The sequence below is a fragment of the Oceanobacillus profundus genome (assembly GCF_003515705.1).
Taxonomy (GTDB): Bacteria; Bacillota; Bacilli; order Bacillales; family Amphibacillaceae; genus Oceanobacillus; species Oceanobacillus profundus.
The window spans coordinates 57,672-115,342 of sequence record NZ_QWEH01000013.1 but is presented as its reverse complement, the minus strand read 5'-3'; the positions used below and the strand labels follow the sequence as shown (position 1 = coordinate 115,342).

The 57,671-nt window shown below is 37.6% G+C and carries 57 protein-coding genes (1 of these 57 only partly in view); 43 read left to right on the top strand and 14 right to left on the bottom strand.

Annotated features, from left to right (window positions below):
* Positions 1-98: 98 nt before the first annotated feature.
* The 5 genes from D1B32_RS16940 to ggt all read left to right on the top strand — a co-directional run bounded on the left by D1B32_RS16940 (position 99) and on the right by ggt (position 6,127).
* Complete coding sequence (locus tag D1B32_RS16940; RefSeq protein ID WP_118889963.1) at positions 99-1,106, top strand: hypothetical protein; 1,008 nt, start codon at positions 99-101, stop codon at positions 1,104-1,106.
* Between the two features lie 1,503 nt (positions 1,107-2,609).
* Positions 2,610-3,803, top strand: a complete 1,194-nt coding sequence (gene pgsB / locus D1B32_RS16935) for a poly-gamma-glutamate synthase PgsB (RefSeq protein WP_095314360.1) — start codon at positions 2,610-2,612, stop codon at positions 3,801-3,803.
* A gap of 18 nt (positions 3,804-3,821) precedes the next feature.
* Complete coding sequence (gene pgsC, locus D1B32_RS16930) at positions 3,822-4,286, top strand: poly-gamma-glutamate biosynthesis protein PgsC (protein WP_095314358.1); 465 nt, start codon at positions 3,822-3,824, stop codon at positions 4,284-4,286.
* 12 nt (positions 4,287-4,298) lie between these two features.
* A complete protein-coding gene (locus D1B32_RS23845; RefSeq protein ID WP_158586282.1) occupies positions 4,299-4,472 on the top strand; it encodes a hypothetical protein in 174 nt (57 codons plus the stop codon).
* 8 nt (positions 4,473-4,480) lie between these two features.
* Positions 4,481-6,127: a gamma-glutamyltransferase gene (ggt, locus tag D1B32_RS16925; protein ID WP_118889962.1), complete on the top strand. Its 1,647-nt coding sequence runs from the start codon at positions 4,481-4,483 to the stop codon at positions 6,125-6,127.
* Between the two features lie 135 nt (positions 6,128-6,262).
* On the opposite strand, the gene D1B32_RS16920 is transcribed toward ggt, so the two are convergent.
* The 7 genes from D1B32_RS16920 to uvsE all read right to left on the bottom strand — a co-directional run bounded on the left by D1B32_RS16920 (position 6,263) and on the right by uvsE (position 14,208).
* Positions 6,263-7,882, bottom strand: a complete 1,620-nt coding sequence (locus tag D1B32_RS16920) for a hypothetical protein (protein WP_095314356.1) — start codon at positions 7,880-7,882, stop codon at positions 6,263-6,265.
* A 1-nt stretch (position 7,883) separates the two neighbouring features.
* The gene (locus D1B32_RS16915) at positions 7,884-8,666 is read right to left on the bottom strand and encodes an ABC transporter ATP-binding protein (RefSeq protein WP_095314354.1); all 783 of its coding nucleotides are present in this window, start codon (positions 8,664-8,666) and stop codon (positions 7,884-7,886) included.
* 134 nt (positions 8,667-8,800) lie between these two features.
* On the bottom strand, positions 8,801-9,502 hold the full coding sequence (locus tag D1B32_RS16910) for a hypothetical protein (protein WP_095314352.1): 702 nt from the start codon (positions 9,500-9,502) through the stop codon (positions 8,801-8,803).
* A 21-nt stretch (positions 9,503-9,523) separates the two neighbouring features.
* Entirely contained in the window at positions 9,524-10,429 is a 906-nt protein-coding gene (locus D1B32_RS16905; RefSeq protein WP_095314350.1) for an ATP-binding cassette domain-containing protein, read from the bottom strand.
* A gap of 44 nt (positions 10,430-10,473) precedes the next feature.
* The gene (locus tag D1B32_RS16900) at positions 10,474-11,634 is read right to left on the bottom strand and encodes a hypothetical protein (protein WP_118889961.1); all 1,161 of its coding nucleotides are present in this window, start codon (positions 11,632-11,634) and stop codon (positions 10,474-10,476) included.
* A gap of 48 nt (positions 11,635-11,682) precedes the next feature.
* Positions 11,683-12,912, bottom strand: coding sequence for a hypothetical protein (locus tag D1B32_RS16895; RefSeq protein ID WP_118889960.1), 1,230 nt, complete (start codon positions 12,910-12,912; stop codon positions 11,683-11,685).
* A 342-nt stretch (positions 12,913-13,254) separates the two neighbouring features.
* Positions 13,255-14,208, bottom strand: a complete 954-nt coding sequence (gene uvsE / locus D1B32_RS16890) for a UV DNA damage repair endonuclease UvsE (protein WP_118889959.1) — start codon at positions 14,206-14,208, stop codon at positions 13,255-13,257.
* Positions 14,209-14,575: 367 nt separating this feature from the next.
* Between uvsE and D1B32_RS16885 the strand changes: the two genes are divergently transcribed.
* From D1B32_RS16885 to D1B32_RS16850, 8 genes are all read left to right on the top strand, one after another.
* Positions 14,576-15,112 (top strand): ribonuclease H-like YkuK family protein, encoded by a 537-nt coding sequence (locus D1B32_RS16885; protein ID WP_095314342.1) that lies wholly within the window; start codon positions 14,576-14,578, stop codon positions 15,110-15,112.
* A 107-nt stretch (positions 15,113-15,219) separates the two neighbouring features.
* Positions 15,220-16,047, top strand: a complete 828-nt coding sequence (locus D1B32_RS16880) for an alpha/beta fold hydrolase (protein WP_240033819.1) — start codon at positions 15,220-15,222, stop codon at positions 16,045-16,047.
* Positions 16,048-16,566: 519 nt separating this feature from the next.
* Positions 16,567-18,972, top strand: coding sequence for a nitrite reductase large subunit NirB (gene nirB, locus D1B32_RS16875; RefSeq protein ID WP_118889958.1), 2,406 nt, complete (start codon positions 16,567-16,569; stop codon positions 18,970-18,972).
* Between the two features lie 46 nt (positions 18,973-19,018).
* Complete coding sequence (nirD, locus tag D1B32_RS16870; RefSeq protein WP_392391117.1) at positions 19,019-19,333, top strand: nitrite reductase small subunit NirD; 315 nt, start codon at positions 19,019-19,021, stop codon at positions 19,331-19,333.
* Between the two features lie 3 nt (positions 19,334-19,336).
* Complete coding sequence (cobA, locus tag D1B32_RS16865) at positions 19,337-20,749, top strand: uroporphyrinogen-III C-methyltransferase (protein ID WP_095314336.1); 1,413 nt, start codon at positions 19,337-19,339, stop codon at positions 20,747-20,749.
* A complete protein-coding gene (locus tag D1B32_RS16860; protein WP_392391116.1) occupies positions 20,731-21,534 on the top strand; it encodes a sirohydrochlorin chelatase in 804 nt (267 codons plus the stop codon). The genes cobA and D1B32_RS16860 overlap by 19 nt, the downstream gene beginning before the upstream one ends.
* Complete coding sequence (locus tag D1B32_RS16855; protein ID WP_118889956.1) at positions 21,452-21,940, top strand: precorrin-2 dehydrogenase/sirohydrochlorin ferrochelatase family protein; 489 nt, start codon at positions 21,452-21,454, stop codon at positions 21,938-21,940. Before D1B32_RS16860 ends, D1B32_RS16855 begins: the two co-directional genes overlap by 83 nt.
* Positions 21,937-22,749: a formate/nitrite transporter family protein gene (locus tag D1B32_RS16850; RefSeq protein ID WP_095314334.1), complete on the top strand. Its 813-nt coding sequence runs from the start codon at positions 21,937-21,939 to the stop codon at positions 22,747-22,749. Before D1B32_RS16855 ends, D1B32_RS16850 begins: the two co-directional genes overlap by 4 nt.
* 400 nt (positions 22,750-23,149) lie before the next feature.
* Here D1B32_RS16850 and D1B32_RS16845 read toward each other — a convergent pair whose 3' ends face one another.
* Entirely contained in the window at positions 23,150-24,016 is an 867-nt protein-coding gene (locus D1B32_RS16845; RefSeq protein ID WP_338045036.1) for a protein kinase domain-containing protein, read from the bottom strand.
* Between the two features lie 229 nt (positions 24,017-24,245).
* Here D1B32_RS16845 and D1B32_RS16840 point away from each other — a divergent pair, with 229 nt between their 5' ends.
* Positions 24,246-24,683, top strand: a complete 438-nt coding sequence (locus D1B32_RS16840; protein WP_095314331.1) for a CBS domain-containing protein — start codon at positions 24,246-24,248, stop codon at positions 24,681-24,683.
* Between the two features lie 286 nt (positions 24,684-24,969).
* Positions 24,970-26,160, top strand: a complete 1,191-nt coding sequence (locus D1B32_RS16835; protein WP_095314329.1) for a DUF4317 domain-containing protein — start codon at positions 24,970-24,972, stop codon at positions 26,158-26,160.
* 73 nt (positions 26,161-26,233) lie between these two features.
* Here D1B32_RS16835 and D1B32_RS16830 read toward each other — a convergent pair whose 3' ends face one another.
* On the bottom strand, positions 26,234-26,854 hold the full coding sequence (locus D1B32_RS16830) for a PdaC/RsiV family protein (protein WP_095314327.1): 621 nt from the start codon (positions 26,852-26,854) through the stop codon (positions 26,234-26,236).
* A 260-nt stretch (positions 26,855-27,114) separates the two neighbouring features.
* Here D1B32_RS16830 and D1B32_RS16825 point away from each other — a divergent pair, with 260 nt between their 5' ends.
* Complete coding sequence (locus D1B32_RS16825; RefSeq protein WP_095314325.1) at positions 27,115-27,672, top strand: DinB family protein; 558 nt, start codon at positions 27,115-27,117, stop codon at positions 27,670-27,672.
* Positions 27,673-27,759: 87 nt separating this feature from the next.
* Here the strand turns inward: D1B32_RS16825 and D1B32_RS16820 are convergent, their stop codons facing one another.
* A complete protein-coding gene (locus D1B32_RS16820) occupies positions 27,760-28,203 on the bottom strand; it encodes a GNAT family N-acetyltransferase (protein ID WP_095314323.1) in 444 nt (147 codons plus the stop codon).
* A gap of 310 nt (positions 28,204-28,513) precedes the next feature.
* Here D1B32_RS16820 and D1B32_RS23840 point away from each other — a divergent pair, with 310 nt between their 5' ends.
* The 6 genes from D1B32_RS23840 to D1B32_RS16795 all read left to right on the top strand — a co-directional run bounded on the left by D1B32_RS23840 (position 28,514) and on the right by D1B32_RS16795 (position 33,288).
* Positions 28,514-28,666: a hypothetical protein gene (locus D1B32_RS23840; protein WP_158586280.1), complete on the top strand. Its 153-nt coding sequence runs from the start codon at positions 28,514-28,516 to the stop codon at positions 28,664-28,666.
* A gap of 16 nt (positions 28,667-28,682) precedes the next feature.
* Positions 28,683-29,150: a cytochrome c oxidase subunit II gene (locus D1B32_RS16815; RefSeq protein WP_095314322.1), complete on the top strand. Its 468-nt coding sequence runs from the start codon at positions 28,683-28,685 to the stop codon at positions 29,148-29,150.
* Between the two features lie 14 nt (positions 29,151-29,164).
* The gene (locus tag D1B32_RS16810) at positions 29,165-30,838 is read left to right on the top strand and encodes a cbb3-type cytochrome c oxidase subunit I (protein WP_095314320.1); all 1,674 of its coding nucleotides are present in this window, start codon (positions 29,165-29,167) and stop codon (positions 30,836-30,838) included.
* A gap of 264 nt (positions 30,839-31,102) precedes the next feature.
* A complete protein-coding gene (locus tag D1B32_RS16805) occupies positions 31,103-31,738 on the top strand; it encodes an SCO family protein (RefSeq protein WP_095314318.1) in 636 nt (211 codons plus the stop codon).
* Positions 31,735-32,298: a hypothetical protein gene (locus D1B32_RS16800; RefSeq protein WP_118889955.1), complete on the top strand. Its 564-nt coding sequence runs from the start codon at positions 31,735-31,737 to the stop codon at positions 32,296-32,298. The genes D1B32_RS16805 and D1B32_RS16800 overlap by 4 nt, the downstream gene beginning before the upstream one ends.
* A gap of 114 nt (positions 32,299-32,412) precedes the next feature.
* A complete protein-coding gene (locus tag D1B32_RS16795) occupies positions 32,413-33,288 on the top strand; it encodes a metallophosphoesterase (RefSeq protein WP_118889954.1) in 876 nt (291 codons plus the stop codon).
* Between the two features lie 54 nt (positions 33,289-33,342).
* Here the strand turns inward: D1B32_RS16795 and D1B32_RS16790 are convergent, their stop codons facing one another.
* On the bottom strand, positions 33,343-34,035 hold the full coding sequence (locus tag D1B32_RS16790; RefSeq protein ID WP_118889953.1) for a Crp/Fnr family transcriptional regulator: 693 nt from the start codon (positions 34,033-34,035) through the stop codon (positions 33,343-33,345).
* Between the two features lie 189 nt (positions 34,036-34,224).
* Here D1B32_RS16790 and D1B32_RS16785 point away from each other — a divergent pair, with 189 nt between their 5' ends.
* From D1B32_RS16785 to D1B32_RS16775, 3 genes are all read left to right on the top strand, one after another.
* A complete protein-coding gene (locus D1B32_RS16785; protein WP_095314310.1) occupies positions 34,225-34,647 on the top strand; it encodes a cupredoxin domain-containing protein in 423 nt (140 codons plus the stop codon).
* 37 nt (positions 34,648-34,684) lie between these two features.
* A complete protein-coding gene (locus tag D1B32_RS16780) occupies positions 34,685-34,924 on the top strand; it encodes a DUF2249 domain-containing protein (protein WP_118889952.1) in 240 nt (79 codons plus the stop codon).
* 128 nt (positions 34,925-35,052) lie between these two features.
* Entirely contained in the window at positions 35,053-36,177 is a 1,125-nt protein-coding gene (locus tag D1B32_RS16775; RefSeq protein ID WP_118889951.1) for a TIGR04053 family radical SAM/SPASM domain-containing protein, read from the top strand.
* Positions 36,178-36,532: 355 nt separating this feature from the next.
* Here D1B32_RS16775 and D1B32_RS16770 read toward each other — a convergent pair whose 3' ends face one another.
* Positions 36,533-38,026, bottom strand: coding sequence for a nitrate/nitrite transporter (locus tag D1B32_RS16770; protein ID WP_118889950.1), 1,494 nt, complete (start codon positions 38,024-38,026; stop codon positions 36,533-36,535).
* A 255-nt stretch (positions 38,027-38,281) separates the two neighbouring features.
* On the opposite strand from D1B32_RS16770, the gene D1B32_RS16765 reads away from it, so the two are divergent.
* From D1B32_RS16765 to mobB, 12 genes are all read left to right on the top strand, one after another.
* On the top strand, positions 38,282-41,965 hold the full coding sequence (locus tag D1B32_RS16765) for a nitrate reductase subunit alpha (protein WP_147379910.1): 3,684 nt from the start codon (positions 38,282-38,284) through the stop codon (positions 41,963-41,965).
* A complete protein-coding gene (narH, locus tag D1B32_RS16760; RefSeq protein ID WP_095314302.1) occupies positions 41,955-43,427 on the top strand; it encodes a nitrate reductase subunit beta in 1,473 nt (490 codons plus the stop codon). The genes D1B32_RS16765 and narH overlap by 11 nt, the downstream gene beginning before the upstream one ends.
* Positions 43,428-43,633: 206 nt before the next feature.
* A complete protein-coding gene (gene narJ, locus D1B32_RS16755) occupies positions 43,634-44,170 on the top strand; it encodes a nitrate reductase molybdenum cofactor assembly chaperone (protein WP_095314300.1) in 537 nt (178 codons plus the stop codon).
* 12 nt (positions 44,171-44,182) lie between these two features.
* On the top strand, positions 44,183-44,857 hold the full coding sequence (narI, locus tag D1B32_RS16750) for a respiratory nitrate reductase subunit gamma (protein ID WP_118889948.1): 675 nt from the start codon (positions 44,183-44,185) through the stop codon (positions 44,855-44,857).
* Between the two features lie 61 nt (positions 44,858-44,918).
* Positions 44,919-45,395 carry a hypothetical protein gene (locus D1B32_RS16745; protein WP_095314296.1) on the top strand — a complete coding sequence of 159 codons (477 nt, stop codon included), beginning with the start codon at positions 44,919-44,921 and terminating at the stop codon, positions 45,393-45,395.
* A 30-nt stretch (positions 45,396-45,425) separates the two neighbouring features.
* Positions 45,426-46,943, top strand: a complete 1,518-nt coding sequence (locus tag D1B32_RS16740; RefSeq protein WP_095314294.1) for a tetratricopeptide repeat protein — start codon at positions 45,426-45,428, stop codon at positions 46,941-46,943.
* Between the two features lie 90 nt (positions 46,944-47,033).
* Positions 47,034-48,044, top strand: a complete 1,011-nt coding sequence (gene moaA / locus D1B32_RS16735) for a GTP 3',8-cyclase MoaA (RefSeq protein WP_095314292.1) — start codon at positions 47,034-47,036, stop codon at positions 48,042-48,044.
* Between the two features lie 11 nt (positions 48,045-48,055).
* Entirely contained in the window at positions 48,056-49,066 is a 1,011-nt protein-coding gene (locus tag D1B32_RS16730) for a MoeB/ThiF family adenylyltransferase (protein ID WP_095314290.1), read from the top strand.
* Positions 49,067-49,078: 12 nt separating this feature from the next.
* Positions 49,079-50,392, top strand: a complete 1,314-nt coding sequence (locus D1B32_RS16725; protein WP_095314288.1) for a molybdopterin molybdotransferase MoeA — start codon at positions 49,079-49,081, stop codon at positions 50,390-50,392.
* Positions 50,385-50,858, top strand: coding sequence for a molybdenum cofactor biosynthesis protein MoaE (locus tag D1B32_RS16720; protein ID WP_095314286.1), 474 nt, complete (start codon positions 50,385-50,387; stop codon positions 50,856-50,858). Before D1B32_RS16725 ends, D1B32_RS16720 begins: the two co-directional genes overlap by 8 nt.
* Entirely contained in the window at positions 50,851-51,084 is a 234-nt protein-coding gene (moaD, locus tag D1B32_RS16715) for a molybdopterin converting factor subunit 1 (protein WP_095314284.1), read from the top strand. Before D1B32_RS16720 ends, moaD begins: the two co-directional genes overlap by 8 nt.
* A gap of 37 nt (positions 51,085-51,121) precedes the next feature.
* Positions 51,122-51,613 carry a molybdopterin-guanine dinucleotide biosynthesis protein B gene (gene mobB / locus D1B32_RS16710; RefSeq protein ID WP_118889947.1) on the top strand — a complete coding sequence of 164 codons (492 nt, stop codon included), beginning with the start codon at positions 51,122-51,124 and terminating at the stop codon, positions 51,611-51,613.
* Positions 51,614-51,904: 291 nt separating this feature from the next.
* On the opposite strand, the gene D1B32_RS16705 is transcribed toward mobB, so the two are convergent.
* Positions 51,905-52,627: a Crp/Fnr family transcriptional regulator gene (locus D1B32_RS16705; protein WP_095314281.1), complete on the bottom strand. Its 723-nt coding sequence runs from the start codon at positions 52,625-52,627 to the stop codon at positions 51,905-51,907.
* 121 nt (positions 52,628-52,748) lie between these two features.
* Between D1B32_RS16705 and mobA the strand changes: the two genes are divergently transcribed.
* Genes mobA through modB form a run of 4 tightly spaced genes read left to right on the top strand, consistent with a single transcriptional unit; the run spans position 52,749 to position 55,331 of the window.
* A complete protein-coding gene (gene mobA / locus D1B32_RS16700; protein ID WP_095314279.1) occupies positions 52,749-53,345 on the top strand; it encodes a molybdenum cofactor guanylyltransferase in 597 nt (198 codons plus the stop codon).
* A gap of 17 nt (positions 53,346-53,362) precedes the next feature.
* Positions 53,363-53,875 (top strand): MogA/MoaB family molybdenum cofactor biosynthesis protein, encoded by a 513-nt coding sequence (locus D1B32_RS16695; RefSeq protein ID WP_095314278.1) that lies wholly within the window; start codon positions 53,363-53,365, stop codon positions 53,873-53,875.
* Positions 53,876-53,881: 6 nt separating this feature from the next.
* Complete coding sequence (modA, locus tag D1B32_RS16690) at positions 53,882-54,661, top strand: molybdate ABC transporter substrate-binding protein (RefSeq protein ID WP_118889946.1); 780 nt, start codon at positions 53,882-53,884, stop codon at positions 54,659-54,661.
* A 10-nt stretch (positions 54,662-54,671) separates the two neighbouring features.
* Positions 54,672-55,331, top strand: a complete 660-nt coding sequence (modB, locus tag D1B32_RS16685) for a molybdate ABC transporter permease subunit (protein ID WP_095314274.1) — start codon at positions 54,672-54,674, stop codon at positions 55,329-55,331.
* Between the two features lie 41 nt (positions 55,332-55,372).
* Here modB and moaC read toward each other — a convergent pair whose 3' ends face one another.
* Positions 55,373-55,864, bottom strand: coding sequence for a cyclic pyranopterin monophosphate synthase MoaC (moaC, locus tag D1B32_RS16680; RefSeq protein WP_118889945.1), 492 nt, complete (start codon positions 55,862-55,864; stop codon positions 55,373-55,375).
* A 176-nt stretch (positions 55,865-56,040) separates the two neighbouring features.
* On the opposite strand from moaC, the gene cyoE reads away from it, so the two are divergent.
* Together cyoE and D1B32_RS16670 are read left to right on the top strand one after the other, a co-directional pair.
* The gene (gene cyoE / locus D1B32_RS16675) at positions 56,041-56,940 is read left to right on the top strand and encodes a heme o synthase (RefSeq protein ID WP_118889944.1); all 900 of its coding nucleotides are present in this window, start codon (positions 56,041-56,043) and stop codon (positions 56,938-56,940) included.
* A 400-nt stretch (positions 56,941-57,340) separates the two neighbouring features.
* A protein-coding gene (locus tag D1B32_RS16670; protein ID WP_095314271.1) for a PspA/IM30 family protein crosses the window boundary here: on the top strand, positions 57,341-57,671 show its 5' end (the start). It continues 446 nt past the right edge of the window; only the first 331 of its 777 coding nucleotides appear in the window; it begins with the start codon at positions 57,341-57,343; its stop codon lies off the right edge, out of view.

The window sequence follows — 57,671 nt, the reverse complement described above, 5'->3', positions numbered from 1 at the left end:
GTACCGGGGTTATTCCAATTTAGTGTGAAATGGAGATAAGATTTTGAAAGTCGTATTAGCAAAAAATTAATGATGTATTAATTTGAGGAGGAGTAACCATGAAAAAATCTTACAAGATATTGCCTGTCTCTGCATTATCAGCACTCATTGCGGTAACGGCATTTGTAACACCTACGTTCGCACAAGAAGCAACATCTCAAGAAGTTAATTCTGAAGAGGAAAGCAGTGAAATCGAAATTGATGCTCCGAATAAAGCACCAGAGGAGTTAGAGATTGTAAAGAAAATTGACGAACCAACAGATGAAGACCCAGGAGCAATAACAGTAGCAAATGGTGCAACAGTAAAGGAAATGCTAAGAGCGATTGCAGCGCCTGATGGTTCCGACCAAACCTATAAAGTAACGGATGAAGACGGTAAAGTGAAAAAAGGCAAAAGAGAATTAGCAACAGGTGATCAGCTAAGGGTAACAGCAGAAGATGGAACAACAGCAACTTATGAAATTTATGAAAAAGAAAGCAGTGAAATCGAGATTGATGCACCCAATAAAGCACCGGAAGAATTAGAGATAGTAAAGAAAATTGACGAACCAACGGATGAAGAAGCAGGAGCAATAACAGTAGCAAATGGTGCAACAGTAAAGGAAATGCTAAGAGCGATTGCAGCACCTGATGGTTCCGATCAGACCTATAAAGTAACGGATGAAGACGGTAAAGTGAAAAAAGGCAAAAGAGAATTAGCAACAGGTGATCAGCTTATTGTAACAGCAGAAGATGAAACAACAGCAACTTATGAAATTTATGAAAAAGAAAGCAGTGAAATCGAAATTGATGCACCGAATAAAGCACCAGAAGAATTAGAGATTATAAAGAAAATTGACGAACCAACAGATGAAGAAACAGGAGAAATAACAGTAGCAAATGATGCAACAGTAAAGGAAATGCTAAGAGCAATTGCAGCGCCTGATGGTTCCAATCAGACCTATAAAGTAACAAATGAAGACGGTGAAGTGAAAAAAGGCAAAAGAGAATTAGCAACAGGTGATCAGCTAACGGTAACAGCAGAAGATGGAACCACTGCAACTTATGACATTATAGTTAAGGAATAATACGGTCATTACTTCATGGACTCGTAATCTAGTGAGAGAAGTAGAATAGGCCACCCATGGCGATATCTTTAAGATATCGCCATGGTTATTCTAATTGTTACGTTGAATGTTTAGAATAACTATTTATTAATTCGACTTTTATAAGGAGTGAGGAACTAACACCATAATACTTGTTTCAACTTTTTCATTATCATTTTGTACGTGGTACCTAGTTTACAAAAAATTATGATTGTTAATAAATAGAGATTTGTTCAGAAACACCCATTGGTTATCAAATAGTAAACGAACCTTTGCACTGTCGGACATGGAAACCGATGCGCCGTGTGACTAGCGTATATTACAGCAGATTATTACTTGGGCTGGAATGCTGATCCGCGTGGTTAATAATATCTACATATTTCCATTTGAGGGCTACTAATTATTCAACCCTGATTCCTGTGTAGGACAGAATGCGCAACATCAAGTAGACTAGTTCTGGTTATGTCGCAATATTTTTAAAAAATGAGTTCTCCCTTCTCCAGATCCAATGGAACCACTTCTTACTCTAGCTGGCCAGAATTGGTTTAATTCACTGTATAGCAGTAAGGGCAACATGTCAAAATTGAGCATGACAGTGATGAATAAAGATTGTAGGAGCATTTCTTGACGTTGAATTACAAATAAATCTAATTAAATAGGCTGAATACAAAGGAGTCAAATAGTTACAAATTGTTTATTTAATGTCACTTAATGACCATGTTTATATGGGAGGAATAAATAGAAAATACTATTTTGAACAGCAGAAAAAATGCGTCGCAAATACTATTTTACTATCGGAAAATGTCGGTTATAGTGAAGCTGTAAAGTTAAATCGTCTGTTTATTTAAGTTTAACGGACCCATTGTTTCAGGCGGAAAATAGACATACAAGATGTTTATCTAGGTCCTAATTTAAGTAAACACAATCTATATATCCAAACCAGATGGAAGGGCTGATGATTTGACGTTAAATCGTGTTTGAAGTATTGACATTACGTATATTCGTTACAATTCAATTGGATGATAGAACGCTTTTAGCGACTTTTATATGAAAAGGTTCTATTTAAAAGAATAGAATATGAAACACTAACGGAAACAAGAAAGGGGCTGAAATAAAAGATGCTTTTACAAATTCTAATTCCCGCTTATTTTTATCCAGATTGAATTATATAAGTAAGTCCGTCTTTCTTTTACATCGATACGGGCTTATTTTTTGGGTCTATTATGTAATAGCGTAAATTAACAGAATTGATATACTCTTGTTATATTAGCTTAATATAGTTCTAGTATAGTAGGTTACGAGATAGATAATACAATTATTTACAATTGAGGGTTATTATGGGAAATATCGATTCATGAATCGGCAGCCCGATGATTGAAGCCTTGATGATTTAGTTGGGTTTCTTTTGTAGTTATGTAAAATACTGAAAAAGGAGGATAGCCACGAAATAACTGAATTTAAAACATGTGATGTCGAGGTGAAAAAATGTTAGACGAATTTTTGCTCATTCTGTTATTAGCTTCATTAGCTTTGTTCTTCGGGGTTAAGGACAAAATGATTAATGACAAAAACATTACAAGTATCCCAGTCCGTGTAAATGTAAATGGAATTAGGGGTAAATCAACAGTCACTAGATTAATAACAGGTGTTTTACAAGAGGCGGGATACCATACAGTTGGAAAAACGACTGGAACCGATGCAAGAATGCTCTACTGGTTTGATTCCCAAGAAGCTCCGATTAAGAGAAGGATGGAAGGTCCGAATATAGGGGAACAAAGAAGGGTCTTAACGAAGGCTTCTGAGTTAAAAGCTGACGCTCTTGTGAGTGAGTGTATGGCAGTTAAACCAGATTATCAAGTAGTTTTCCAAGAAGAACTATTAAAAGCAAATATTGGTCTAATTGTTAATGTATTAGAGGATCATATGGATGTTTTAGGACCTACATTAGAAGAGGTGGCAGACTCATTTTCAGAAGCAATTCCCTATAACGGTGATCTGATTATTAACGACAGTCCCTATGTTTCTTACTTTAAGCAAATGGCTAAGCAGCGGAATACGAAGGTACACGTATGTGATACATCCGCAATTTCCGAGGAATTTCTTAAAAAATTCGAGTACATGGTATTCCCGGAAAATGCAGCACTAGCTCTTTCTGTTGCCGATGTTCTAGGTATTGATCATGAAACGGCAAAGCGAGGGATGTTAAAGGCTTGGCCGGATCCAGGTGCCATGCAGATCCTTCCAATTGGTGATGCGAATAATCCTAGCTTTTTAGTTAATGGATTTGCTGCTAATGACCCTATGTCAACAATCAATATTTGGGAACGCGTGAAGCAACTGAGTTATCCTACAGAGCAGCCAGTTGTTATTATGAATACTCGTTCGGATCGAGTGGATCGTACGGAACAATTTATCCAGCAGGTTCTGCCAAAAATACAAGCAGAAACACTAGTGGTGATGGGGGATAATACAAGCCTCATCGTAAAGGCATATAAAAGAGGAGAATTCCCGGTCCGAAACCTTTTAGACCTGGAAAGTGCCAGCACTGATGAAATTGTGCGTGTCCTTCAGCCATTCTTATCCGGTAAAACCATTTACGGAGTTGGAAATATTCATGGAGGCGCGGATGAACTGGTAACTCGACTTGAACAAATGAAAATAACAAAAGAAACTGCTTAGAGAGAAGGGAATTGAAAAATGTTTGTATTTGACACAGGAGATATTTATTTGGCAATAACTGCGGGAGTTATTCTCAGCTTATTTTATACAGAATTTACAGGAGTTATTCCAGCTGGATTAGTTGTACCGGGATATATTGCTATGATGTTTACCACGCCAGCAAGTATTGTTGTTACGTTTTTGGTTAGTTTTTTGACATATCTAATTGTCATGAAGGTCATTTCAAAATTTACGATCCTATACGGAAGAAGAAAGTTTACAGCGATGATAACGACCGGAATCATTATGAAAGCAATTTTTGACTTTGCATTTGCTGAATATTCCATTCCTGAAGCCGTTGGTGGATTAGTGGCTATCGGAATTATCGTTCCTGGATTGATTGCAAATACCATTCAAAAGCAAGGTGTTTTACCTACAGTTGCTAGTACATTATTACTTAGTGGATTAACTTTTGGCACAGTTTTTGTATCTAACTATATTTGAGGAGGAATTTAAATGGAAGCTATATTAGACTATCAAAAAAAGCAAAAGGTAAAAAAAGCACAATCAAAACTGACTTTTAAGCAATGGGTTTTAAAATCAGTCAAAACACAAAAGAAACGGACAAGTATGGATTCTATGATGGGGCTAATCATTACCGCTATCGTCTTTTTGATAACTTTGGTGTAACCTAAAACATGCTTAACAACAATAATCGTTTTTACATTATTATAGGTTTGATTGTAGTATTATTCGTAATAATACTTGTTAGAGATAGTGGAATTTTTGATGAACCCCAATCAACAGATCAGAATGCTGACTTCACCCTGAATGATACAATAAGCGAGGATGAGGGTTCGTATGGTGTGTCAACGGATAGTTCAATTGCCACTGAAGTAGGTATGAAAATATTAGAACAAGGCGGAAATGCTGTCGATGCTGCCATAGCAGTAAGTTTTGTATTAGGGGTTGCGGAGCCGCATGGATCGGGAATTGGCGGAGGAGGAACCATGCTGATTCATCCCGGTAAAGGCGAAACACCAGTCGTCTATGATTATCGTGAAACTGCACCGGATGATACATTACCTTCAAGTGACATAGGTGTGCCAGGTTTTATTAAAGGGATGTACAAGGTCCATGAAGATTTTGGCACAATGAATATGGATGACTTAATTGACCCTTCGATCAATTTTGCTGCAAATGGTGTGACGGTTTCTGAAACCATGCACGATGCATTGGAAAACGAGGCTGATCACCTGCCTGAATTAGATCATTTCTTTCCAGAAGGTGAGCCTATAGAAGTAGGGGAATTATTGGTACAAGCCCAACTGGCAGAAACCTTAGAAGATATCCAGGCTGAAGGACCAGATGCTTTCTATAAAGGAAACATTGCAAATGACATTAGCGATGAGGAAGAGAAAATAGATGAGAAAGATTTGGAATCCTATGAGGTTGAAACCAAGGAACCCATACAAGGTGAATTCGGTGACTATGATGTCTTAGCTCCACCACCGCCTTCAGGGGGAATTATGTTAATTCAAGCTTTAGAAATGGCCGAGTCACTGCAAATTGAAGATACCAAAGATAAGCCGTTAGCTTTTTCGTTATTAATGGGGATCATCAATAGAATAAGTTATAGTGATCGTTTAGAAAATGTGGGGGATCCTAACTATTCAGATGTTCCAATAAATGAAATGATTTCTCAAGATCATATTAATGATCTCGTATCCGAAGTCGATGGACTTGAATTGTCTGAAGAATATCGCAGGAACTTGGAATCAGATGCTGATAAAGAAGATCATGGAAACACGACACACTTTGTGGTGGTGGACAAGAATGGTATGATGGTTTCCGTAACGAATACGCTAAGCAATTTTTTTGGATCAGGAGAATATGTGAATGGCTTTTTCTTAAATGATCAATTAAAAAACTTTAGTACTCGTGAAGATTCACCAAATAGTCCTGAGGCTGGCAAACGTCCATTTAGTTATACAACACCGACAATATTAACGAAGAACGGATCTCCTGTCATAGGTATTGGAAGTTCAGGAGGAAGAAGAATTACGTCAATGGTTGCGCAACAATTAGTAAAAACGATTAAGTTTAATGAACCAATTCAGGAATCTGTAAGCGATCCTAGAACCTTTCTGGAATTTAATGAGGATGTTTTACAGGCAGAGCAAGATTATCTATTTCTAAAGGACCCTGAAGAGCTTGGTATTGATGTTCAATATACGGATGATACTTCCTATTTCGGGAGCATCCAAGGGTTAGTCATTGATGAAAACAATAAAATTCATGGGTTCAGTGATCCGAATAGAGATGGTTCTTGGATGGCAAAATAATTCATTTATCTAAAGTCTTCAAGCCGGAAAAATAAAACTAAAGTAAAAAGAAAGTCTCTCCTCATTCGTTCTGAATGAGGAGAGACTTTCTTTAACGTAATAACCTTGTCTGTCATGATTTGTTGATTTTCTACATTACTTGAAAATCATCTTCCAAAATATTGCCGTAAGTACGATAAGAACTACCAAATAACCATAAATTGCGAAAGGTAAAAAGGTAACGATTAAATGTAAAATCGTAAATACCCCAACAATAAGCATTAATACAAAAATTTTCCCGGCAGGTCCTCCGCCTTGTTGTGCGGTTTCAATTGGCTCGGTAAACGGATATTTTCCGTTATTAAACATCTTATAAGATATAAGCAACTGTAATAGGGCCGAAACTACAACAACCGCTAAATCGGGTAAGATACGGAAGGAAAATACCCAGATGTATAATACGGCCAGTACTAAAACAATCGGTAAGTATAGTTTTACAAAGACTGCCTTTAACGTTGCACTATACACGATGGCATGTTTTTGAATTGGTGTTGTTTGAAAGATCCATGCTCCTTTATATTTCGCAGAAAACTGCAGCATGTAAACAACCGTACCAACAATAATGTTAGAAAAATAGATTGTTAAAAATGATCTGCCTTGCCCCAATTCTTCTAGTGTCTGAGAGCTCAAATTGTTAAAAAGGAAGATTATCGGAAAAACGAGTGACATTCCGACTGAAGGATATACTTTTAATTTAAAATCTCTCTCCCGACTAATCATAATAGAAGAAAAGCGGTAAAATATCCTTTCCTCTCTGCTGAAGCAAATAAATTTTTCTATCAGATCATTTAGGGTCCATTTTTTTTTGCTTTTTGTGCTCGATTCTTCCATTAGCTTTTGTAAATTCCGTTCGAACGAAGGCATTAATACGTAATATAGGAAAATCGAGACGATTGGTCCTAACAATGCGAATAGGGAAAGGAGAATAATCTCACTGGAATAATTTTGGTTTAACACCATTTCAAATGGTGCACCAAACCATACTGGTGGAAGCAATACATGCCACCAGCTAAAGTCATAAACATATTCGAAATCTACAAAATCAAATAATCGTATAATGATTTGATAGCCGATTACAACTGCTACAGCTAGTAATATCTGCGCATAATTAATAATATCCTTCAGCTTTTCCCCGTCGAAAAATCGTAATACAACCATATAGATTAGTGCAGTAAAGGCTAGTATTAATAGGTCTATTAAAATTATTTCAATAAGGAATAAGAGAAAGTAGATAAATCCTTTAGTAAATAGAAATACAATTGCTGGTATGGCAATAAACGCACCAGTAAGCAGAGTTAAGTAAATCGCGATATGGAGAAATTTGGCAGCATTAATGGTTCGATTGTTTACTGGTTTTGTATTCAAAATAACTTTGTCTCGAACATCTAGAAGTACCGAAGAAAAATCTGAAATCATCGACGTGCTAAGGATGAACATGGAAATCCCAGTTATAATACTGATCTGGAATAAATAATTATCCCCAAGAAATACAAATGGGACGAGCGTAAGACCGTATAAAACATAAATCCATAATGATTTAAGAAATTGATTCCCTTCCTTTTTCTTCGTATTTTGACTAAGAATGGTTGGAACACGACGCTGGTCCATCGTAAGTTTTAATTCAAGAATTTTCCGCATCACAGTATAATCAATATTTAATTTGCGGAAAACCGATTGAAAGGTATCAAGCACTTTTAAAATACGGATGTCACGCATCTCATGTCTCCCCCGTTACAATGGAGACAATCTTTTTCGCTGTTTCTTGATGCTCATCAAATCCAGTTAATTGATTAAAAATAGCTTCAAGTGAACCTGCCTTACCTTTTTCTTTTAGCTCTTCAAAGGAACCATCCGCCGCAATTTCCCCATTCACTAATAGTACAATTCGATTACTTATCCTTTCAACAACATCCATAATGTGAGACGAATAAAAGATAGTCTTTCCCTGATTAGCTAAAGCCTCTAGCATATCTTTAATAACCATAACACTATTCGCATCAAGTCCACTTAATGGCTCATCAAGAAAAATCAAATCTGGATTATGAAGAAGGCTGGATGTGATTAGAACTTTTTGTCTCATTCCTTTAGAAAACGAAGAGATTCTTGAATGGAAAACGTCCCCCATATCAAACTCTTCTAAAAGACTTAATGCCTTCGTCTCGGCGGCGCCGCGTTCCAAACCATATAATTCACCAATAAATGTGAGATATTCAGCTGCTGTCAGGTTATCATAAATCTCTGCATTTTCCGGAACATAACCGATTTTTTGTTTATATGTATAATCGTTGGATGAAATATTTTGGCCGAAAATTTCTACAACCCCGCCATAACCATCCACTAATCCGAGCATGATTTTTAATGTCGTACTTTTCCCCGCACCATTTGGTCCAATATATCCTATGATTTGTCCCCGGTAGACATCTAGATTAATCCCATTTAAAACGTCCTTCCCAGGATAACTCATATACAGATTTTGAAGTGATAATACTTTCTCTTCCATCCCTTGTGCCTCCCTTTTTATTAATCTGTTTTTCTTCTTTTAACATAACAATGTGCAATTTGGAATGCAATGGAAATTGGAGAGTATAAAAATTTTCCCCACTCATAATGAATAGGGAAATTCTAACTTGTTAATCAAGATTGTTCCTCAAATTGGAGCATCTCCAGCCTTGAAATCTTTAATTTTTGTCCATCCTTCAGTTGAAGCTGAACGTTAATTGCCGATTCAGGTGAACTATTCAAAAATTCAAAGACCCTTGGAAGTTCTCCTTCCTCAAAAATTTGTAAATATCCAAATGAAAAATCAGCAGGAATAACAGCGTAACTACCAGCTTCAATATCTTTTCCAACCTCCCAAATCCCCGCAGTTAATTCATTCGAAATCTCTGTAGCTGCTGGAGTTAAAAAGGCTTGGTCCAGCCCATCCACATGAACCGTATGGGAACCATTCAGATCAACCGTAACACTACTAACTCCGTAAGAAAAATCTAATAATTCATCAATTAAAAGTACTTCATTTTCATCATATACAAGAAGTCTGCCTGATTGTGGAGGATCTTCAAAAACACCAGCGCTAATTGTGTATCTACCTTCTGATGGAATAATAGACTCTCCTTTTCTATCGGGAGGACTAATCATAAGTTCTTCTACGTCAGAATTACTACGGTCAACCGAATGGTAAATAGTGTCACTAATTTCCCCAATAAGATCCTCTCTTTCTTCTCCGATGATTTCATTATTTTCTTGGTAACGTGACACCTTTTCAGAAGGTTCTGGGCTACAACCAATTAAAACGAATAAATAAGAAATGAAAAGGAAGAGAAACATTCGTTTCATTTAATCCACACTCCTAATAGCCTAAATCTCTGAATCGTCATGATAGAATCTTTCATAGTATTCAGCTGTTCCAAGTGGCCCAATTGTTAGTTCTCTTTCCTCATAAGCAGTCAATCGTTGGATCCATTCGTTCTGTTCATACTGATCCATATTTGTGAGTGGAATGCAGCATAGATGACCTGCGATATAGAGATGACTTTCAGGCAATGGAAAAGTTGAATTGAATTTTTCGTATTCTTCAGGTAGTAAATCTATTTTCAAATATTTATCTGCACTATTATTTGTATCTTGTTGATGGATAATGTCGCCATCTTTTAGATACAGCACACGGTCAGCATATAAATCGAGATTTGAAAGTAAATGGGATGCTACGAATATCAGTTTTCCTTCTTGTTTCATTTGCATTAAACGCCTGGAAATGAGGGACACATTTGCTACATCAAGTCCGTTCATTACTTCATCCATTAGCATGATAGGTGTATCAGCTGCAGCAATCATTGCAAAGCATAACCTTTGTCGCATACCAAGGGAATACGTTTTTACTTTCTTTTTTACATAGCTTTCCATCTGTAGTTGGGTATAAATTTTCTTCACATCCTTGGCTGTACCTTTCCACATATTAGCGTATAGCTTCATATGATCAACGCCAGTCAATTCTTCAAATAAATCAGCCTGATCTGGGAAAGTTGCAAGTTGTTGATGGATAGATATTTCTTTCCTTTCCGTTTTGTACTGGAGCTTACCATTAAAGGTGACGGTACCTTGATTTGGTTTTAGGAAATTTGAAATAACGTTAAACAATGTTGTTTTACCAGTTCCGTTCGGTGCAACTAAACCGATAATTTCGCCACTATCTGCAATTAAGGAAAGATTATCCAGGACGATTCTTTCTTTATATTTCACGGAGATATTTTCCAGCTTAAGCATGAAAGACCTCATTTCTATTATTTTTAAGGCTAATAAGGGATGATTCAGAATGCTTTTTCTAATGGGGAATTTTTAGGAACCCTTTGATAAGCGTATTTGTTTAAAACATAAATAATAGCGATTAAGAGAATCGTGCTTATGCCTAAGATCGCCATCGCATTCCAATAATCAATGGAGCTATTACTCAATTCTATTGCAAGCTCTCCGGAAAGAACTTTATGTATATCAATAAATTTGATAGGGTGTATGAAGGTCGCTTTAAACCCTGCAGCCAAGGCTATATCAGGTAGCAGGAAAATACCTAGACCAATCAGAATATTGGCGAACGCATTTTTAAATAACATATTTAGTAAAATTGATAATAATAGCAATAAAATTGTAACGAGCGCGAGTCCTAAAAACATATACAGGAGATACTGACTAGCAGATATAGCAACATAGCTTTCATTCTTATAAATAAGTATCGGAAAAGAAAATTCACCTGCTTCCATTGTACTTGCTAAATAGATACTCCCAATAAAAAATCCGAGGAGAAGGAAAATGAAAATATGGATACTATGAATCATTATTTTGCTCACTATTTTTTGTATGAAAGCTAAAGGGAATCCGCGCATAACGGATTGGTGTCTTTGCTCATAGATTAGCATTTCGTTGCCGTTAATTAAGACAATTACAAGGAATAACAGACCCGACATCATCGCGAGTGCATTCGTAAAATAGTGATTTGTTGCAAAAGAGTCTGACTCAATCGGTAAATTGTTATCTTTAATAAAATGCAACAACGCATTCTCTTTCAATATCTCTTCTGTAGGAACGATTAAATGATCAGGTATTCCTTCATTGCCTAATTCATGCACTTTCAGTCGCAGTTGATTGAGTTTCAGCCCATCTTCAACATACTGTTCACTATCATTTCCACCGCTAATATGCCAAACTTGCATCCCTAATAGGGATTGGATTTGTGTATGATAATCATAAACTTCCGCAACTTCAGGCAGATCATGGCGCTGCTGATCTAAGTAATCAAAAACCGCGTAAGATATTCCTGTTTCCATTTTTTTTCTGTCTGCTAAGGATTGAGGAGTATCCTGACTATAATATAAGAAAAATAAAATAAAAAAGAGCAGAAGAAATACAGCAATAAACCAACTTTTACGGTTTTTTAATAAGAGTTTCAGTTCAAAAAGCGTAAACTTCCAAAACATATCGATTATCCTTTCTGGCTAATGCATACTTTCAGCCCAGTGAATAAGTTAAGCTGCTTTACGATAGAAACGGCGCTTACTAATGATTCGAGAAACGATAAAGAGGATAATTTCAACTGCAAAAAGGGTACAGAGTAATACGATAATTCCTTTTTCATACGTAATAGATTCTAGGTGGACTAAATAATATTTTTCCCCTGAAATAATTCGGCCAAAATCAAAATAAGTCTGTGGAAAATAACTTATATCTACCCCAAATAGCTCGTTTAATGTTCTAGAATAATAGATTCTCTCAGAAAACAATAGAACTGTACTGATCATTAGAACAAGCCAGGAATTTTTAAATAATAAGCTTAAGATAGCATTTATGCGAATGAACAGGTAAACAAGAATCGGTATGATCCCAAGTGCTAAAAGTAAAAACCTAGCGATGGTGATGCTGTCATATTCACTAAATCTGTAGCCGAAATAATCATCTGGCTGTGTACTTGGCACCGTAATCGGCACAGAAAGCTTAAACGAGCCGAACCCATTTTGAATGGACAAGATAATAACTCCCAATAGCAATAATCCAATAAGTATCATGAGCATGTAGAAAAATGCAACCATAGATTTGACGTTGATTAAGCGATACCAGCCAATCGGCATGCCTTGTAAGACTGTTCGATGTTGTCTGTCCTTGGAAAAGATGTCACTACTAAAATAAATTGCACAAAATATCACGCTGGCAGCAGTTGTGCCCAGAAGGAAATTAACAAGGCTCTGTAAAGCTGTTTTTTGCTCAATCATGTTATATGTAATGGGGATATTTGCATCTAAATAACCTTGATAACGGAGATTTCTTAAACTAACGTTGCGTTCCTGATCATAAGCAGGAAAACGAGCATCAGCAATTAACATCCAATCGCGGCTTGCATTTACTGCACCAAAATCGAAGTTTTTCATTCGTAATTGAACAAAGCGATTGAAATTTTTATCTTCAAAGGCGTACAGCATTCTACTTTTTACTCTGGAATCATGGACACTATTGGCATAAGGGGAACCAGTCATTTCACCATATCCTGTGCCACCTCTAGCAATCATTCCCTCTTGTACAGCTTTAAGGTTTTTGATGTCTGCTTGGATTTTTTCCGGATTAAACGAATCAGCTGTTTCTGTTGCTGGAAGAACTAGAAAGCAATAAGTTAACAGTAAACTAACAAGAGCAATAATAAATAAGTAATTCTTTTTGCTTCTCATTATCATTTTGAACTCATGTATTATGAGTGAACGATTCATCTCCATACCTCTCTAATATCACTTTATTTTAATTCATTCTCTATTAAAACTGGATTTGAATTTATAGAAAATTCCCGCTTGTATTTACATTGTAATGGAATGGAAATAAATTGTAAATAAAATTTAAATATTTTGTGTTGTGTAAAAATTAGGTCTCCGAATAAAGAGAGGATAGTTATTTAAATTTTTGTGGAGATAAAGAACTTATCACTTGGTCGTGTAGTAATTTAAAATACTAACTCTATTATTTACAGACATCTTAAGATCAAAGCTGACTATAACTTAGGTTATATAATCACAAATGTCATCTACTTCACAGCAATGATCTCTGTTATTCGCCGATTACCATTCCACAGAGGCACCCGAAATACGTTTGACTCCCCGAATTGCAGCTATTTCTTCAATAAGTCTATGCATAGCCAGGTTCTTTTGCTTTGCTTCTATCATAATGTCAACGTCCTGATTAAGCTCTTTTGCCATCTTTAAGAAGGGGAGAATAAAGTCTAAAGATACAAAATCTGCGTGGGAACGATAGGCCTGATCAGATTTTGGTGAAGAGATGTGGACTTTCGGTATTAAATGAAAGTTATTCCAAGTCGCGAAAATATGGGGTAAATAAAGTGCGAGGTCGTTCTCTTCTTTATTCGCCATATAATGGTGGTAATCGAGTACCATTGGTATATTTTCCTTTTCACACGTAATTAGCGTTTCTCGAACATCATATGTTTTATCATCATTTTCTAGTGTCATAAGTTTTTTAATTTCGTTTGGTAATTGTTTTAGGTTTTTATGAAAACGATTCAATGACTCATTTTTATCGCCATAGGCTCCACCAATATGAATATTAATTAATGCGCTATCAAGTGCATCCATTGCTTGGAGCATCTTAAAATGATATTCCATATTCTTTACAGCATTCATGGTTACTTCTTCTCGTTTGCTTGTGAAAAGGGTAAATTGGTTAGGATGAAAGCTTATACGAAGCTTAAACTGTTTAATCAGGTTTCCAATTTCCGCCCAGTCGTTTTTAAATGGAGTTAAGAAATCCCACATCACTTCTGGGTGGGTAGCTAGAGGAACAAGCGAGCTCGAAAGCCGATATAATTCTATTTCGTGCGCAATATTGTAATACAAAATTCTTTTGGTGTGATGTAGATTTTGTGCTGTAATAGATTTCAGCTTTTCCATTCTCTCGTTTTTAGAAAGCTTCGAATACCGTGCAAACGTCAATGTTTTTGATGGACTTGCATCCCATAAACCTAGTGCATTTGCTACATAGCCGAATCGAATCTTCATTTACTTTCTCCACCTCTTGTTAATACTGGAATGTAACTTATTCTAGTAGGTTTATTTAAAACTTAAATTATTTTTTGCAGCATTCCATTAATGTATACAGAAAAGTGTCGGCGGGTAAAATTACCTTAAAGGCTGCAAGTTGATCGTTGAACTATATTACGTTAACTGGCACATTAGCCATAAGTGTCTTCTGATAATTTAACGCAACACAAATCTTTACATTTTCTTTAAAGTTTTTATAAAACCTGTTGGTTATAATTAGAATATAAGAGGAGATAAATGCATTTATTTAGTAATGGAGATCGTAAAATTATGACTTGTCTTGCAAAGGAAACGCTTCAATCCTAAAGGAGGAATCGTTCATCTAATGGCAGAATTACATGTATATAATTTTTCATTTCAAAATTTAAGCCAGAAAAATATGTCTTTCACTCAAGTGTTTCAGCATATTAAGCGATTTATGGAAAAGGATCGGAATGGAAGCTATAAATTAATGTTCGGAACGGATTCGCAAGTGCATTCCAGCTATACACGATTTATTACTGGAATTGTGATTCACTGTGAAACAAAAGGTGCTTGGGCGTGTATCCGCAAGGTCATTATTCCAAGGAAAATGATGAATTTGCATGAGCGAATATCCTATGAAACAACCTTAACAGAAGAAGTCGTATCGATGTTCAGTGAAGAAAAGAAAGAGGAGTTAATTAATATCATTTTGCCAAACATTTATAAGGGTGCTTCTTTTTCTATTGAAGGACATATTGATATCGGTTCTGAGCGGAAAAATAAAACAAAAATATTTGTTAATGAAATGGTTTCAAGAATGGAATCATTAGGAATTGAGCCGAAAATTAAGCCGGAATCCTTTGTTGCAAGCTCCTATGCGAATCGTTATACAAAATAGAATGTATACATACGTTTAAATTAGGATAACTCCTCACCTCCAATACATGTTTCTGTTACATTTTTCAAATACTAACGTAGAGACTATATACAGTTGGTGAGGAAAATTTGAAAACTTCTACGTACACTAAAGAAATGATTCGCTTATTAAATATGGATATTTATTGTGAATACATACTCCATAATAAGCCGCCAATTATTTTTATTCACGGGTTTGTATCGTCGGTTTATACATTTCGCAGAATCATTCCACTTCTTTCTAAACATTTTTCAATTATAGCAATTGATCTACCAGGATTCGGCAGGAGTGTTAAGTCCATTTCATTTATTTATACCTATGAAAATTACGGGAAATTGATTGCTGCTTGCATTGAACATTTTCAGTTGGAAAAGGCCTTTTTGGTCGGTCATTCCATGGGGGGCCAAATTGCATTAAATACAACCAAGATAGTACCAGAAAGGATAGATAAACTTGTGCTATTATCAAGTTCAGGCTATCTAGATAAAGCAAAAAGATGGCAGCGCTATTGTTCTTATCTGCCTTTTTGTGAGATAGCAGTCAACTATGTGCTGAACAAAAAATCTGTTCCAGATAATTTGAAAAATGTATTTTATGATCATTCATTGATTTCTGAGGATCTCATTGAAGAATTTGGCCGCCCATTAAAAGAAAAGAATTTCAATAAATCCATGATGCGTTTACTGCGTTACCGAGAAGGCGACTTAACGAGTGAACAGCTTAAAAGTATAGATAAGTCAATCTTATTAATATGGGGAAGGGAAGATAATGTAGTACCGTTTCATATTGGGATGAAATTAAAGGAGGACCTACCAAACTCCGAATTAATTGCTTATGATAAGACTGGCCATTTAATTACAGAAGAAAGGGCCGAAGCTGTTTCTGAACAGATATTTACATTTTTTAGAGACTCATAATATCGTTATATTGATTACTCTCTGAAACATATACCATAAGAATAAATTCAATGCTAAAATCAATACTTTGATAATTGACAAGGGGAAGAAGCATCTATTGCTAGTCTTATACAATGTGATAACCCATATAATTTGGTTAAAGTAAGATGTTGTACACATTGGAATAAAAGTAGCATAAATAAAGACAAGTCTTTTTTCTTCAATTAATGCTTGTTTTTCGCCGATAAGAAGGTATAAACTTTCTTAAGCCTGTATAAGTGCAGCTAAGCGTTTGCCTAAAGGCTTGTACTCCAAAGTATATGGGCTTCTAAGAAAGCATAGAAGTAATTGTCTCAATATGTTCATAAATTTCCTTAGAATTAAAAAAATTCCATGCTATACTAACGATAGATATAGTTACATCCATTTGAGAAATTTAATAAACCTAACGTGATGTAATTATATATTTTTACTCATATTTGTGAAATGATTCACAAATATAATTGTGAATCATTTCACAATAAAGTGGAGGGATATATGATGAAGCGTAAGTTAGTGATGATTGGAAATGGGATGGCTGGAGTTAGATGTATGGAAGAAATATTAAAAAGGAATCGTGAAGCATTTGATATAACAATTGTTGGTGATGAACCTTATCCTAATTACAATAGAATTATGCTATCACATGTTTTACAAGGGAAAACAGAGATTAAAGATATCAACATTAATGACTGGAAATGGTATGAGGATAACGATATTACGTTATTTACGGGTGAAATAGTAACCGAGATTGATCCTGAAGAAAAAGAAATTAAAACAGATAAAGGTAGTGTAATTTCTTATGATGAATTAATTATAGCAACAGGTTCCAGTGCCTTTATTCTACCTGTTAATGGGAGCGAGCTTGAAGGAGTAATAGGCTTTAGAACGATTCAGGATACGGAATGCATGATTGAGACAGCAGATCGTTATAAAAAGGCGGTCGTTATTGGTGGTGGACTTCTCGGCTTAGAAGCAGCGAGGGGATTAATGGACCGTGGGATGGAAGTGGAAGTCGTACACTTAATGCCAAGTCTAATGGAACAACAGCTGGATGCACCAGCAGCAAAAATGTTGAAAAAAGACTTAGAAGCCCAGGGCATGAAATTTTTAATGGAAAAGCAAACAACTGAAATATATGGAAATGAGCGAGTGGAAGGGATTAAATTTTCAGATGGTACTTCCGTTGAATGTGATCTTGTCGTGATGGCGGTAGGAATCCGTCCGAATATACAATTAGCAAAGCATGCAGGTTTAGATGTAAATAGAGGTATCATTGTGGATGACCATATGCAAACGTCAACTCCTTCTATTTATGCAGTAGGAGAGTGTGCGGAACATAATGGCATTACCTATGGATTGGTTGCACCGCTTTATGAGCAAGGAACAGCGCTTGCTGCATATCTAACAGGAGCAAAAACAACTGGCTATCAAGGGAGTATCTTATCAACACAATTAAAAGTTGCTGGCTGTGATTTATTCTCAGGTGGGAAAATTGCGGAAGATGATGAGACAGACGCTATTATCGTTCATGATCAGTTTGCCGGCGTTTATAAAAAGGTGCTTGTAGCAAATAACAAGGTTGTTGGTGTTGTCCTTTATGGAGATGCATCAGATGGAACAAGATTATTTACAATGCTGAAGAAAGAAACAGATATAAGTGAGTTTACAAGTGCTGCTGTTCTCCAAAAGGCGGGAGAAGATGCTGTCGATGAAATGATTGCAGATATGAGCGCAGACGAAACAGTCTGTGGCTGTAACGGTGTAACGAAAGGCACAATTGTCCAAGCAATTTTAGAGCAGGATTTGAAGTCATTTGAAGAAGTGAAAACTTGTACAAAGGCTGGTGCGTCTTGTGGAAAATGTCGAGGAGTTGTTGAAGGGATTCTCTCTCATACACTAGGGGACAACTTTGATCCGACAGCAGAGAAAACAGGCATGTGTGCATGTACGCCACTGACACGTGATGAAGTAGTTGCAGAAATTAAAGAAAAAGGATTGCAATCACCGAAAGAAGTCCGCAATGTGCTCAAGTTTACGAATGAAGAAGGCTGTCCCGCTTGCCGACCAGCACTCAATTACTATATGAGAATGGTTTGGCCAGAGGAATATGAGGATGATAAAGCTTCCCGGTTTGTAAATGAACGGATGGATGGAAATATCCAAAATAACGGTACTTTTTCTGTCGTTCCTCGGATGTATGGCGGAACAACAACAGGTGACGAATTAATTCGACTTGGAGAGGTTGCCAATAAATATGACGTGCCATTAGTAAAAATTACAGGTGCAAGTCGAGTCGGGCTATACGGAGTGAAAAAAGAAGATGTTCCACATGTATGGGAAGATCTAGGCATGCGTTCAGGATATGCCTATTCTAAATCATTACGAAATGTAAAATCCTGTGTCGGATCGAGATTCTGTCGCTTTGGCACACAAGATTCTCTAGGGTTAGGAATAAGGCTGGAGAAAGAGATAGAAATGGTAGATACACCACACAAGATGAAAATGGGTGTGTCAGGATGTCCTCGTAACTGTGCAGAGGTTTTAACGAAAGACTTTGGAGTTGTCTGTGTTGAAAATGGCTACCAGCTCTACTTCGGTGGTAATGGTGGAACAGAAGTACGTGAATGTGATTCCTTTATAACAGTAAAAACGGAAGATGAAGTTATTACGATGGCAAAGGCTTATACGCAATATTATCGTGAAACAGGTATTTATAATGAAAGAACAGCTCCGTGGGTAGAGAGAATTGGCTCGGAAAATATTAAGCTTGTTTTATTGAACGAAAAACGGAATGCTGAATTGGTTGAACGATTCAACAAGGCAAAAAATACGTACGAAGAAGCTTGGTCAAGCACACTTCTTAACATGAAGAAAAAAGAGATGTTTGAAATTGTGAAAATATGAGCAACTGAAAATAGTTCATGGCTGAAAAATAGGAGGTCATCTACTGATGAAAACAATAGAAATAGTTAAAATCATGGAACTTGAAAGTCTGCCGAAACAAATAGGAAAAGAAGTTCATGTAGGCGGGGAATCCATTGCTCTGTTTCATTTGAGCAATGGGGATGTCCGGGCAATAGGGAGCAGATGCCCACATACAAATGGACCTTTAGCAGAAGGAATCGTTTCCGGAGAGTTTGTATTTTGCCCCCTGCAAAACTGGAAAGTCTCACTCGTCACAGGTGAGGTTCAAAAACCGGATGATGGTGCTGTACCAACGTATGAAACAAAAGTCATTGATGGCTATGTATATATAGCGGTGTAGACGATGGAAAATAAAAAAGGTTTTGTTTCATTTGTCGGTGCAGGTCCTGGAGATATCGGATTAATTACAACAAAAGGCTTGGAATGCTTAAAACAGGCAGATATCATTTTATACGATCGTCTTGCTAATCCAAGGTTATTACGTTTTGCAAAGCAATCTTGTGCATTTATCTATTGCGGGAAGCTGCCGAATCGACATATCATGCGACAAGAGAATATCAATCAATCACTTGTTCAGTTTGCAAAACAAGGAAAATACGTTGTTCGTTTAAAAGGTGGAGACCCTTCCGTATTCGGAAGGGTCGGTGAAGAAGCAGAGGAACTTGCAGCATCTGATATACCTTATGAAATTGTCCCGGGAATCACCTCTAGTATTGCAGCGGCTGCTTATGCAGGAATACCTGTTACACATCGCAATTACAGCAACAGTTTTACACTTAGAACCGGTCATGCTTGTATAAATAATGAACAAATGAATGAAGACAAAAACCATACAGGGGATACAATCGCTTACTATATGGGAATGAAAAAGCTGGTTGAGAACTGTGATGAACTGATTAATCAAGGAAAATCGCTTGATACTAAAGTAGCTATTATCCAGTGGGGAACTTTAGGGAAACAAAAAGTGGTAAAGGGAACATTGGAAACAATTAAAGACATTATCAAGAAAGAGAATATTGGTAATCCCGCTATGATGATTGTTGGTGACGTCGTAGCACTAGGCGACTCGCTTGCTTGGTTTGACAATAAAAGATTTCAAGGGAAACGGGTGGTGATTGCTAAAGCATCAGGAAGTCCATTTGATTTAGAACGTTATTTTACAGAGCTAGGAGCTGAAGCATATTCATTTCCAGTTTTTAAGAAGAAAAGCAAGCAATTTAGCGAAAATGAATTAGAAACAATAATGAATGCGAAAAAACTAATTTTCGCCGCTCCAGAAAGCGTGGAACCGCTGTTTAATCAATTAGCAAAGGCGAATTTTGATATTCGCGACTTGCCTCGTAACATTGAGTATCAAACGGTGAAGGTAAAGCAAGCATTAGCTGCGAAAGGAATTATTGCGGCAAAAGCACAGGGAAGTAATGCGGGTGCAATCGTAATTGGTCCCGAGGGTTATGAAAATAAGGAAGCGAAGCTGTACTATTCTCATGAGTGGCTTGTCGATTCACGTTTTGATGCAATCAATAAGCGACTGCTGATGGAAGACAAATGGGAGACCGTTATTTTTCCAAATAAAGCTGCTGTGAAGTGCTATGTAGAAGAATTAGAGAAACTCGGAGTTCACCACCTTGATGCTATTCCATTTGCCTATATCGGAGAAACTGTAAAGGAATATGCTTTTGGATTAGGATTTAATGCAATTGATGAGTCAATCCAGTCTGAATTGGAGCGGATGGAATGGAGGCGTGGAGAATGATTGATGCCGTTGTGTATATTGGGCATGGCAGCCGGCGCGATGAGGGGAACGAGCAATTTAAAACATTTATTGAATCGGTTAAAGAGGATGTTCCATTACCGAATCAAGAAATAGCATTTTTGGAATTGACGCATCCAACCATTGCTGAAACACTTGGAAAGCTAATCGAAAGGGGAGCCGAACGATTTCTTATCGTGCCTGTTCTTTTATTTTCAGCAGTCCATCACAAACAAGATATTCCAGAAGCATTACAAGCGATTCGCTCTAAACACGAGCATATATCTTTTCGAATAACAGATCCATTTGGTGTTCATCCGAATATGATAAAGCTTGTAGTGAAACGGATTAAAGCTGAAATGTGTGAAAAGAACGCAGCAATTTTGCTTGTAGGTAGAGGAAGTAGCCAACCTGGCCCGATTATGGGATTACAGCAAATCGGTCGAGTCGTTGAACAAAGCCTGAATAAACCAGTATACGAAGCTTTTCTGACAGCTGCTGTTCCAAGCTTCGATACAGCGATCGCAAAGCTGAAAAATCAATATGAGAAAGTCTATGTCATGCCTTACTTATTATTTACTGGATTATTGCTGAAGCGGATAGATCAAACCATCAAAGATAACAATAACTTTATTTTATGCAAGAATCTAGAGTTTGATGAGTTAATGAAGCAAACATTAATCGAGCGAATGGAGGAGGTGTGTTATGGAGCAGCTATATCCAATGATAATGAAACTGCATGGCAAGAAAGTTGTCATAGTTGGCGGAGGTCAAATAGCTCTGCGTAAGGCAAAAGGACTTGCAGGAACAGGTGCAGCGATTACAGTGATTAGTCCACGTATCCTCAAGGAACTGGAGCAATTACATGATGTTGCATGGAAGCAGAAGGAATTTGAAGAGAAAGATATCGAGGGAGCACATCTGATTTTTGCAGCTACGAGTAACAAATCAATTAATAAAAATGTTTGTGCGTGCGCCGATGATTTTCAATGGGTCAATGATATAAGTGATAGTGAAAACTCTAGCTTTATCACGCCGGCAATCGTTCGGAGAGAGAAGTTCATTTTGACGATATCAACATCAGGAGCAAGTCCAATATTAGCGAAAAAGCTGAAACAAGAGCTAGAGGAACGCTACGATGATCAGATGGGGGAATTAGTAAATGCGTACGAGAAAAGGAGAAATAAAAAATGATGGAGACGATAACTGCATTTAGTAATACAGCCGCATTAAAAGTGAACCAACTAAAGAATAGTAAAAGCAAATATTTTCTGATGGCGATGCTAGCTGGACTTTTCGTTGGACTTGGAATCATTCTGATTTTTACAATCGGTGGGCAGCTTGAAGCCTCCAACGCTCCAGGCACTAAAATTATCATGGGTATTTCCTTTGGCATTGCGTTGAGTTTAGTCATCATGGCTGGAGCAGACCTGTTCACAGGGAATAATATGATCATGACAATTGGACTTTTGATGAGAAAAACAACTGGCTTAGATGCAGGTCGAATTTGGTTCTATAGTTATTTTGGAAATTTTGCCGGGTCCATTCTTGTTGCAGCACTTTTCTTTTATTCGGGACTAGCATCGGGTGATACAGCCAGTTATATTACTTCCGCAGCAAGTGTTAAGATGAATGCACCATTTATGGAATTGTTTGTTCGTGGAATACTTTGTAATATACTCGTTTGCTTGGCAGTTTGGTGCTCGGTCAAGCTGAAGGATGAAACAGCGAAATTAATTATGATATTCTGGTGTTTATTTGCTTTTATTACATCTGGATTTGAACATAGTGTTGCGAATATGACATTATTATCACTTTCCTTAATGGTCCCGCATCCGGAAACTGTTTCATTTGCAGGTCTTGTCGCGAATTTAATTCCAGTATCAATTGGTAATATAATTGGAGGTGCTCTGTTCATCGGAGCTGCTTATTGGTACGGAATAACCGATAGACGTTCAAAGGTGCAGCCTGCAGTCAAACAAGGACTTAGAAAGGAAGCTTAAAAATATGGTGAACCTTCCTAAATATTCTATGTGAGCAGAGAATAATGCAATTGGCTATTTCTATTGATTATTTGTATGAAATTCTGCTAACTAAGGTACTGTAATCTGCCTGCAAACATTTAAGTTCATTATTAAATTTATTTTTAAATTATGGTAGACTAAAAAAGTAAAACAAGCCCAAAAATGAAAAGGGGTAAACCATGTTTAAAAAAATAATGAAGCAAATGAAACAACTTTCCCAAGGCAGCAGTGAACGAAGACATAAACGTTATCGGCGAGGCAGCAGCAGCGATCGGAAAAAGCGTTATTATCACCGGGGCAGCAGTAGCAGCAATCGGCGGTATAAACGATCGCCAATGAGTGGAAGCAGCTACTACAAACGGAGAGGAAGAAGCAGCAGCTAATTTTTACTCAAAGGCTCTTGTGCTTTAAGTGCGCTCTGAAGATCAGCTAAAATTTCATTCATATTTGAGTATGGTTCATTAATTTGTACTAACCTTTTCAATAAATAAACGGTTTCCTTTTTTAAAGAAAGTTCTTCTGTCCAAGGAAGAGCTTTTTTATTTTTTGAAGAGTATGTTGTATAAAGCAAAAATAAAAGTATTTCTCCTAAATCGTAATAATCTTGTTGCTTCAATTTTAGAATACCTTCATGTGAGTGATGAGGATCGACTGTAGCGCTAAACTTTGCCAAACCAAAATCGATCAAAAATAAATCCTTCTTGTTTAGTAAAATGTTTGGGATACGTAAATCTTGATGGTAAATGCCCTTGCTGTGAATGTAATCAACTAATTCAAGCAGATAAGAGAGAATTAGTAATGAATCTTTCTCATTAAAAGCTTTTTTACTTGAGAAAATTTGGTCTTCCAGATTATCACCTTCCATTAAACTCATGACATAAAATAAGTTTCTGTTTGATGAAAAGGATTCAATTAACATCGGAATACGTTTGTGGCTAAGTGTACGCAAAACAACGATTTCATTTTCAAACAACTCCATATCATTTTTACTGCGGTGCTTACTTGGTCGAAGCTGTTTGACTACTCTTTTCTCGTTAGCTTTTAAATCTTTACACAGATAAACTATTCCAAAGCTTCCAACTCCTATAACACTTAAAACTTCGTAGCGATCGTTCAACATTACTCCATTTTTAATCGGTCTATCTACAATAAGCTGAAATATTTTTCGAATTATACGCAAAGTTAGATTCAAACCTTTCCAAATTAAATCCATATAGATAACAATATAAATATATTGGTAATACATTCAGTAAGTATACATCCATATTTTTCTTATGACGATACTTAATTGGAAGTTCCTCTTTCCTCTTTTATGATTTATGGTAACGCATGATGAAACAAGGTGATGATTACTTATCTTTCTATATATTTTACAAAATCCTCGTGAATTTAGATATAGATTATTTTGTTGTACGTGTATAAATATAGAAAAATAAACCAACCTAAACCGAATGAACAATAGGGAGGAATTTTGTATGCCACAATTTGTAAGAGACATCATGACATCTAATGTTATGACAATCAATGAGACTCAATCTGTACAAGAAGCCGCGGCTATTATGAGTCAGTATAATGTTGGGGCTATACCAGTTGTGAACAACAGTGGGCAAATGGTTGGGATTATAACAGACCGTGACATCACGTTGCGTACAACTGCACAAGGTCAAAATGCTCAAACACCAGTTTCTCAAGTAATGACAGCCCAGCAAATGGTACAAGGTACCCCGGATATGGATGTGCATGCGGCTGCACAATTAATGGCCGAGCAGCAAATCCGTCGGTTGCCAGTTGTAGAAAATGGCAAATTGGTTGGGATGATGGCATTGGGAGATTTAGCTGTACAAAATCAATATGCTAATGAGGCTGAACAGGCACTTGCCAGCATTTCCACACCATCTTCTCCACAGTCTTAGAATAGAACAGAGTTTTTTTGCAGTAACTGACAGATCTCGAAAAAGTGTTTCTTAAAATGCTTTTTACACCAGGTCAGGCTTCAGGCTAATCCTAGTGAACAAGTATTTCTGCTCCTATTAATTGTTGAAAGATCTAATTTTGGTTAATGACAAAATAAAGAAATTATGTGTTAAAATGAATAAAGAAAATGGAGAGTAAATCAAGATTTAGGATTTACTCTCCACTTTTATTTTGACAGAATTTCTAATGAAAGATAGCGATCATTAACTTAGGAGTGGAACGAGATTGAATAAAAAAGATATAGCAAATATTCGCAAGCAATTCAAAGTGAATAATGATTTATTAAAACTTAATGAAATCTTTAATGTATATATCATGAAAGAATCGAGTGATATCTACCATCATCAAAGTACACCATTTGAGATGCTCGAAGTTGAACAGCAGGAATTATTTATGGCTAATTTTAAAAAAGTATTATCTGGCCAATTGGATGAGAAAGTATTTGAACTAAAATTCCAGCGAGATGTGGAGAATAGCAGTCAGCTTATTCTGCATCAAGGTCTGCTTAGTCCAGATACAGAGGACTGGAAGGAACAAATGCTCAAGCTTGTTGAGAAAATGCTAAAGGATAAGCAATATGAAATGGATATTGTCGTTACGTTTATTCGTGGAGAATATAGAAAGCCGATGAAGCGCCAAAGTGAAGAAGGCGAAGAAAGTGAGAAAAATACCGTTTACTCCCATCCCTTTATCCTATGCAGTATGAATAAGACACTAGATCCGAAAAAGGAATTACTGTTTGATTATGTGGAAAAGGAATTTAAATATAACTTTGTTGTGGACCCAATTATTAATTTAAACGCACCGATATCCGGATTTTTATTCCCTTGTTTTACGGACAATGCGGCAGATGTAAATTATATTCTCTATTCAGCTGGGAAAGCAAACGAATTAAACTATCATTTTATTGAAGAAGTATTAAATGCGGAAGAGGCTATGACTGCCGGGGAGGATAAAATTGTCTTTGAGGAAATTGTGAAAAAGGTTGTAGGCGATCAAATCGATACAGCAACGCTTTCAAATGTATATGAGGAAATCCATAGAGTCGTAGAGGAAAACGAAGAAGAGGACGTGCCAAAACTAGATTATAAGGATGTAGAGAAGGTTCTGAAAAACAGTGGGATAGAAGATATTGATACAGAGAAGGTCGAAACAGCTTTTAAACGAGTGATTGATGATGAATCCTATGAATTAAAAGCGAGCAGTATCATGCCGAAGTATAATTCAAAGTCAATTAAAATTAAGACGAAAATAGCGGATATTTCGATTAGTCCACAAGATTTAAGGTATGTCCGTCAAATCCAATTCGACGGCAAGCTCAGCTTAATGATTGAAGTAGAAGAAAACACGGTCATTGAAGGATTTGAAGTGATTCCAGAGGTTTTATTTGAAAAAAAACAAGAAAATGAAGAATAATGGAGACCCAATTTTAGTTAGAGCCAGCTAGAAAAGTATCATACTTTTCTAGCTGGTATTTTTTAGTCTGCTATTAATTATTCTCCGCCATTCTGCCAAGCGGACCATCTTCAACAATAATATCCTGAATGTCATAAACAGAGATTGGGAACATTGGGAAACCAAATACATATGGGGTAATATCATATAGCTGAAAATATATGACAAGGGTTTTGTCTGCAATGTAGTAGTCTTGGTTCGGAGCGATTTCCTTAAATTCATTAATTAATTGGATATCACGTTGTTTAATCTGTTCTTGAATTAATTGGGAGAGGCGTTCGACATAATTGCTGCCAGGTTTAAATAAATCTTTCAGTTCACAAGGCTTTTGCTTTTTAAGGTCGTAGGTTAAGGAATTAATAAAGGTCATACCATGGGCAGCGTGATAACGGTAAGCATAATTCGTAAAGGTAAAGCTTAGAACATCACGTTGATTATTTTTAATTTCAAAATAACCTAGCATTTCTTCAAGTGTTGTTGGTGAATCTCCAACTTGCTGGTCAATTAGCTGTTGTGTTTTTAGAACAATGCTTCGGTTGATTGCTTGCTCAAGCTCTTGATTATGCGTAAGGAAAACTCGTGGATAATAAATAGTCTTATTCACTTCATCGCTTATCTGAAGTGTTTGTATCTCTGTTGGGAGAGAGATAGGCATTTTTCTCATCCTTTTTTAACACATCTTATTCCTAAAAGATGTAAGATGTGAAAACGGTATCGGCAGCACCGTCCTTATTGCAAATTTATATTGTTAATAACAACGAGGTTATCCATGAAATTTGCTTAGATAACCTTTTTTAAGTCAAGGATGAGTATAAAACACGTAATATTTTGTTTATTTAGTGCTGAATTCAAAGGTTTACTTGTTCTTATGTCGAATTATTTTATAAAGATTATTAATAATAGGAGCTGAGCCGATTGAAAAGTACTGAGATGGAAAAGCATTTTAATAAATTAATCAAGCAGCGAGAGGCTTTTTATCATAATAGGACATTGAACTTTGAGCGGGGTTGGAATAGACCTTTTCCTGACAAGTGGTCAATAGGTGAAACGTTATATCATTTGTTCTTAATGGTAAAGTTGTTTAGGCGATTTTCGAATTTCTATATTCCCGTCATGCTGCCACTTGCTTATGTTCGAAAGCAACAATCCTATAAAACAGAAATACATAATATTTATGAAGAATATAAGGACAAAAAGAAAAGATCAATGCGTGCCCCTTTACTGATTATGCCGCCTTCTGGTCTGGAGAATAAATGGAATGTTACTGAAATTGAATGGTTTTTGGAATATGAGACAGAACAGCTAAAAAATATACTGAAACATATTCCGCAGGATGTGGCGGGACAAATTTATTATCCAGATCCTATTGCCCATTATCCGAACTTAATTCAAAGCATTCATCTTATCGCTGTACATGAAAAGCATCATTTTGATTTAACCTTAAAATACTTTTCAGAAAGTGATAAAATGTAAATCGCTTACGACCCACAAATGTAGAAGAAATCGTTAAACCTGCTAAAAAAGGCTGACTTGACTAAATGCTCCGTCAGCTTTTTTTCATTAAAACGTAAAGCGCATAACTTGTTCGCCTTCATTAATTAGTCCTTCTACATCTTGGAAACCTAATTTTTCGTAAACATATTTTGCATGTTGATTAACTGGCTCATAAGACAGGGTGATCGTTTGATGGTGCTCTTCTTTCATCGTCTTAATATCATCGATGATAAGTTGAATCGCTTTTACTCCATAACCTTTTCCTTGATGCTTTTGATCAATCATCATTCGATAAATCCAGTACTCATTATCCTCTTCGTCCATTCCATAGAGTGCAAATCCAATCATTTCCTCATCAAGATAAATTCCTTTTGCATGGAAACTTTCAAGAAAATTTAATTGAGCCAGTGAAACCGCATTTGATGCCACAAACCCCACTTGATCTTCCCGAACACGCAGTGAAATAGCCTTCAGCCAATTGTCCTTCGTAATCGTTTCTAAATACACCATATTTATTCCCCCTCTTTTGAATTATACACAATATTTACAACATTTATAGAAATATTTGAAGCGTCTCCTGCACTATGTTTATTTCTATTTTATAGTACCTAGTTGGTTTTCATAAGCTTGGTTGCTTTCTGACTCTGTATGAAACCAATTTACACAGCTCAAATAATGCCACTTCCCTGCATCGTTCAAAAAGCTGTCACGAAGACATCCTTCTGTGCTCTAAATCACTTCTTAAGTGTGATGTGCTTCACTTAATTCATTGCTTATCCATTTTAAAATGGACTTAAGAAGGATAAGGGAGGCGTCATGAATGGAAATAAACAAAGATATGAAAGAAAAAGTAAATGTTACGGATGAGGAACATTCTTTTAAAGGAGCATTATTTTCTTCTGTTGTTTTTGTTGGAGGATCTATCGTCGCTTTTACATTATTACTCATTGTATTTTATATGATCAGAATTTAACAAGGGAGGTATAAGGATGAAATTACATCGTGCTGAAGAGATTTGGTTAATTGTCGGTGTTGGAATTATTATTTTAGCTATGGTTTTTACTGGTTACCAGGCTTTTGCGCATGGAATGGCACCCCCAAGTGGGATGGAAACACTTGATCCTCAGAAGGTGGATGAAACGGCACCATTTGATAATCCTGGCATTTTTGAGGTTGGAGCGGATGAGTACGAGGTTGTTATGACACTGGAAGCATTTCGGTTTAATCCAAATGAGATTGAAATTCCTGCTGGTTCAGAAGTACATTTTACGATGACATCAAAGGACGTAGTGCACGGTATTCAAGTAATTGGTACAAACATCAATGCGATGGTAACACCTGGACATGTACAACGCATTTCGCAAAAGTTTGATACTCCTGGTGAATATCTAGTCATTTGTAATGAGTACTGTGGTGTTGGGCATCAAATGATGGCAATGACAATTGTTGTGAAATAAAGGAGGGAAGCAAAATGGATTTAGCTGAAAAAAATGTGTTTCATCATAAAATCACGGAAGCATTAGGAGTGAATGCAAAAGATGCAACGTTATCATTAACTTTTTTAGTCGTTTCTTTTACAGCACTATTAATTGGTGGAGTTTTAGGATTGCTGCAAGGTCTAAATCGAGCTGGGTTATTCGAATTGCCAGCATGGTTTGATTATTATCAGACGCTGACAGCACACGGTATTTTATTGCTGCTCGTATTTACGACAACATTTGCTGTTGGTTATTTTTACGCAGCATTATCTCATACACTCGGAGGACTTCTTCCTAAAGTTAGAAACATGGGCTGGATTGCTTTTGGATGCATGGTAATCGGTGTTGTCTTTGTTGCAGCAACTATTATTGCGGGAGAAGCTTCGGTTATGTTTACCTTTTATCCCCCAATGCAAGCATCTCCATGGTTTTATATCGGATTAGTATTTCTAGTAGTAGGAATCTGGATTGCTGCATTTGGAGCATTTATCAATGTGGCGCATTGGAGAAAAAAACATAAAGGACAGCATATCCCATTGCTGGCATTCTTTGCAACCGGTGTGTTCGTCATGCTTGTATTTGGAAGTATTGGGGTTGCTGTTGAGGTATTAACGTTGATTCCATGGGCTTTCGGCTGGAAAGAGACCATTAATGTCATGCTTAGCCGGACATTGTTCTGGAGCTTTGGTCACACGCTGGTAAACATTTGGTATTTAACAGCAATTTCTGCATGGTATGTAGCCGTGCCGAAAATTATTGGCGGAAAGGGATTTAGTGATGCATTAACACGTTTAGTCGTTATTCTATTAGTTATTCTGAATATTCCAGGAGGCTTCCACCATCAAATTGTTGACCCAGGAATTACAGAAAGCTGGAAATTTATCCACGTATTTATGAGTTTATCCATTGGTTTTCCATCACTCATGACAGCATTTGCAATGTTTGCTGTATTCGAACGTACTGGCAGAAGAAAAGGCGGAAAAGGTCTATTAGGTTGGTTTAAAAAATTACCATGGGGAGACGTTCGTTTCTTAGCTCCATTTATTGCGATGGCTGCCTTTATCCCTGGTGGAGCTGGTGGGATTGCGCAAACAAATAATCAGTTAAACCAAGTCGTCCATAATTCATTATGGGTTGTGGGGCATTTCCATTTAACAGTTGGCGTTACCGTTGCATTAACATTTTTCGGGATTTCGTATTGGTTAATTCCATATTTATCAAAACGTAAATTCACACCACAGATTAATCGATTAGGTATTATCCAAACGATTTTATGGACAGTTGGTATGTTGTTTATGGCTGGATCTATGCATGCAGTTGGACTCTTAGGCTCACCACGGAGAACCTCCTATACAACTTACGGGAACCATCAGGCAGCATTAAGCTGGGATCCATATCTGATTTTCCTTGCGATTGGTGGTACACTTCTAATTGTCGCAGTGTTGCTCATGGTTTATATCGCTGTTCATCTGATGTTCTTTGCGCCAAAAGGAAAAACGGAATTTCCAATTGCAGAGCAAGAAGCGGATGCTTACCCTGCACCAAAATGGACGGAAAGATGGGGGCTCACAATTGTATTACTAATTGCAATTGTCGCCATGGGATATGTCGTTCCAATCATTGAAATACTCGATGTACCAGGATCTCCGCCATTTAGAACGTGGTGATTCATTTAAAATCGAAAAGGTAGGGACGTAACTAAAGTGTTAGGCGTGAAAAACGAACGATGCACAAAAGTAGCGTAGGAAATATACGTAGACTCCTGTGTGAGGGAGGGCATAGGTGAGACACCGAAGTGCGATAGCACAAGGGGGCTCACCAGCCGCCCTAAGGTGCGCGGAGCATATCTCCGGAGCGGGGCGTTCGGATTTTTCCTATATTAAAACAAGCCCCAGCCTCATGATTAAAAAATCATTGTAGGACGTGATTGTATGATCAAAAAGCGGAGTACATTCGCACTCATCATTGTTATCATGTTTGGTTTTGGGCTGTTTTTAATTGGTACAGACGGATTTACAGCTTATACAGCTGAACAGGCAAGAACAATGAAGCTGGTTGAAGAAAAGCCAGAGTTTCCTAAGGTAACATTAGAGGATAGCAAGGAAAGGGTATACTCACTTTCTGAATTTCAAGGGAAATACGTCATGTTAACCTTTATTTATACAGCATGCACGGATGTTTGTTTGTTGCTTGAAATGAATCTTGCACAAGTTTACAACCAAATTCCAGAACAATATATCGGTGAGGATATTGTATTTATGAGTATTAGTTTTGATCCTGAAAATGATGATCCAGCAACATTAGAACATTATCGCAACTATTTTAATAGTGATGGGGAAACATGGCGGATGGCAAGAATACCTGACCAGCAAGAACTAGATGGACTATTGGATCGTTTTGGTGTAATCGTCATTCCAGATAATAATGGTCACTTCGCTCATAATGCTGCATTTTATTTAGTCAACCCAGAAGGAAAGCTTGTAGATGTGATGGATTACGAAAATATTGATCAAGCAGCAAGTAAAGTTAATGCTATCCTGCGAACTGAAGTGGGGGATAAGTCATGAAACAAGCAATCTATGGATTAGGTATCTATCTATTCTTAATGCTTCCACCTGTAGTTACACTATTGGAATCGATAATGGTTGTTCATATGCATATGCAAATGCCATTACTCGTGATGGTGGGGATGCTGTTCACCCCATTCCTCCAACAAACCTTCCCAGCGTTTTTTGAAAAATGGAATGAAAACGGTGTGCCTGGAATTGTGTTATTTATGATTATCATAAGCTACTGGATGATCCCGCGTACGATGGATGAAGCATTAACCGTTTCTGCCGCAGAAATTTTCAAGTTTATTAGTCTGCCATTCTTAGCTGGAGTCCCACTGCGTGATAGTTGGAGTAAATTAACAATAAAAGGTAAAAACAGCATCTTTATTCTTCTAAGTATCCTTTTTGGAATCATGGCTTGGATTTATATCTTATCCCCGAATCAAATTTGTAATAGCTACTTAATAAAAGAACAAAAGGCACTAGGTTGGACGTTTTTATTAACCGGACTATGTATCGTGATTTATTTTATTCAAACGTTGTTTATTGATAAAGAAGAATATGGTGAAACATGAGGCAATGAAAAGGAACGCATTCTTAAAATAGAAATGCGTTCTTTTTTCGTGTTATTGCCTGTCATTTCGATTAAACTAAAGGTAGATCATTACCTGAGGGGATTGAAACAGCACATGTCAAAGCAAATAATTCAACAGGAAGAAAAAACGGCTAAAGTAAAAAATCGCAAAAAGCGAAAAAGATTAGCGCTCATTATTGGGGCTTTATGTATCCTGTTATTCTCAACAAAAGCATTTATGGATACCAACATATTTAAAGTGAATCGCGTCCATTTTCAGACGAATAAAATACCAGCTGGTTCTGGCTTCACCATTGTTCAACTTAGTGATGTACATAATAAAGTTTTTGGTGATAACAATGAAAAGTTGTTAGATACCGTAGAAGGAATAGATGCTGATATTATCGTATTGACGGGTGATCTTGTAGACAGACGGACAACTAGTTTCGATTATGTCTTTTCATTGGTTGAGAGACTGACAGCACTGAATCAGCATGTCTACTTTGTCTCCGGTAACCATGAATGGGACAATCCGAATCGAAAATCTCTCTTGGAGGGCCTTGAAAAAAGGAATGTAAAGCTATTAAACAATCAACATACTGAGCTTGCAATAGGCAATACAACACTTAATCTAGCAGGGGTTGATGATGCATCAACTAATCATGAAAATCTTGATAGTGCGTTTGAAAATTTGGATCAAGAAAACTATACGGTTTTACTATCCCATACACCCAGTATGTTGGATAAGCATAATGATATTCCAGCAGATTTAATTTTAAGCGGACATACCCATGGAGGACAAGTGAGAATCCCGTTTATCGGCGCTTTAGTTGCCCCAGACCAAGGGTTTTTCCCTAAGCTTGAGAAGGGGATATATGAATTTGGTACGAACCAGTTTCTTTATATTGATAGTGGTCTTGGCACAAGTGTTGCACCCATCCGTTTCCTTAATCAAAGTCAGCTTAGTGTAATTAAGATTACTGGAGAATAATCAAACAGTGCCTTTCTAGTATCTTTTGGATATAGTGGAAAGGCACTGTAAGGTTTAAAATAATTCTTCTTTTAATTGTTTTGTATTTAACACCGTATTTCCACTGCTATCTGTTGATATGAGTTGTTTTTTCTTTAGTTGGGTGAGAGTTCTGCTAACGGTTTCTCTGCTTGAACCAATCATGTTTGCTAAATCCTTATTGGTAAAATGCGTCGTTAGTGTAAGCCTTCCTGCCGCAGTTTCTAATCCGTGTTTTTTCCCAAGTCGAAGTAATAATAGAATAATTTGTTCATAGGTGTTACGCAGTATTTTTTCCTCAAGACGGTTTTGCAAATCAACAATTTTATCTCCTAGAACCCGGAAAATTTTAATGCTTACCTCAGGGTTGTTAATTAAAAAGTCTTCAAATAATGGAATCGGAATGAAAGTAAGCACCGCTTCTTCCATTACTTCGGCATGTGCTGGGTAATTATCGTTGCGGAAAAACCCTTGATGCGGAAACATATCTCCACCATTCAAAACATTGATGATTTGTTCTTTGCCGTGGATATCCGTTCGATATATTTTCATTTTTCCTTGATGGATAAAGTATACATTGGTCAGTGGTTCATCTTGCATAAAGACATGAGTACCCTGTCTATATGTTCGATTTTGAGCAATATTTAAAATCGGAGCAATTTCATAATCCGTTAAACTTTTGAAAAGTGGAAAACGCTGTAATAGATTTTTCACTGAATCTGGGTACATTAGGATACCTCCTCCAATTACCTTCTATAAAGCATATCATACCATTCTTTTTCAATATGCATGTGAAAAATGTCACTGCATATCCGTTGATTGTGATTAAAATCACAGAAAACAAGTGCTGTACCTCACAGTCTAGTAAATACAGTGAGCGTATACTTAAAATGTAATAAAAATTAAGGAGGCGTCATCATGAAAAAAGGATTATTAGCTATCCTATTTATCGGATTACTATTTTCGCTCGTTGCTTGCGGAGGGGATGAAAATGGTTCAGCAAGTGAAGAAGCTGACAATACGAAAACGACAGCAGAGCAGTCTAACGAAACCAGTGCTTCTGATGAATCGGTGGAAGTAACAAATGAAGTCAATATCGTTGCAACGGACTTTGAGTTTAACCAGGATAAATTTGTCGTTCAATCTGGAGAGGAAGTAACGATTACATTAACAAATGAAGAAGGACACCATGGAATTGCAATTAATGAACTTGGGGTTAAAATTGAGGGGGATGGGGAAGCAGTTATCATTCCGGAGGATCCAGGTGAATATGAAATATACTGTAATATTTTCTGTGGGGAAGGTCACGCAGAGATGGTTGCAACATTAGTTGTTCTATAAGAGGAAGTTCGATTATAAGGTTATCGGGGGTCATTAAATGAACGAAAAGCAATATGCTGCAACCTTACATGCACCAGATATTAGACCAAAGATCCGTCATGTAAGGATTCTAGAAACATTTGATCGTTTAAAGTCTGGAGAAATGATGCACCTTTCGAATACGCATGATCCTAAACTGTTATACTATCAATTTTTAATTGAACGAGAAGGTACTTTTCATTGGGAATATGTTGAAGAAGGCCCGGAGGTTTGGAGAGTAGAGATAGAAAAGAGATAATAATTAAAGTAGCCCCTGTCTTTGATGGTCAGGGGTTTCTTATTTATGAAGATAAGTGATAAACCTCACATAAATAGTTATCGAATTAGTCTACACTGAAGCTAAACTACCTGAAAGGGACGAAAGCGATGTTTAATCGAGATTATAATGAAAACCCGTTTATTGTTATATGGGAACTAACCCGTGCTTGTCAGCTGCATTGTCTGCATTGTCGTGCAGAAGCTCAGTATCATAGACACCCATTAGAATTAACGTTTGATGAAGGAAAGAAATTAATCGATGACATATATGATATGGACAATCCCATGCTTGTTTTTACAGGGGGGGATCCGCTAGAACGTCCAGATGTGTTTAATATTGCTGAATACGCAATCCAAAAAGGTGTCCGTGTGTCTATGACACCATCAGCCACACCAAATGTAACCAAAGAGGCGATGCAAAAGGCTAAAGATATTGGACTTGCCAGATGGGCATTTAGTATTGATGGACATTGTAAGGAAGTGCATGACCATTTTCGAGGAACAGAAGGCTCCTTTGACTTAACGATGAATGCGATTAAGTATTTACATGAATTGGATATGCCGCTGCAAATTAATACCGTAATATCCCGATATAATTATGAATACTTAGATGAAATGGCAGAGATGGTTGAAAACCTGAACTGTGTATTATGGAGTGTGTTTTTCCTTGTGCCGACAGGACGAGGGAAAGAATCAGACATGATTACACCTGCTGAACATGAAAAGGTATTCCGATGGTTGTACAAATTATCCAAACGAGTTCCATTTGATATTAAGACAACCGCTGGCCAGCATTATCGACGTGTCGTTATTCAGCAAAAAATGCGAGAACATACAGGTGTGAGTGACAAAGACCAAATTTTCTATGAAGATGCGATGAACCAAGGAAAAACAGGACAGATTGATGGACTTGGACGTGCACCAAAGGGTGTTAATGATGGAAATGGCTTTGTGTTCATTTCCCATACAGGAGATGTGTATCCAAGCGGATTACTGCCAATTCGTGCTGGAAATATCAGACGCACGCCACTTGCAGAAATCTACAGAGAATCAGAGGTCTTTCAAAATTTGCGTAATCCGGATAACTACAAAGGAAAATGCGGGGTATGTGAATTTCGCCATGTTTGCGGAGGATCAAGATCACGCGCATACAATGTAACGGGAGATTATATGGAAAGTGAACCGTATTGTGTTTATATTCCAAGAGCAATGCGTAAAAAAAGAAAAGTATAAAGAACAAAAGTGCAAACGTCCGTTATCGTGAGAAAAATTCGCTAGTCTTTGGGCGATGGATCTGGCCATGGTGTTAAAGTAACGAAGTTGTCCGCAGCATTAGTGCGCTAGCCAATAAAAATCCTGAGTAATATCAACTCAGGATTTTTTCAGCTAGAAAACTATAAAATTTTGAATGATGTATATAACTTAGTTACCTAAGTAGCCACGTCCAGCTCCAGCGCCCAACGACTAGCGAGACTTCCCTCACCTCCGTACGATAAGTCAACATCGACTCCCTACGGTCGCCGTGTTTCCTTTATCTCCTTCGGTTCAGTCCAGTCCGTACGTCGCTAACCGGGCGCTTCCGCTTTTGTTAATGTGTTATATCATTAAATACACCAACATAGTACTTAATCTCGCCAACATTATTCTTCACTGGACTAATGGTAAGTAACTCCGGATACATCTCTCCATTTTTTCGTTTGTTCCATATTTCACCTTCCCAAAAGCCATTTTCATTAATCGAATTCCACATTCCATCATAAAAGCCTGCGTCCTGTTTACCGGATTTTAGAATTGCAGGTGTCTTTCCGAGTACTTCCTCTTTTGTATAACCAGTGATTCGCTCAAAGGCTGGATTAACATTTTGAATGATGCGTTTTTTATTCGTTACCATAATTCCTTCCGCAGCACTTTCGATAATTTTACCTTCAACACTCACTCGTTCCTGATAATACATAAAAATAACAATAACAAAACTTACGAAGGCAAATTCTGACATTAACATGAAAGCAATCGCATGATGACCAGTAATATTTGCAACAGCAGTCAAAAGCAGTGGCGGGAAGAAACCGCCTAGGCCTCCCATAGCGGATACAATACCATTTACAATGCCAGCTTGTTTGGAAAAATACAACGGTACTAATTTAAAGACAGTACCATTTCCAATACCAACCGTAACTCCTACAGCCAGTGCACCAACGGTATACCAAATAATATCAGGTGAGAAGGATAATAGGATGCCCGAAAAGGCAACACCGATAAAAACAAACATTAAAATAATAAATGGATTAAACTTATCTGCAAGCAATCCTCCAACTGGACGAAGCAGGGTGGCAATAATAATAAATACTGCTGTTCGAATCCCAGCATCCACTGGGTCTAATCCAAAATTATCAACCAGAAAACTTGGTAAAAACATAGTGAAGGCTACAAAGGCCCCGAATGTAATGAAATAAAATAAGCTTAGGAACCACAATGTCGTATTTTTATAAACACCTCGAATTTGTTCAACCATGGATTTTCTTACTTTTGCTTCTTTACGATCACCAAAAATAAAAACCAATGCTGAAAATACGACCAAAATAACTAGGAATATCCGTATCGTTCCCTGCCAGCCAATGGAACCAGCTATAATTGGAGCTCCAAACGTTGTAATGGCGGTACCAATATTACCAACACCGTACACCCCATTAATAAAGCCGTGTTTTTCCTTTGGGTAATATTTCGGCAGTGATGTAACTCCGATGGAAAAGGTTGCTCCACCAATACCTAGTATGAGTCCTCCAATTACAAGATCGGTAAAGGAACTCGCTGCACTTAGGTAAAAAACAGGAAATAAAAGAATGAGAAAGCTAATTAAGAAAATAATTCTTGCGCCAAATCGATCAGCATAAAAACCAATTGGTATGCGCATGAGGGAGCCCAAAATAACTGGAATAGCCGTTATAATTGACGCTTGCCCAGAAGTCAGCGGAATATCTGCTGTGATATATGGCATTAGCGACGAAATGAGTACCCACACCATAAACCCAACGACTAAACTGGATGTTTGTAATGAAAGCTGTAAACCCGGTTTCTTCAAAATAAATCATACCTTTCTCTGGATAATCTTTAATTTACTTCTGTAATTGGTTATAAGTTTAACGAGGCTTGCCGGAATTAGTAGTGAAAAACATCACATAATCTGTGACCGATTTTTGAATAAATTCACACACAACCATTTAAATATTATTTATGTCTAAAATTTGACATCTCATAAAGGTGTGATGTATTTCACAACATGTATGGGGTGGGATGTTTAACATTGGAGTTAGAACAAAGCAATTTACATGGAGGGACAATGATGAAGAAGAAACCATCTCCACTTTGGCAACGATTGAACTATTTAAAACCAAAAGAAACATATTCCAATAATCATAGTCAATTACAAGAAGGTAACCGTGACTGGGAAAATGTATATCGGAGAAGATGGCAGCATGATAAGGTTATTCGATCAACACATGGGGTTAACTGTACCGGATCATGCAGCTGGAATATTTATGTGAAAGACGGGATTGTCACATGGGAAGGCCAACAATTGGACTATCCAACAACAGGTCCAGATATGCCGGAATTTGAACCCCGCGGCTGTCCAAGGGGAGCGAGCTTCTCTTGGTATATTTACAGTCCATTACGTGTGAAATATCCATATGTACGGAAAAGATTATTGACATTATGGAGAGAAGCATTAGCAACTTATGATAATCCTTTGGAAGCTTGGAAGAGCATTGTCGAGGACAAAGAAAAAGCGAATTCCTATAAACAAGCAAGAGGGAAGGGCGGACTAGCCCGAGCAGACTGGGAAGAGGTAACAAAGCTTGTAGCTGCATCTTCCTTATATACGATCGTGAAATATGGACCAGATCGAAATGTTGGTTTTTCTCCAATTCCTGCGATGTCCATGATCAGCCATGCAGCTGGAAGTCGCTTTATGCAATTAATGGGCGGTCCAATGCTTAGCTTCTATGATTGGTATGCCGACTTGCCACCAGCCTCTCCGCAAATTTGGGGAGATCAAACAGATGTACCAGAGAGCTCAGACTGGTTTAACTCAAGCTATATTATCACATGGGGTTCGAATGTGCCGATGACACGTACACCAGACGCTCACTTTTTAGTGGAAGCTCGTTATAAAGGAACGAAAGTTGTATCCGTTAGTCCGGACTATGCTGAATCAACGACCTTCTCTGATGACTGGTTATCAGTAAGGCAGGGAACTGATGGTGCAGTTGCAATGGCAATGGGGCATGTAATCTTAAATGAATTTTATGATAAAAATATGACACCATACTTTGAGGATTATGCAAAGCAATATACCGATTTTCCATTCTCTGTTCGTTTAAAAGAAGATAATGGAATGTTTGTGGCAGACAGATTCCTAAATGAAGCTGATCTTGGCACTGCTTCAGAGAATAATGAATGGAAGCCTGCTATGTATAATCAAGCAACAGGTAAATTCTCTATTCCGCATGGAACGATGGGTTCTCGTTGGGATGATAAAGGAAACTGGAACTTAAAGCTTATTGATGAAAACACAAATGAAAAAATTGAACCTGTATTGAGTTTTCTAGGAATAGAAGACGAGGTGGTACATGTCAATATGCCATATTTTGATGCGGAAACTAGAAAAGTTTTGCCACGTGCGGTTCCAGTGAAAAAAGTAGAGTTAAATGGAAAAACCGAATACATTGCGACCGTCTATGACTTGATGCTTGCCAACTATGGTATTGACCGTGGTCTTGGTGGAGAAGTGGCAAGCTCTTATGATGAGATTGCACCATTCTCACCAGCATGGCAAGAAGAGATAACGGGTGTTGACCGCAACCTCGTCATTAAAATTGCACGTGAATTTGCACAAAATGCGGTGGATACAAAAGGTCGTTCCATGATTATCGTTGGTGCCGGAATTAACCATTGGTTTAACTCAGATACGATTTACCGTGCAGTTGTCAACCTTGTTCTAATGGTAGGCGCACAAGGTGTAAATGGCGGAGGCTGGGCCCACTATGTTGGACAAGAAAAATTACGGCCTGCAGAAGGCTGGAATACGATTGCAACTGCTAAAGATTGGGGCGGCCCAGCTAAACTGCAAAACGGTACATCCTTTTTCTACTTTGCAACCGACCAATGGCGCTTTGAGGAAACACCAGTTAGTGACCTTACCGCTGCAAATGAAAAGGCAAGATACGAACATCACGGGGACTACAATGTGTTAGCTGCTCGCCTTGGCTGGCTGCCATCTTATCCAACATTCAATAAAAACGGAATCGATCTCTATAAGGAAGCAGTAGCAAGTGGCTATGAAACAACGGAAGATATTGGGAAATATGTGGCTAAGCAATTAAAAGAAAAAGAGCTGCAATTTGCAATTGAAGATCCAGATAACCCGGTCAATTTCCCAAGAAACTTATTTGTGTGGCGTGCCAACTTAATCTCCAGTTCAGGAAAAGGGCATGAGTACTTCCTTAAACATCTACTGGGAACATCCCATGGTCTTTTAAACGATGATGAAGAGAGCATTCGTCCTGAGGAAATTAAATGGCGGGAAGAAGCACCGGAAGGGAAACTTGATTTATTAATTAACCTTGACTTCCGGATGGCTGGAACGGCACTTTACTCAGATGTCATCCTACCTGCATCAACTTGGTATGAAAAACACGACTTATCCAGTACGGATATGCATCCATTTGTACATCCATTTAATCCAGCAATAGCATCACCATGGGAAGCGAAATCGGACTGGGATATCTTTAAAGCTTTAGCCAAGGGTGTTTCTGATTTAGCTGAGGAAATTGATATGGAGACAATCAAGGAAATCGTAGCAACACCATTGCTGCACGATACAAAAGCAGAAATGGCCCAGCCATTAGGTCGAATTAAAGACTGGTCCAAAGGTGAATGTGAACCTATTCCGGGTAAAACAATGCCACAAATTCATGTGGTGGAACGTGATTACAAACAAATTTATAACAAGATGACAGCACTTGGACCAAATGTTGCAACACAGCCTTATGGTGGAAAAGGTATCAACTGGAATATGGAAAAAGAGTACGAACAAGTGAAACATACACTTGGAACGGTGGATAATGGAACGATTGCCGATGGCTGTCCAGATATTACACATGCTAAAGATGCATGTGAAGCAATCTTAATGCTTTCCTCTACAACGAATGGAAAAGTAGCTGTAAAAGCATGGGAAGCATTAGAAGAAGTAACAGAACTTGAGTTAAAAGATTTAGCAGAGGAAAGAGAAGAAGAGTTATTTACATTTGAAAAAATAACGGCACAACCAATGACGGTTATTACGTCACCAGCTTTTAGCGGCTCCGAAAAAGGCGGCAGAAGGTATTCCCCTTTTACAACAAATATTGAACGATTGATTCCATTTCGAACCATTACAGGAAGGCAATCCTACTTCCTGGATCATGAAATGATGAAGGAATTTGGGGAATCATTTGCCGTATTCAAGCCAATTTTGAACCATAAGCCATTCCGTTCAAAAAGACCAGAAGTGGAAGGAAAAGAAATTACGCTGAATTATCTTACCCCGCATAATAAATGGTCGATTCATAGCATGTACTTTGATGCACAGCCAATGTTAACTCTATTCCGAGGTGGTCCAACGGTTTGGCTAAATAAAGATGATGCAGCGGAAATTGATGTAGAGGATAATGATTGGATTGAATGCTTCAACCGTAATGGAGTCGTAGTAGCAAGAGCGGTTGTTTCCCATCGTATCCCAAGAACAATGGCATTTATGCATCATGCTCAAGATCGTCATATTCATACACCTGGAACAAGCCTTACGAAAAATCGTGGTGGTACGCATAATAGTCCAACGAGAATCCATGTAAAACCAACCCATATGATTGGTGGATATGCCCAATTAAGCTATGGATTTAATTACTATGGGCCAACAGGAAACCAACGTGACTTGAATGTTGTGATTCGGAAAATGAAGGAGGTAGATTGGCTTGAAAATTAAAGCACAGGTCGGGATGGTAATGAACCTCGATAAGTGTATTGGCTGTCATACATGTAGTGTGACATGCAAGAACACATGGACAAACCGCCCAGGTGCCGAATACATGTATTTTAATAATGTAGAAACAAAGCCTGGAATTGGCTACCCAAAGCAGTGGGAAGATCAAGAAAAATATAAAGGTGGCTGGGAGCTTCACAACCATGAGTTAAGGTTAAAATCAGGCTCAAAAACGAATCGGCTACTAAACTTGTTTTACAACCCAAACCAGCCAGAAATGGACGATTATTTTGAACCGTGGAACTATGATTATGAAACATTAACAAATAGTAAGGAACGCAAGCATCAGCCTGTTGCTAGAGCCAAATCTGCGGTGACAGGAGAATTCATGGATTTGGAATGGGGACCAAACTGGGAGGATGACTTAGCGGGTGGCCATATTACAGGACTGCGTGATCCAAACGTCGTGCAGATGGAAGAATCCATTAAAACGGAATTCGAAGATGTATTCATGATGTATCTGCCACGTATTTGTGAGCATTGCATTAACGCACCATGTGTATCCTCCTGTCCATCTGGAGCAATGTATAAACGGGATGAAGATGGAATCGTACTAGTGGACCAAAATGCATGTCGTGCATGGAGACATTGTGTGACTTCTTGTCCGTATAAAAAAGTGTATTTTAACTGGAAAACAAACAAAGCTGAAAAATGTACGATGTGTTTCCCGAGAATCGAAAATGGCCAGCCAACGATTTGTGCAGAAACATGTGTTGGACGGATTCGTTATATCGGAATCATGTTATATGATGCAGACCGTGTGCTGGAAGCAGCATCTGTAGAGGATGAAAAGGAATTATATCATGCACAGCTTGGTATTTTCCTTGATCCAAATGACCCGGAAGTTATCAAGCAAGCGAAAAAAGATGGAATTCCAATGGACTGGATTGAAGCAGCTCAAAAATCTCCACTTTATAAAATGATAATAGACTGGAAGATTGCTCTGCCATTACATCCGGAATACAGAACAATGCCAATGGTATGGTACATTCCGCCACTAAGCCCGGTTATGAACATGATTGAAGGAAAAGGAAGTACTGCAGATACAGAAGACATTTTCCCTGCAATTGATAACATGCGGATTCCAATTGAATACCTTGCAAATCTATTAACTGCTGGAGATACCGGGCATATTCGTACGGTTCTAAAGAAAATGGCAGTCATGCGTAACTTTATGCGAGCTGAACAAACTGGAAAAGAATTTGATTCTGATGTCCTTTCCGATCTCGGTTTAACTGAAAAAGCAATCAAAGAAATGTATCGCCTCTTAGCGATTGCTAAATATGAAGACAGATTTGTGATTCCGCATAGCCACAAAGAAGAAGTTGCTGATTTGTATGAAGAACAAGGAGCTTGCGGCTTAGACTTTGCCGGAGGCCCAGGAAGCTGCGGCGTGCTGCAATAATAAGATATACGGTCACTCATGAAGATGATGAGTGCGCGAACAGAGGGAAGTCAAAGAGAAGCGGTCACTGATAGAGGCGATGAGTGCCCGAACAGAGGAAAATCAAAGAGAAGCGGTCACTGATAGAGGCGATGAACACCCCAATGGAGGATTGGTAAAGCCGTTTTACCAATCCTGATTTCTAACAATGAAGGAGGTCGTGGTTTATGAATCAACATATCTATCAGCTAATATCCTTTCTCCTTAACTATCCAACGGAAGAAATGATAGACATCTTACCAGAAATAGAAAGGGAAATAGAAGAACAGTCAAACAGTCAAATCACAGGAAATATCAAGCAGTTTATTCAACAATCAAAAGAGATGTCCTTAGACGATTGGATTACACACTATATTGAGCATTTTGATTTTGGAAGATTAACGAATCTCTATGTAACCTATTTGAAACTAGGTGAGCAACGTGAACGAGGTTTGGAATTACTTAAACTTAAAAAGTATTATGAGGCGCATGGGTTTGAAGTAACTGACAAAGAATTACCAGACTATCTTCCTGTTATTCTAGAATTCTGTGCGAATGTTTCCGTAGAGGCAAGTAATGAGCTGCTCTCCATGCATCAACAGGCTATTGGCGAAATTCATGGGAAATTACAAGAGAACAATAGTTATTACAGTTTATTATTTGATGCACTCTTTCTTTACATGGAAGAAAACGGAGTAACAGCTGTGGCTCTAGAAGAAGCCTAGGAGGGAGCTAAAATGGATTTATTACTGTGGGGGATCTTCCCTTATATCGTGTTAACTGTATTTATTGGCGGTCTTATTTATCGTTATCAAAAGGACCAATTCGGCTGGACGACAAAATCGAGTGAATTTCTTGAAAAAAAACAGTTAAGAATTGGTTCGCTTTTATTCCATGTGGGGATCATATTTGTATTCGGTGGTCATGTATTAGGTTTGATTATACCTGTTGAGTTTTATAATTCTCTGGGAATAAGCGAGCACACATACCATATTGTGGCCATTGCTTTTGGACTGCCAGCAGGTATTGCTGCATTTATTGGGATTATCTTGTTAACCTATCGTCGAATTAGTGTCAAACGGATTCTGGCTACAACGTCTGCGAGTGACTGGGTTTCCTTAATTTTTATCATCCTTGCGATTGGTTCAGGATTACTTGCAACTTCTTTTAATGTGGATGCACAAGGTTTTGATTACCGGACAACTATCGCACCATGGCTGCGGGGATTATTTATTTTTAATGTCCAGCCAGAGTTAATGGCAAGCGTTCCAATCTGGTTTAAAATCCATATTTATTGCACATTCTCTTTATATGCCGTTTGGCCATTTACAAGATTGGTCCATGCGTTTAGTTTCCCGATTAGATACCTAAGCAGGAGCTATGTGATTTACAAACGCAGGGCTGCAAGGTAAACCAACAGAAGAGAGTAGCTTTTAAACACTGGCTCTCTTCATTTATATGAGGAGAGTCATAATGAGTAAATGGTTTTATTTCAATATCATCCTATTAATACTTTCAGTTTGGCAAGTTGTAAATCACTTTTCTTTTCCAGCTTTAAGCACCCCTATTTTATTTGGGCTTATTGGCTTTTTATTATTTTTGTTTAATTGGACAAGGAACGCTGTATTTTCTACTATTCGCAACACTCCTGATCGAAAAATGAAAATTAAATTCGTGAACATATCGAAAAGAGTAATGCCCTTCCATCGCTGGACAGGAACTTTAGCATTGGTTTTTATTGTATTGCATGCTATTTCGATTCTTCATTTGTATGGGTTTTCCTTTCACAACAGCAAGATGGTAGCAGGCCTGCTTGCCCTCCTTAATTTAATCCTCATGGTGATAACAGGGTGGTGGAGATTGATAAAACCAACAGGAAAATTGAGAAGAACACATTTGCGATTGGGAATAGCATTGTTTTTCCTGATTGCAATCCATTTACTTTTATAGTTCGTGCCCAACAGAAAGGATGTGGAAGATTTGATAACGAATCTGGATTTGATTAGACAACAAACAGATGGAATACTTTCGCTTTGTATGAAAGTGAGGGAACAAATAATAAAAGATTCAACGAGTGGAATAAAAGAGAAAATTAAGGAAATGGAAGGACTTTTGGCTTCTAGAGGCGAATATAGCACCAAAGAGCGTTTTTTTATGTTAAGTACCGTGGCAAAGTATTACAGAAAAGCAAGTAACTATGATAAAGGCGGTAATTATAGTCGGCAAGCTATTCGTTTAACGAAGGATCTCGGTGACAATTATATTGAAATGGTGATTGACACGTACCTTGATTATGCTGCATTAGAGAGTGATTACGGACAGCTATCCAATGCAAGGATAGAGTTAGCTAAATTATTGGCATTGTTAGATTCTAAGAATTATCAGGATACCTATGCATATGGAGTTATTTTTAGCCATTTAGGAAAAGTTGCTCTTGCTGAAGAAAATATGGAAAGTGGCTTAACTCAGCTTGAGAAAGCATTAAGCTATTTTCAGAAGGCAGTTCCATTTACACATCCCATTATTGCTCAAACTATTGATACATTGTCCGATGCATATATCAAGGTGGAAAATTACACGAAAGCACTGGAATATTATCGGCAATTGTTAAAAGCATACCAAGAGGAAAAAGATAAAGAAACAACAGCACGAACATTACTAAAAATTGGTGAAATCCAATTTTATATTGATTTAAAGGACGCTCGAAAAACGCTTACACAGGCAATCAAGCATATGGATGATTTGTATCAGGGGAATCATTTAGATATTGCTAAAGCTGTTCTGATGCTTGCGGAAATAGATGAAAACATGAGTAACTTCCCTCGTGCTATCAATTATTATAAACAAGCGCTGGCACAGCTAACGACTTTTTATGATGACACTCATTTTATGATTGTTTATGTCTACTCTAAAATAGGCACGATTTCGATGAAGATATTTAAATTAAACGAGGCGAAGAAATATTTAGAGAAGGGATTGGAATTAGCCACTCAATTTCCAAAGATCCGGCAGCAATATCTGTATGCACTTGGGAAGATTTATTCCGATGAAAAAAACTATGACAAAGCATTCATGATGTTCAAGGAGTTTCTGGCACGACTGGAACAAGAGGGGCGGAAAAAATCCATTGCTTATGGGAATACATTACAGGCTATTGCTTTTAATTATGTGCAGCAGGAAAAAATAGAAGATGCTTTTTCTTATTATAAGGAAGCACTAGCAATCTATGAAACGCTGCCTAGCTGCAAGGAAGAAAAAGGGCTAACCCTGATTCGCTTAGCATATTGTTATGAAAATAAAAATGAGGAAGATGTAAAAAAAGCAGAAATCTGTTATGAGAAAGGGTTTAAAATCATTGAAAAAGTCCAGCAGCCGGAGTTAGTTGAAGAAGCATTGGCAGGTATCATAGAATTCTTTACAAGGAATCATAATCCGCAAAAGCGAAGGATTTATGAAGATAAATTTGTGAAGCTGCAAACGAAGAAAGCAACGGTTTAAAGCTGTAAGTTCTTCAAAGAAAGTGATATTTGTTACAGACCCGAACTATAAATAGTAGATATAATGTTCTTAGAAGGAGAGATGATCCGAATGACAGTACTAACAGATAAATTTGGTCGGCCAATGAAGGATCTTCGTATCTCTGTCATCGATCGTTGTAATTTTAGGTGTACGTATTGTATGCCAAAAGAAATCTTTGGCAGAGACTTTGCGTTCATGCCTAGAGAGCAACTATTAAGCTTTGAAGAAATAGAACGTATTGCAAAGCTATTTGTAGCATTAGGCATAAAAAAAATCCGATTAACTGGTGGGGAACCTTTACTGAGGAGAGACTTGCCTGTATTAATTGAAAAGCTGGCGCGCATCGAAGGGTTAGAGGATATTGGGCTGACAACAAATGGGTCCTTGCTTTCTCACATGGCACAAAAACTGAAAGATGCAGGTCTAAAACGTGTCAATGTAAGTTTAGATGCACTGGATGAGACGTTATTTAAATCGATTAACGATAGTGGCGTGGGTCCAGACCGTGTATTGAAAGGCATCCAAAAAGCGAAAGAAGCAGGCTTGGAAGTAAAAGTAAACATGGTCGTAAAAAAAGGAATGAATGATGGAGAAATTGTTCCAATGGCAGCCTATTTTAAGGAACAAGGAATTCAGTTAAGATATATTGAATTTATGGATGTTGGACAGTCAAATGGCTGGAACTTCAGCAAAGTGATAACGAAAAAGGAAATTTTCAAGGAGCTTTCGAAACATTTCGAAATGGAAGCTGTTGATCCTGCATACGTAGGAGAGGTAGCAAAACGTTATCGCTATAGTGGCACAAACACGGAAGTTGGGTTTATCACATCGGTATCCGAATCATTCTGTTCCAGTTGCACAAGGGCAAGGATTGCTGCAGATGGAAAAATGTACACCTGTCTGTTTGCTGGGAATGGTTTTGATTTCCGTGAACTGCTACGTTCTGAGAAAACAGATGAAGAAATAAAAGAAGAAATTAGGAACATATGGAGTAGCCGGACCGATCGATATTCAGATGAGCGGACAGCAGAATCAGCTAAACATAAGAAGAAAATTGAGATGTCTTATATAGGTGGGTAGGAGAAAAAATGATGGGAAATCGATATTCACGGCAAATACTTTTTAAACCGATTGGTGAAGCTGGGCAAGAGAAGATACAAAATAAGCATATACTCATTTTAGGCTGTGGTGCATTGGGGTCTGCTAATGCGGAAAACCTAGTTCGTGCTGGAATAGGGAAGCTGACGATTATTGATCGAGATTATGTCGAATTAAGTAATTTACAAAGGCAGCAATTGTATACCGAAAAAGAGGTCACGGAGCAACTTCCAAAAGCAATGGCGGCTAAACAGCGCCTGCAGCAAATTAATTCTTCGGTTGTTATCGATGCTTATGTTATGGATGCCACACCAGTGACACTACTTCCTTTATTAAAAAATGTGGATATCCTAATCGATGCAACGGATAATTTTGAAACGCGATTTATCCTGAACGATTTAGCGCATAAAGAACAAATACCGTGGATTTATGGATCTTGTGTTGGAAGTACAGGCATGAGTTTTACGGTTTTGCCAGATGAGACCCCTTGCCTCGGTTGCTTAATGGATACGATGCCAGTCTCAGGAGCGACTTGTGACTCTGTTGGAATTATTTCACCAGCAGTCCAAATGGTTGTTGCCCATCAAACGGCAGAAGCCTTAAAACTGCTTGTTGGTGACAACAATGCCTGCCGAACAAAGCTTGTGACATTTGATTTATGGAATAATCATTATCATATGATGAAAGTAGATCGTGCTAAAAAAGCAGATTGTCCGACATGTGGTGAAAATCCAAGCTATCCGCATTTAAACTATGAATCACGTACAAAATCGGAAGTGCTTTGTGGAAGGAATACGGTACAAATACGAACACCTCAGAAATTAAATCTAGATGAATTAGCACATCGATTGCAAAAAATCGCCCCAGTCAGACATAACCATTTTTTATTGTCATTGGAATACGAATCCTATCGTCTCGTTTTCTTCCAGGATGGCAGAACATTAATACACGGTACTGATTCGATCGAAAAAGCGAAAACAATTTACAATCAATTAGCAGGATGAAGGTGATGACACATGGTAGAAAGACGGAAACCGATTAAAGTAAATGAAGCCATTGAAAAGGTAATGGATTTTGCCCAGCATGGCAAGGGCGAATTCGTATCGATAGAGGAAAGTTATGGTCGTTATCTTGCTGAAGATGTTATTGCAGATCACCATGTACCTCCATTTGACAGGTCTCCATATGATGGGTTTGCTGTAAAATCAGCGGACACAAAAATGGCTTCCAGTAAAAATGCTATATCATTTGAAGTCATTGGTGAAATTGGGGCAGGGAGTGTGTTTAACGAGCATGTTGGTGACAATGAAGCGGTTCGAATCATGACAGGTGCCCAAATTCCAAACGATTGTGATGCAGTAATCATGTTTGAGTCCGTGAAGGAATATATACAAGATGGAAAGGATTATTTCCAGTTAAAACGAAAATTAAATGCTGGTGACAATATTTCCTTTGCTGGTGAGGATACAACAAAAGGAACGGTGCTTGTCTCCAAAGGCACCTTTATAACCCCGGGAATTGTTGCCGTCTTAGCAACATTTGGCTATAAGAAAGTTCCGGTTAGTGTAAAACCTAAAATCGGTATCATTGCTACAGGCAGTGAATTATTAGGTGTCGATGAACCGTTAAGGCCTGGGAAAATCAGAAATAGTAATGCTTATATGGTATACGCTCAGGTTATTAGAGCGGGTGGCGAGCCAATTTATTTCGGCCAATTCAATGATGATTTTGAAACTTGCTATCATAAAGTGAAGGAAAGCCTGGAAAAGGTAGATGTTTTAATTACAACAGGCGGGGTATCCGTTGGTGACTTTGATTTCTTGCCAGCAATTTATGACCAATTAGGAGCTGCTGTTTTATTTAATAAAATTGGTATGAGGCCAGGAAGTGTGACAACAGTTGCGGAGAACGACGGGAAATTATTGTTTGGTTTATCCGGAAATCCTTCTGCCTGCTATGTTGGATTTGAGCTTTACACAAGACCAATCATTCGTACATTTTTACAGACAAAAGCAGCTTTTTTAAAGAAAGAAGTAGCCATCCTTGGCGCAGATTTTCCAAAGCCGAATCCGTTTGACCGCTTTGTTCGTGGACATTTATCCTATGAAACTGGAAGGTTAGTAGCAACCCCGGTTGGCTTAGATAAATCAAATGTTGTTACTTCCTTGGCTGAAGCAAATATTCTTATTGTACTGCCTGGAGGCACAAGAGGGTATGAAACGGGCATGGAGGTTTCTATTATTCTCTTGGAAGATCAAGAAGGTACAACGTTTGAAAACTTTACGACAGCAGATGTGAATTCAAGAAGGAGCCAGCGCACCTATGAATGAATTATTTGAGATTGTTGAAGAACCTATTGAAGTAGAAGCTGTAATAAAAAAAGTAGAGCGAAGAGAAGCAGGTGCTATCACCACATTTATTGGAACTGTCAGAGAATGGACAAGAGGAAGAAGAACGGTTTATTTGAAGTATCAAGCCTACGTTCCGATGGCGGTAAAAATGCTTGCTAAAATTGGAGAGGAAATAAATGAGAAGTGGCCAAATACAGAAGTAGCTATTTCTCACCGAATTGGGCATTTAGATATTTCGGATATCGCGGTTGTTATCGCTGTTTCCTCACCACATCGCAAAGCTGCTTATGAAGCGAATGAATATGCAATTGAAAGAATTAAACAGATCGTTCCGATTTGGAAAAAAGAACATTGGGAAGATGGCGAGACCTGGATTGGTGATCAATTGGAAAAGGTTCCTTATCCCAATGGAAAACCAGATGTAAAGGATGAGAAGCATGATTAAGATTCTATTATTTGCCCATTTACAAGAAAAGGCAGGAAGCGATCAATTAACGATAGACAAAGAGCAAACGACGATTCGTGATTTAAAAAATATCCTTAAAGAGACGTATCAGCTTATTGAATTAGATCAAGTCATGACAGCAGTAAATGAAGAATATGTAATGGATGATGAAATTGCTAAAGCTGGTGATACGGTTGCTTTTATTCCACCAGTAAGTGGTGGGTAATAGAAAATACAGCATAAATGGTGAAGGAGAAACATGAATGGAAATCATTCAAATTGTTGGCTTTAAAAATAGTGGGAAAACGACACTCGCTTCCAAAATGATAGCGATGTTAAGTGAATCGGGGCATACTGTGGCATCTCTTAAACACCATGGTCATGGTGGTGCTCCGATCGGATTAGAAAATACGGACAGCGCAAAACATAAGCAAGCAGGCGCTGTCATCTCAGGGGTTGAAGGGGAAGGAATCTTACAGCTTTCAGCTGCATCTTGGGATGTTGAACAATTAATCGCTATTTATCAACTGATGGGTGTCGATGTGCTTGTTATGGAAGGTTTTAAAAAAGAACCTTTTCCAAAAGTAGTTCTTATTAATCGAGAAGAAGATTTTTCGTTGCTGGAACAAGTAAAAAATATCCAAGCAGTAATCACCTCCTTATCATTCGACACCCCGGTGATGTATCCTGTTTTTAAAACGTCAAAGATAGATGAATTTTATGAATGGATGAAACGAAATTTTTTAAAAAGATAGGATAAGGATATCTAAATTCTTGTGTTCTAGATCGTTTTCAAGGGCTAGAGTATGACAGAGGGTTAGAAATCACCCGAGAAACAAGCAGTCAGGGTAGATAAGAGTGAAAAGTATAAGCGATCAACCGAGAGAGCTTACCACGATGGGAAGAAAAAGGCTGCGAAAGATAATCATCATTTTAGAGAAAAAATCCCTCATCTACAAGATGAAGGACTAAGAGCATCATAGCTTAATTAGAGCAAGGTTTACTTGCCATATTCAAGCTGCAAAGCTGAGATATTAAAATATTTCCTAATTAATATTGCATATATCAACCGGACAATTTTCACATCCAATTTGTTCGCGTAAATAGTCAATATCCTTAATGAGTATTTTGCCAGACTTATCAATGGAAATGACGTTGAGCTTTCTAAGTTCGACAAGCATACGATTGACACTTTCTCTCGTGGCTGCAATAAACTTAGCCAATTCTTGATTTGTTAAGGTTAAATTAATTAAAATGCCATCAACCTGCTTCGTTCCGTAGCTATTGGATAAACGGATGAGTGTCGAATACAGTGCACCTTTTTTTCCATTTAACAATAAATCTCTTATTTTAGACTGGAATTTACGCATGTGGTTACTCGTCCATTTCATAAATTCAAAGGTTAGTTGGCTATTCGTCATTAAAGCTTTTTCCAGTTGATTTTTATTAATAACAAATACTTCTCCAGCTTGTAAAACCTTTGCGCTAAGTAAATATTTGGGATGATCACTAAACAGAGTTAACTCACCAATGATATCGTTATCCTTACAAATTCTTAAAATCATTTCTTTTCCATCTGCTGTTAATTTAGAAACTTGTACAAGTCCTGATTTAATAATATAAATATCATGTGCATCTGCACCTTCGTGAAATAGGAAGGTGTCTTGATTCATTTCTTTAAGCGTGCTGATTGAATCCATCAATGTTCTCAGTTCAGGAGAAATCGTATCTTCGTTCTGACGTGCACTTAATAATAAACTTGTTCGCATATCAGTAGCCTCCTTGTTGAATGCAAACCATATCATATCTATTTTACCATTAGAGATGATGTAAGCGTGGTTACAACATTGTGAAATTTGTACAAACTTCTATTACAAAGGAGTTTTTAATGTGAATGAAAAAATAGCAGGCATTATATTAGCAGGTGGAAAGTCGATGAGGTTTGGGCAACCAAAGGCCTTTGCGACGAAGGATGGAAAAGCATTTTATCAACATTCAATGGATGCTTTAACCCCAATAGTGGAAAAAATGGTTATGGTGACAAGTCCTGAACTGAAGCATCGTTTCCAGTCCAGTGAAACAAAAATGACGATTATTCAGGATAGGGAGGAATATCAGGGACATGGACCATTAGCAGGTATTTTGACTGCTATGGAACAAATGAAAGCCGAATGGTATCTTGTTATTCCGATTGATGTTCCGTTTATGAATCAATCTATATTTAGAACACTAATGAAGCATATGGATCAAGACGTTGACGCTATTATCCCAATCGCTAAAGGAAAACTCCAGCCCCTGATTGCTATTTATCGTAATTCAGTCAAGGGATTAATTAAGTACCAATTAGACCACGAGCATCGCTCATTAAGAAAGCTTTTGGATAAATGTAATGTAAAGTATGTAGATATGGAAGAAGAACAGTCTTTTATAAATATTAATCATCAGGCAGATTATCAAAAATGGGTAAAAAAGCAAGAGGATAAATAAATAGGGAAGTGAGCGGAATGTTAGTGAACCATAAAAAAGATGCTGCACACAATATTTCGATTGCAGTTATTACAGTCAGTGATACACGAACAAAGGATACAGATAAAAGCGGCAAAAAGATTATGGAACTATTAAAGGAAGCAAACCATCAAGTTTCTTTGTATAAAATCATCCCGGATGAGCGGGAGCAAATTCGTATGACAGTTGAAAAGGCTATTTATAGTAATAGAATTGATGCTGTAATTGTAAATGGCGGAACTGGTATATCCTATCGTGATGTCACGATTGAGTCAATTGAACCTTTATTTGACAAGCATCTCCCAGGATTTGGAGAGCTTTTTCGCTATTTGAGCTATCAATATGATATTGGTACTGCCAGTATTTTATCCCGAGCAACCTGTGGGGTTGCCAATCATCGCTTGATTTTTTCCATTCCTGGTTCAACAGGTGCTGTAACATTAGCAATGGAGCGCTTGATTTTGCCTGAAATCGGACATATGGTGAAGGAAATTAAGAAGGATTTAGGATGATGACAGATGAAAAAAATGACGATTAAATTGACTTTATTATTCCTGTTAGTTTTAGCTGGTTGTGCCAATGATTCAGAATCTGAAAAGACTGCAGAATTAACGGTTTCTGCTGCAGCTAGCATGACCGATAGTTTATTGGAAGTTAAGGAAGCCTTTGAAAAAGAGCATCCTGCAATTAAGATTTCTTATAATTTTGGAGGATCCGGAGCACTAAGAAAGCAAATCGAACAGGGGGCACCAATTGATTTATTTTTTTCTGCTTCGAAAACAGATTATGATAAACTAGTGAAGCAGGATATGGTACAAGATGGAACTGCTATCTTTCAAAATGAGCTTGTACTTATCAAATCGAATCAAACGGATTTAAATTCTAGAGATGATTTAATGCAGCAAGGTGGAAGTATAGCAGTCGGTACACCTGATGCAGTTCCAGCGGGTACATACGCAAAAGAGGTATTGGAAAATATAGGTGTTTGGGAAGAACTGCAAGACAGACAAATGCTTGTATTTACAAAAGATGTTAGTCAAGTTGTTACATTAGTGAGCCAAGGAGCGGTTGACGTTGGTATTGTCTATGCTAGTGATGTAATTGCTCGGGATGATGTGACAGTAATTGATCGATTTGACCCGAGTCTTCACGCTACGATTGAATATTATGCAGCAATTATTGAAAGTGAAGAACAACAATCTGAGGTTATGCAAGCACGCGAAGCCTTTTATCAGTATGTGTTAGAGAATGAGGCAAAAGATATTTTCCGTAAATACGGCTTTCTAATTATGGAGTAGGTGAATTCAAATGGAATGGTCATGGCATCCAGTTCAATTATCTTTTTATGTTTCCACCATTGCAACGGTCTTTACCTTTTTATTGGCAGTTGTTTTAGCGTATTGGATGGTTCGAAAAGAGCGAAAAATAAATGCAGTCCTGGAAACAATCTTTTTTTTGCCGCTAGTTCTTCCTCCAACTGTCATTGGATTTCTGCTTATTATTATATTTGGAAAAAACAGCTGGATTGGACAAGCGGTAGAAAGTGTAACTGGAAATAGTATTTTATTTACATCAACTGCTGCAATAATCGCAGCAATGACAGTTGCGTTTCCTTTAATGTATCAATCCATTAAAACAGGTTTTCTATCTGTTGACACGAATATTATTGGCGCGGCACAAGTTGATGGCGCAACAGAGTGGATGGCCCTGGTGAAGGTAGTCATTCCCCTAAGTATCCGTTCGATATTAACAGGAGTTGTTCTTGGGTTCACCCGTGGATTGGGTGAATTTGGTGCGACGCTAATGTTTGCTGGAAACATCCCAGGGAAAACACAGACGATTCCAACGGCAATTTATTTGGCAATTGAAACAGATGCAACAACAATTGCTTGGTATTATGTATTAATAAGTATTGGTTTTTCCTTTGTCTTATTATTCGTAATTAACCGTATGCGTACGGATGTATAAAACGAAGCCTTAATGGAGGAGAATCGGTAGTAATACCGATTCTAAGACTCAGCCCTTTTAAAATCACCGCTTTTCCCGCCACTTTTCTCCAACAAATAAGTTTGACCGATAATCATGCCTTTATCAACTGCTTTACACATATCGTAAACTGTAAGCGCAGTTACGGATGCCGCAGTCAGTGCTTCCATTTCAACTCCAGTGGCACCCACCGTTTTTACTTCCGCATCAATAATAAGTTCATACATCTTGTCTTCAAGTGCATTCCATTCGAAGGATAAATCCACTCCACTGATTGGAATAGGATGGCACATTGGTATGAGGCTTGAGGTTTGTTTGGCAGCCATGATACCAGCTACTTGTGCAACCGATAGGACATCCCCTTTTTTATTCTTTTGCTCGGTAATATTCTCATAAACTTCTTGTTTCATTTGCACACTGGATCGTGCGATTGCTTTACGAGCAGATTCCTCTTTGGCAGAGATATCCACCATTTTTGCTCGTCCATGTTCATTAAAGTGTGTAAAGTTTGTCATTTTAGTCACCTGACTTTAGGATATTTTTAACGCTGTTCACAAGAAATTAGTTGTTATATGATAGATAGTGATATCAATCTTATAAGTCTTCTACTGTAATCAGTTTAAAGCAAGTATCCAGTAAATTCAATGGACGGCAAAATCTAAAAAGCAGCAGTATGGTAAGAGGTGATTGGATGAAGGAAAAAGTAAATTCGCATGCTGTTAAAAATTCTCTTTTAGAGGATCTTAAATTATTGGTTAAATTTAGTGTGTTGGTTGCTAATTTTTTACCTGTTCTTGCAGGATATATTTTAGCATTACATTTTACGGGGCAGGATTTTCAGTGGCTGGATTTTGTGCTTGTAAGCTTCGGTTCCACACTTGTTATGGCAGGAGCATTAATATTAAATAATTGGTATGACACGGATATTGATTCTGTTATGGATCGCACGAAAAAACGGCCAACCGTTACGGGAAGCTTTACATTAAAACAAGTGCTGACGATTGGGATTGTAACGACCGTATTCGGATTTATAATGCTCGTTTTTATCAATCTGGAAACAACGTTGTATGCCTTTATTGGTTGGTTTACGTATGTATTTTTATATACGATATGGTCCAAACGCAGATACACCTTAAATACGGTCATCGGCAGTGTTTCAGGGGCGGTAACACCATTGATTGGCTGGGCTGCAGTCGATCATGCAATACATATCGTTCCACTAACGCTGTTTCTTTTACTATTCATTTGGCAAATACCGCACACATTTGCAATCGCCATGAAAAAATGTGAAGAATATCGGGCAGCTGGAGTTCCTATGCTACCAGTTGTTTATGGTTTTACGATGACAAAAAGACAGATGTTTATTTATATTGCTGCATTATTACCGCTTCCGCTTTTTTTAACAACTTTAGGAACGGTGTTTGTTGTGATTGCAATGCTTCTTAATATTGGTTGGATTGTGCTTGCCATCGCTGGATTTTTTGTGAAAGATGATTTGAAATGGGCACATTGGAATTTTCTCTATTCGGTTAACTATCTAATGATTATTTTCTTATTAGGCATGGTAACTACACTTCCTATGTTTCGGTAATAAGCTTTAATAAACTTTCTCTTTTACATTGTATATTGAGCTAGTCAAGATTCGTAACTAGCTCAATTTTTTTACTTCAGAATCACCTCCATCAAAATCTCCTTAATCATTCTTCTCGGCAAATAAGAAAGTATAAAACTTACCAATTTGCATAAATGCAACTAAGGCATTCGCCTAAAAGCTTGCACTCCAAAGTATAAGGGCTTCTAAGAAAGCAAAGAACGCTTTCGTAAGAATCCCTTTAACGAATGCCGAGTTTTCTAAAAATTTTCTCTGAATATGAAACTTTTCTCCAAGACACTCGTATATTAATAAAGCGTTTATTTTTAAGATATCGCTTTATTAGTCTGAAAGATTGTTAGATAATAAAATTAACATAAAAAATGGAGGAGAATGTGGAATGGAGATTTTAAGAAGGTTCAGGGACATTATGTCAAGTAACATCAATGCATTGTTGGATAAGGCCGAAAATCCGGAGAAGATGATTGATCAGTACTTACGAGATTTGAATCGAGATTTAGGAAAAGTAAAATCTGAGACTGCATCCATTATGGCAGCTGAAAAGCGGGCACAACGTGAACTTGAGGAGTGTCAGTCAGATATTGTAAATATGCAGAAATACGCTGTTAAAGCATTAGAAGCAGGAAATGAAGATGATGCAAGAAAGTTCCTTGGGAAGAAAGCAGAGCTTACAGCGAAAGAAGCAGATTTGAGAACCTCCCATGAGCTAG

Excerpts from the sequence above, each read along its gene's own strand:
- narI (WP_118889948.1), top strand. The coding sequence starts at position 44,183 with ATGGATTTATTACTGTGGGGGATCTTCCCTTATATCGTGTTAACTGTA.
- D1B32_RS23840 (WP_158586280.1), top strand. The coding sequence starts at position 28,514 with ATGGAAATAAACAAAGATATGAAAGAAAAAGTAAATGTTACGGATGAG.
- D1B32_RS16790 (WP_118889953.1), bottom strand. The coding sequence starts at position 34,035 with ATGTACCCAGATTCAGTGAAAAATCTATTACAGCGTTTTCCACTTTTC.
- D1B32_RS16920 (WP_095314356.1), bottom strand. The coding sequence starts at position 7,882 with ATGCGTGACATCCGTATTTTAAAAGTGCTTGATACCTTTCAATCGGTT.
- D1B32_RS16885 (WP_095314342.1), top strand. The coding sequence starts at position 14,576 with ATGGCAGAATTACATGTATATAATTTTTCATTTCAAAATTTAAGCCAG.
- moaC (WP_118889945.1), bottom strand. The coding sequence starts at position 55,864 with ATGACAAACTTTACACACTTTAATGAACATGGACGAGCAAAAATGGTG.
- D1B32_RS16895 (WP_118889960.1), bottom strand. The coding sequence starts at position 12,912 with ATGAATCGTTCACTCATAATACATGAGTTCAAAATGATAATGAGAAGC.
- D1B32_RS16815 (WP_095314322.1), top strand. The coding sequence starts at position 28,683 with ATGAAATTACATCGTGCTGAAGAGATTTGGTTAATTGTCGGTGTTGGA.
- D1B32_RS16905 (WP_095314350.1), bottom strand. The coding sequence starts at position 10,429 with ATGCTTAAGCTGGAAAATATCTCCGTGAAATATAAAGAAAGAATCGTC.
- D1B32_RS16720 (WP_095314286.1), top strand. The coding sequence starts at position 50,385 with ATGAATGAATTATTTGAGATTGTTGAAGAACCTATTGAAGTAGAAGCT.
- ggt (WP_118889962.1), top strand. The coding sequence starts at position 4,481 with ATGCTTAACAACAATAATCGTTTTTACATTATTATAGGTTTGATTGTA.
- D1B32_RS16775 (WP_118889951.1), top strand. The coding sequence starts at position 35,053 with ATGTTTAATCGAGATTATAATGAAAACCCGTTTATTGTTATATGGGAA.
- D1B32_RS16780 (WP_118889952.1), top strand. The coding sequence starts at position 34,685 with ATGAACGAAAAGCAATATGCTGCAACCTTACATGCACCAGATATTAGA.
- D1B32_RS16840 (WP_095314331.1), top strand. The coding sequence starts at position 24,246 with ATGCCACAATTTGTAAGAGACATCATGACATCTAATGTTATGACAATC.
- D1B32_RS23845 (WP_158586282.1), top strand. The coding sequence starts at position 4,299 with ATGGAAGCTATATTAGACTATCAAAAAAAGCAAAAGGTAAAAAAAGCA.
- D1B32_RS16820 (WP_095314323.1), bottom strand. The coding sequence starts at position 28,203 with ATGGTGTATTTAGAAACGATTACGAAGGACAATTGGCTGAAGGCTATT.
- D1B32_RS16705 (WP_095314281.1), bottom strand. The coding sequence starts at position 52,627 with ATGCGAACAAGTTTATTATTAAGTGCACGTCAGAACGAAGATACGATT.
- D1B32_RS16765 (WP_147379910.1), top strand. The coding sequence starts at position 38,282 with ATGATGAAGAAGAAACCATCTCCACTTTGGCAACGATTGAACTATTTA.
- moaA (WP_095314292.1), top strand. The coding sequence starts at position 47,034 with ATGACAGTACTAACAGATAAATTTGGTCGGCCAATGAAGGATCTTCGT.
- cyoE (WP_118889944.1), top strand. The coding sequence starts at position 56,041 with ATGAAGGAAAAAGTAAATTCGCATGCTGTTAAAAATTCTCTTTTAGAG.
- D1B32_RS16855 (WP_118889956.1), top strand. The coding sequence starts at position 21,452 with ATGGAGCAGCTATATCCAATGATAATGAAACTGCATGGCAAGAAAGTT.
- D1B32_RS16850 (WP_095314334.1), top strand. The coding sequence starts at position 21,937 with ATGATGGAGACGATAACTGCATTTAGTAATACAGCCGCATTAAAAGTG.
- D1B32_RS16860 (WP_392391116.1), top strand. The coding sequence starts at position 20,731 with ATGGAGGCGTGGAGAATGATTGATGCCGTTGTGTATATTGGGCATGGC.
- narJ (WP_095314300.1), top strand. The coding sequence starts at position 43,634 with ATGAATCAACATATCTATCAGCTAATATCCTTTCTCCTTAACTATCCA.
- D1B32_RS16800 (WP_118889955.1), top strand. The coding sequence starts at position 31,735 with ATGAAACAAGCAATCTATGGATTAGGTATCTATCTATTCTTAATGCTT.
- pgsC (WP_095314358.1), top strand. The coding sequence starts at position 3,822 with ATGTTTGTATTTGACACAGGAGATATTTATTTGGCAATAACTGCGGGA.
- D1B32_RS16810 (WP_095314320.1), top strand. The coding sequence starts at position 29,165 with ATGGATTTAGCTGAAAAAAATGTGTTTCATCATAAAATCACGGAAGCA.
- D1B32_RS16795 (WP_118889954.1), top strand. The coding sequence starts at position 32,413 with ATGTCAAAGCAAATAATTCAACAGGAAGAAAAAACGGCTAAAGTAAAA.
- D1B32_RS16940 (WP_118889963.1), top strand. The coding sequence starts at position 99 with ATGAAAAAATCTTACAAGATATTGCCTGTCTCTGCATTATCAGCACTC.
- D1B32_RS16745 (WP_095314296.1), top strand. The coding sequence starts at position 44,919 with ATGAGTAAATGGTTTTATTTCAATATCATCCTATTAATACTTTCAGTT.
- D1B32_RS16845 (WP_338045036.1), bottom strand. The coding sequence starts at position 24,016 with ATGTATTACCAATATATTTATATTGTTATCTATATGGATTTAATTTGG.
- D1B32_RS16910 (WP_095314352.1), bottom strand. The coding sequence starts at position 9,502 with ATGAAACGAATGTTTCTCTTCCTTTTCATTTCTTATTTATTCGTTTTA.
- modB (WP_095314274.1), top strand. The coding sequence starts at position 54,672 with ATGGAATGGTCATGGCATCCAGTTCAATTATCTTTTTATGTTTCCACC.
- D1B32_RS16915 (WP_095314354.1), bottom strand. The coding sequence starts at position 8,666 with ATGGAAGAGAAAGTATTATCACTTCAAAATCTGTATATGAGTTATCCT.
- pgsB (WP_095314360.1), top strand. The coding sequence starts at position 2,610 with ATGTTAGACGAATTTTTGCTCATTCTGTTATTAGCTTCATTAGCTTTG.
- moaD (WP_095314284.1), top strand. The coding sequence starts at position 50,851 with ATGATTAAGATTCTATTATTTGCCCATTTACAAGAAAAGGCAGGAAGC.
- D1B32_RS16695 (WP_095314278.1), top strand. The coding sequence starts at position 53,363 with ATGTTAGTGAACCATAAAAAAGATGCTGCACACAATATTTCGATTGCA.
- uvsE (WP_118889959.1), bottom strand. The coding sequence starts at position 14,208 with ATGAAGATTCGATTCGGCTATGTAGCAAATGCACTAGGTTTATGGGAT.
- nirD (WP_392391117.1), top strand. The coding sequence starts at position 19,019 with ATGAAAACAATAGAAATAGTTAAAATCATGGAACTTGAAAGTCTGCCG.
- D1B32_RS16785 (WP_095314310.1), top strand. The coding sequence starts at position 34,225 with ATGAAAAAAGGATTATTAGCTATCCTATTTATCGGATTACTATTTTCG.
- D1B32_RS16900 (WP_118889961.1), bottom strand. The coding sequence starts at position 11,634 with ATGTTTTGGAAGTTTACGCTTTTTGAACTGAAACTCTTATTAAAAAAC.
- D1B32_RS16830 (WP_095314327.1), bottom strand. The coding sequence starts at position 26,854 with ATGCCTATCTCTCTCCCAACAGAGATACAAACACTTCAGATAAGCGAT.
- nirB (WP_118889958.1), top strand. The coding sequence starts at position 16,567 with ATGAAGCGTAAGTTAGTGATGATTGGAAATGGGATGGCTGGAGTTAGA.
- mobB (WP_118889947.1), top strand. The coding sequence starts at position 51,122 with ATGGAAATCATTCAAATTGTTGGCTTTAAAAATAGTGGGAAAACGACA.
- cobA (WP_095314336.1), top strand. The coding sequence starts at position 19,337 with ATGGAAAATAAAAAAGGTTTTGTTTCATTTGTCGGTGCAGGTCCTGGA.
- D1B32_RS16730 (WP_095314290.1), top strand. The coding sequence starts at position 48,056 with ATGGGAAATCGATATTCACGGCAAATACTTTTTAAACCGATTGGTGAA.
- modA (WP_118889946.1), top strand. The coding sequence starts at position 53,882 with ATGAAAAAAATGACGATTAAATTGACTTTATTATTCCTGTTAGTTTTA.
- D1B32_RS16725 (WP_095314288.1), top strand. The coding sequence starts at position 49,079 with ATGGTAGAAAGACGGAAACCGATTAAAGTAAATGAAGCCATTGAAAAG.
- D1B32_RS16805 (WP_095314318.1), top strand. The coding sequence starts at position 31,103 with ATGATCAAAAAGCGGAGTACATTCGCACTCATCATTGTTATCATGTTT.